Raw genomic sequence first — 57,671 nt, forward strand, 5'->3', positions numbered from 1 at the left:
GGAATGCATTCCAATGTGGGAGCGAGCCTGCTCGCGAATGGGGCAACTCGGTCTATGCGACCGGGCTTATTCCATGTCCTTGAGCCACTCGGTGCTCTTGAACCACTTGTCATGGATGCGATCGTAAGTGCCGTCTTCGTGGATCTGGTGCAGGAAGTTATTGATGAAGTTGAGGCTGTCGTAATCACCCTTCTTCAGACCGAAGGCCAGCGGCTCGTAGGTGAACGGCTTGTCGAGGAACACCAGTTTGCCGGCGCCGACCTTGTTCACCGCGACCACGTTGTACGGTGCGTCGTAGATGAACGCGTCGGCCTTGCCGTTGACCACGTCGAGCACGGCTTCCTGCTCGTTGTCGTAGCCGTGGTACTTGGCTTTGGCGATCAGCTTCTTGGCGACCATCTCACCGGTGGTGCCGAGCTTGGAGGTGATGCGGTAGTCGGCGGTGTTCAGGTCTTTATAGGACTTGATGGTGCCTTCCAGCTCCTTGCGGATCAGCAGGGTCTGGCCGACCACAATGAACGGTTCGCTGAAGTTCAGGCGCAGGTTGCGTTCCTGAGTCAGGGTCATGCCGCTGCCGATCATGTCGAACTTGTCGGTCATCAGGGCCGGAATGATCCCGTCGTAACCGGTAGACACCAGCTCCAGCTTGACCCCCATGGCCTTGGACATGGCTTTGAGGATGTCGACTTCGAAGCCGATGATCTCGCCGCGCTTGTTGGTCATTTCGAACGGCATGTAGGTCGGATCCATACCGACTTTCAATGTGCCGCGCTTGACCGCGTCATCGATTGCACCGGCGTGCGCCGCATTGACTGCAACCAGTGCCGTGACGCCGACCAGCAGCATCGACAGATACTTCTTCATCTTCAAGTCCCCAAAACCATTGCATGTGCGGCGCGAAAAACAGCCGTGATGGGCAAAAATGCCCGGGTGCGCCAATTCGGGGACGGATGCTAACGCACTCGTCCGTTTGCACAAGGTTTTTTGCGGCGATTTGTTGTTGCGGGGAGGGTTTTGAAAGCAAAAGATCGCAGCCTTCGGCAACTCCTACAGGGTTATGTGCACACCTGTAGGAGCTGCCGAAGGCTGCGATCTTTTAAAAAAAAGCCCCGCATTGGCGGGGCTTTTTCTTAAGCCGGTTGCGCCTGCATGCTCACAGGCTTGAGCGGCAGCAGCGGCGCGTGGGGATCGGCTTTCACCGAAGCGCGCCAGGCATCCAGCCACTCGGCGTGACCTTCGGCCCACACCTGCTCGTGCAGACGGGCCAGGGCCACCGGATCGCTCAGCAGTTGCAGGCGATCATGGTTGTTCAGCCCGGCCGGACCGACCTTGATCGCGTGACGCACACGCTCCTGACGCAGCCACTCGATCGGCTCGGCCTGACCGTGACGGGCCGTCGCCAGCGAACACGCCAAGGCGTTCTGCTGTGGATCGACCACCGCACGAATAAAGCCGTCATTCAGTGCGTGCCAACGGTTTTCGTGGGTGTACTGATCGGTCGCCAGCAGCGCCTGCGGCGGATTGTATTCCTCGGGGATGAGGAACAGGCTCTCGTCACGGGACTTGAGGCCCAGACCGACACGACTGGAAATCACCGACACCGGAATCGACAGCATCAGCGAACCGACGATCGGCACCAGCCACCACAGGAAGCTCGGGTTCAGCCAGATCACCAGCAGCGCCCAGCAGAAACCCAGCAGGGTCTGCGGACCGTGACGCTTGACCGCCTCGCTCCATGGCGTGGAGTCGTCGTCACGCTGCGGCGAGTTCCAGGTCGCGGCCCAGCCGAGGAACGCGGCCAGGACGAAACGGGTGTGGAAAATCATCCGCACCGGCGCCAGCAACATGGAGAACAGCATCTCCAGCAGCATCGACAGGGTCACCTTGAACTTGCCACCGAACTCTTTCGCGCCCTTGGCCCAGATCAGGATGATGCTCAGCAGTTTCGGCAGGAACAGCAGCACAATGGTCGTCGAGAACAGCGCGATCGCCTTGTCCGGGTGCCATTGCGGCCACAGCGGATAAAGCTGACGTGGTTCCAGGAAGTACTGTGGCTCCATCAGCGTGTTCACCGCCAGCAGCGCGGTCGACAGCACCAGGAAGAAGAACCACAACGGCGCCGACAGGTACGACATCACGCCAGTCAGGAACACCGCACGGTGCACCGGGTGCATGCCCTTGACCAGGAACAGGCGGAAGTTCATCAGGTTGCCGTGGCACCAGCGACGGTCACGCTTGAGTTCGTCGAGCAGGTTTGGCGGCAGTTCTTCGTAGCTGCCCGGCAGATCGTAGGCAATCCACACGCCCCAACCGGCACGACGCATCAGCGCGGCTTCAACGAAGTCGTGAGACAGGATCGCCCCGGAGAACGCACCTTTGCCCGGCAACGGCGCCAGGGCGCAGTGGTCGATGAACGGCTTCATGCGGATGATCGCGTTGTGACCCCAGTAGTGGGATTCACCCAACTGCCAGAAGTGCAGACCGGCGGTAAACAGCGGACCGTAAACGCGGGTGGCGAACTGCTGCATGCGCGCATACAGCGTGTCCATGCCCGACGCACGTGGCGCGGTCTGGATGATCCCGGCGTCCGGCGTGGCTTCCATCAGGCGTACCAGACTGGTCAGGCACTCGCCGCTCATCACCGAGTCGGCGTCGAGCACGACCATGTACTTGTAGTCACCGCCCCAACGACGGCAGAAGTCGTCGAGGTTGCCGCTCTTGCGTTTCACACGACGGCGACGGCGGCGATAGAAGATCTTGCCGAAGCCTTTGGCTTCGCGGCAGACGTCCAACCAGGCCTGTTGCTCGGCGACGCAGATATCGGTGTCGTTACTGTCGCTGAGGACGAAGAAGTCGAAGCGATCCAGATCACCGGTGGCCGCGACCGATTCGAAGGTGGCGCGCAGACCGGCGAATACCCGGGGCACGTCTTCGTTGCAGATCGGCATCACCAGCGCAGTACGGGCGTCCTTCGGAATCGGCTCGTTGCCAGCGCTTTTGCCGGAGATACGGTATTTGTCGTGACCGGTGAGCAACTCGAGGAAGCCCATCAGCGCCGTCCAGAAGCCGGCCGACACCCAGCAGAACAGAATCCCGAACAGAATCAGGATGCTGGTTTGCAGCGCATACGGCAGCACTTGCGTGGCGGTTTGCAGCAGCGGCTGGTGCAGAACCTCTTCAAGATCGACGAACGACCAGCCCTGGTACGGCATGATGCCTTTCATGTACCAGCCGGCGACGATGGTCTGGCCGAGCATCAGCAGCAACAGAATGTAGCGACGGATCGAACCGACGGTGCGCCAGCGCGCGGCCGGCAACACATTCGCATCTTTTGGCGGCTGCGGCGGGTTGGTGCGACCGGTCAGACGGCGCCAGCCACGCACCAGAATATTGGTGCGCCAGGGTTCTGGCACGACTTTGGTCCGGTGGATGGGCGGCGTCGCCTTCATGGCGACCCGGCCGCTGGCGTCGAGCACCAGCATTTCCGCCTCTTCCAGTTCCTCGGCGGTGCTCAGGGTCAGGCGCTTGCCCACCGAAGCCTGGGCGGCTTCGGCAGAGGCGTCGAACATTGGCGACGACAGGCGCTGGTGCAGTTCGCTGAAAGACTGGCAGCCCGCGAGTTCCGCGCGCTGCTCGTCGGTCATCGGCAGATGCGCCAGATACTCCGACAGAGTTTCTGGCTGTACTTGAGAGTTACTCATCGGCAGGCAACTGATAGCTCCAGGTCTCGGTCAGGACTTCTTCAGTCGGTGCCGATTCCGGTGTGGCTGGGGCCGCGTTCGCAGCCGCTGGCTGCTTGGCGTCTTTGTTGGCCTTGTCCTTGGCATCTGCGGCGGGCTTGGCGTCGGCCTGTTTGGCTTCAGCGGCCTTGGCTTCCTTGTCTTCCTTCTCTTGTTGCTTGGCGGCGATCTTGTCAGCCTTGGCCACCGACGAATTCGACGCCGGTACCGAAGATTTGGCCAGATCAGCGGTGACCACTGGCTGGACCAGGGCAGCACGCATCTCGGTGGACTTGCTCGCGTCCTTGATCTTCATCCGCAGGGTCAGGCGCCAGCCCTTGGTTTCCGGGTTGTAGCGCACGCTGTTCTCGACCAGCTCGGCGTTATCGCCAACGCTGACCTGACTGCGCACGTCGGCATCCGGCGCCAGGGCTGCCAGCGATGGACCTTCGAAGTCGACCAGGTAGGCGACGCTGCCGTCCGGCTGACGGATCAGGTTCGACTGCTTGACGTCACCGGTCGAACGCAGGGTCTGCTTGACCCAGGCGCTGTCGGGGGCGTGAATCGCCGCTTCGTCCATGGTCCAGTGCAAACGGTAGGCGAAGTCCAGCGGCTTGCCTGGCTCCGGCATGGTTTCCGGGCTCCAGAACGCAACGATGTTGTCGTTGGTTTCGTCGGCGGTCGGAATCTCTACCAGATCAACGGTGCCCTTGCCCCACTCGCCCTTCGGCTCGATCCAGGCGCTTGGGCGCTTGTCGTAGCGGTCGTCGAGGTCTTCGTAGTGGCTGAAGTCGCGGCCACGCTGCAGCAGACCGAAACCACGCGGGTTCTCGACGCTGAAGTTGCTCACGGCCAGGTGTTTCGGGTTGTTCAGCGGACGCCAGATCCACTCGCCGTTGCCGGCATGGATCGACAGACCGCTGGAGTCGTGCAGTTCACGACGGTAGTTGAGGACTTTCGACGGCTGGTTGGCGCCGAACAGGAACATGCTGGTCAACGGCGCGATGCCCAGTTTGCCGACCTTGTCACGCAGGAACATCTGCGCCTTGACGTCGACAATGGTGTCGCTGCCCGGACGCAGGATCAGACGGTAGGCACCGGTGGCGCGCGGCGAATCGAGCAGGGCGAAGATCACCAGGTGCTTGTCGCCCGGCTTCGGCTGCTGAATCCAGAACTCGCGGAAACGCGGAAACTCTTCGCCCGACGGCAGCGCGGTGTCGATCGCCAGACCACGGGCCGACAGACCGTAGGTGTGACCCTTGCCGACGACGCGGAAGTAGCTCGCGCCAAGCATGGTCATGATTTCGTCTTGCTTGTCGACCTTGTTGATCGGGTACAGCACACGGAAACCGGCGTAGCCCAGCTGCTCGGTGGCCTTCGGATCGAACTTGAGGTCGCCAAAATCGAAGCGGGTCGGATCGTATTTGATCTCTTCGACGGTGTTCGCCGTGATTTCGTTGATTTTCACCGGCGTATCGAAGTGCATGCCCTGGTGATAGAAGGACAGCTTGAACGGGGTCTTCTGATCGGCCCACTCAGCCTTTTCGGTGAGGAAGCGGATTTTCTGATAGTCCGCGAATTTCATGTCGCGGAATTCGTTCGGCAGGTTGCTGCGCGGGGCTTCGAATTTCTGCCCGGCGAGCTCTTTAGCCTTGGCTGATACATCGTCAAGATTGAACGCCCAAAGCTGGCCGGCGCTGAGCAGGCACAGGAGCGCCGAACCCGCTACCAGGGCACTTCGCATGCGTTTGGCAGACATTTTTGCTGCATTACAGGGACTAACAATCACGAGCAACCCTCGCCGAAAACAGATCAAAAAACCAACGGCCAGCTATCTATATGCCAGGTTGGCGAGCATTGTTCCGACTCCACTGGGGCAAAATGATTCCCCAATCGGATCCAGACAAGTCTCTACCTAAGTCAAAAATGGACCAGCGAACGCTGATCCCCATAGCGCGCGATTATCTAGTAGCCCGCGTGACAACGCATCAGGGGTAACAAAGTATTTATCGCGAAAAACGCCTGTTTTCAGTCGAAAAGCCTTTGAAAAGATGTTTCAAGCGCTTTCATGTCTGTAACAGGAAGGTTACCGGGCCATCGTTGACCAGGTGCACCTGCATATCCGCGCCGAATCTACCTGATGCCACAGTGCCATGCATCTGTTTCGCTTTGCTGAATAGATAGTCGAACAATTCCTCGCCCAATGCCGGAGGGGCTGCGGTCGAGAAACTCGGACGCAACCCGCTCTTGGTGTCGGCAGCCAGGGTGAACTGAGAGACCAGCAGCAACCCGCCGCCCACATCCGCCAGGGACAGATTCATCTTGCCCTCGGCGTCACTGAATACCCGATAGTTAAGCAGCTTATGCAGAAGTTTGTCGGCACTGGCACGGGTGTCGTCGGGTTCGACCGCCACCAGCACCAGCAAACCCTGATCCACCGCGCCGACTATTTCTCCCGCGACTTCGACCCGCGCACCGCGCACGCGCTGTAGCAGCCCCTTCATGCTTCTTCAGGCGGCAGGTCGAGCAGGCGGCGGGCCATGTTGCTCGCGGCACGCACCAGCGCGTCGGTAATGCCTGGCTCGGAGGCGGCGTGGCCAGCATCGCGAATCACCTGCAGCTCGCTGTTCGGCCAGGCCTGATGCAATTCCCAGGCGTTGTCCAGCGGGCAGATCACGTCGTAGCGACCGTGAATGATCACCCCCGGCAGATGAGCGATCTTGCCCATGTCGCGGATCAGCTGGTTCGGCTCGAGGAACGCATTGTTGGTGAAGTAGTGGCATTCGATCCGCGCGATCGACAGGGCGCGCTGCGGCTCGGAGAAACGGTCGACCACCAGCGGGTTCGGCCGCAGGGTCGCGGTGCGCCCTTCCCACGTCGACCAGGCCTTGGCCGCGTGCATCTGGGCGATCTGATCATTACCGACCAGGCGCTTGTGGAAAGCGCTGAGCAGATCGTCGCGCTCGTCCAGCGGGATCGGCGCGATGTAGTCCTGCCAGTAATCGGGAAACAGACGGCTGGCACCGGCCTGATAGAACCACTCGATTTCCTGCGGACGGCAGAGAAAGATCCCACGCAGGATCAGACCGTGAACACGCTCCGGATGGGTTTGTGCGTAGGCCAGCGCCAGGGTCGAGCCCCACGAACCGCCAAACAGCACCCATTTGTCGATGCCCAGGTGCTTGCGGATACGCTCGAGGTCGGCGACCAGATCCCAGGTGGTGTTGTTTTCCAGGCTGGCGTGGGGGGTGGAGCGTCCGCAGCCGCGCTGGTCGAAGGTGACAATGCGATACAGATTCGGGTCGAAATAGCGACGGCTCTGCGCGTCGCAACCGGCGCCGGGGCCACCGTGGATGAACACCACCGGCAAGCCTTCCGGCGAACCGCTTTCGTCGACGTACAGCGTGTGGGTGTCATCGACAGCCAGATCGTGCCGGGCATGGGGTTTGATCTGCGGAAACAATGTCTGCATTGCGTGCTCCGTAAGGGGTCGAGGTCATCCCTGGGGGGACTTCTATTATTCTGCCGTCCGGCATCATAAACCCGATTTACATCAATGAGCATGCCCGCACGCAGTCACAATTTGTCAGCCATGAACCTCAACAGGTTTTCGTAGAGCCGGTCGACCTCGGCGACCTGACCTCGCGCACGCAAACAACCGTGCACCAACCCTTCGCCGTAATAGAGCGAAGCGTCTGTGCCGGCGCTGGCCAGTCGTTCGGCGTAGCGCACGCCGTCGTCGCGCAGCGGATCGAATTGCGCCACGGCGATCCAGGCTGGCGGCAAACCACTGAAATCGTCAGCGAGCAGCGGCATGGCATAAGCATCCGGCCGAGGGCTGCCGCGCAGGTATAACGCGTGATAGCTGTGCACATCATGGCTGCCGAGCAACGGTGCATCGGCGCATTCGCTGCGTGACGGCAACCGGTCGTCACCGCCAAGGCCGGGATAGATCAGCACTTGAGCCGCCGGCATTGCCTCGCCGGCATCGCGCAACGCCAGGCACAACGCGGCGGCGAGATTGCCACCGGCGCTGTCGCCGGCTACCAGCAGTTTCTGCGGGTCAAACCAGAACGGCCCGCTGCGCAACGCGCGCCAGACACTCAGGCAATCTTCGAACCCCGCCGGGTATGGATGTTCTGGCGCCAGCCGATAATCCACCGCCACCACCATCGCACCCAGCGCCATGGCTAGCTCGAAACAGATGAAGTCGTGAGAGTCGAGCCCACCGACGACCCAACCACCGCCATGCAAGTACAACACGCAAGGCCAGCCGCTGGCCGGTGGCTTGAGCGGCGGCCGGTAGGAACGCACCGGTACGCCGCTCAACTGGAAGTCGACGACCTCCAGCCCTGCGGGCCGTTCAGGGGTGAAGACCCGACACATGGCGTCATAGGCCTGGCGCAGTCCTGCGAGACTGCTGTCATCACTGACGAAACTTTCAGTTCGGGTAACGAAGGCCGCCATGGCCGGCGTCAGCGGATAATGGCTCATCAGTTTTTCAGACTGGCCTGAACCGCGCCCACGCCATCCTTGCCATCGAAACTGCTGACCCCGGCCAGCCAGCGCTGCAGATCCTCGGGGTGTTCACGCAGCCAGTTCTTCGCCACTTCCTGCGGCGTCTTGCGCGCCATGATCGGTACCATCAGCTGGCTTTCCTGGGCGGCAGTGAATGTCAGGTTTTGCAGCAGGCGATGGACGTTCGGGCAGCGTTCGGCGTAATCCGGCGCGGTCACGGTGGACACGGTGGCGGCGCCTTCGTTGGGGCCGTAGACGTCTTCGCTGCCGGTCAGGTAGGTGATCTTCATGTTGATGTTCATCGGGTGCGGGGTCCAGCCGACGAACACCACAAACTCCTTGCGATTCACCGCGCGTTGCACAGCGGCGAGCATGCCTGCCTCACCGGACTCGATGATCTTGAAATCCTTCAGACCGAAGTGGTTGGTCTCGATCATGCTCTTGATGGTGGTGTTGGCCCCACTGCCCGGCTCGATGCCGTAGATCTTGCCGCCCAACTGATCCTTGAACTTCGCGATGTCGGCGAAGGTTTTCAACCCGGCCGCCGCCACGTAATCCGGCACCGCCAGCGTCGCCTGAGCATCTGCCAGACTCGGCTTGTCCAGGACTTTGACCTGGTTGGCAGCGAGGAAGGGTGCAATGTTGTTGTCCATCGCCGGTCTCCAGTAGCCGAGGAAGATGTCCAGACGCTTGTCGCGAATGCCGGCAAAGATGATCTGCTGCACCGCGCTGGTCTGCTTGCTGTCGTAGCCGAGACCATTGAGCAACACATCGGCCATGCCGCTGGTGGCGATCACGTCGGTCCAGTTGACCACGCCCATGCGCACGGTTTTGCAGGAGGCGTCGTCATTGGCCATGACGCCAGCGCTGAACAGCGCGCTACCGGTGAGGATTAACGCACAACGAGTGAAGAGCTTTTTCATTCGGGGGTTCTCGTGCGGCAGCGGATTATTGTCAGGTCGGTGTCTGGTGCACCGTGGCCGCAACATTACGCAGGCGACGAGAGGGAAAGATGAACGGTGGCGACTGTGTTTTGCACAGCGGCGACCCGGACGGACCACCGCCCCCTCGTGGGAGCGAGCTTGCTCGTGAATGCGGTGAATCAGTCACCTCATAATCGACTGACACGATGCTTTCGCGAGCAAGCTCGCTCTCACAGGGGGTGTGGGTCTGTGTTCAGGATGGGTAGTGGCTCTCGCCCCAGGCGAGCAAACCCTGCTGCAACGCCTTGAGCACCACCCGCGTCGGCTCCGCCAGATCGGCGCGGTAGCGGAAAGGTTCGAACTCTTCCATGTAGGTGCTCTGGCACAGCTCCAGTTGCACGGCGTGGATGTGCTCGGCCGGGTTGCCGTAATGGCGGGTAATGTGGCCGCCCTTGAAGCGCCCGTTGAGCACGTGGCTGTAAGGGTCGTGACGGGCGCAGATGGCTTCCAGTTGCGTCGCCAGTTGTGGATCGCAACTGGCGCCGTTGAAGGTGCCGAGGTTGAAATCCGGCAGTTTGCCGTCGAACAGGTGCGGGATGACCGAGCGGATCGAGTGCGCGTCGAACAGCAGCGCATAGCCGAACTCAGCCTTCAGCCGCGCCAGCTCTTGCTGCAGGGTGCGGTGATAGGGCGTCCAGATCTGTTCCAGATAGGTCGCGCGCTCCTCTTTCGAAGGCTCCAGGCCTTCCTTGAACAACGGGATACCGTCAAACAGCGTCGCCGGGTACAGCCCGGTGGTGGCGCCGGCGTACAGCGGTTTGTCGTCGGACGGGCGGTTCAGGTCGATGACAAACCGCGAGTACTCGGCGGCCAACGTGCTGGCGCCCAACGCCTCGGCAAAATCGTAAAGCTGCGGAATGTGCCAGTCGGTGTCCGGCAGGCTTTTCGCGTCCGGGATCAATCCGGCCTCGACCGCCGGGGTCAGACGTACGCCAGCGTGAGGCATGCTGATCAGCAGCGGCACGCGACCTTGTTTGAAGTTCAGAACCTTATCCACAACCGCTCTCCTACAGACTTGATTCAACGCCGTGACGCACGACGCGTTTGTCCAGATCGCCCCCGAGCCAATAGGCCAGGTCTGCCGGGCGGTCGATCTGCCAGGCGACAAAGTCCGCGACCTTGCCGACTTCCAGCGAACCGTGGGTGTCAGCCATGCCCAGCGCTTGCGCCGCGTGGAGGGTCGCGCCCGCCAGGGCTTCTTCCGGGGTCATGCGGAAACAGGTGCAGGCCATGTTCAGCATCAGGCGCAACGACAGCGCCGGCGAGGTGCCGGGGTTGAGGTCGCTGGCGATGGCGATTTTCACCTTGTGCTTGCGCAGGGCGTCCATCGGTGGCAACTGGGTTTCGCGAAGGAAATAGAACGCGCCCGGCAACAGCACGGCGACGGTGTCGGCTTTGGCCATGGCGATGGCGTCGTCTTCATCCATGAACTCCAGGTGATCGGCGGACAACGCCTTATAGCGCGCAGCCAGGCTGGAGCCATGCAGTGACGACAATTGTTCGGCATGCAGCTTTACCGGCAGACCAAGCTTTTGCGCAGTGATGAACACCCGCTCGACCTGCTCCGGCGAGAACGCCAGGTACTCGCAGAACGCATCCACGGCATCGACCAGACCTTCGGCGGCCAAAGCGGGAAGCATCTCGGCGCAGATGTGCTCGATGTAGTCGTCAGCGCGATCCTTGTACTCCGGCGGCAAGGCGTGGGCAGCCAGACAGGTGCTGCGCACGCTGATCGGCAGTTGCGCGGCGAGCCGGCGAATGACCCGCAGGATCTTGCGTTCGCTGGCCAGATCCAGACCGTAGCCGGACTTCATCTCGACCGTGGTCACGCCGTCGCGCATCAGGCTTTTCAAACGCTTGGCGGCGCTGGCGAACAGCTCGTCTTCGCTCGCTTCACGGGTGGCGCGCACAGTGCTGGCGATACCGCCGCCTTGCGCCGCGATCTCGGCGTAGCTGACGCCTTGCAAGCGTTTCTCGAATTCGCCGCTGCGGTTGCCACCGAACACCGTGTGGGTGTGGCAGTCGATCAGGCCGGGGGTGACCCACGCGCCTTGCAGGTCGTTGACCGCCGGGTATTCGCCAGAGGGCAATTGATTGCGCGGGCCGATCCACTCGATGTGCGCACCGGACGTCACAATGGCCGCATCCTCGATGATCGAGTAGACGCCTTGCGCCATGGTTGCGACGTGGCAGTGTTGCCAGAGGGTTTTCATCCCAAGTCCTCGTCTTGTTCAAAATCGTATCGCTGGCAAGCCAGCTCCCACAGGTATTTGTGGGAGCTGGCTTGCCAGCGATGAGGGCCTTACAGGCTCGGCAGCAGCCTGGCTGGAACCAGCTCGGTCAGACACCGCGAAGCCAACAACTCGGTCGCCGCATTGATGTCCGGCGCAAAGAAGCGATCCTTCTCATAGAATGGCACTTCGCGGCGCAGAATCGCCCGCGCCTGTTCCAGCTTGGCCGAGGTCTTCAGACCATTGCGCAGGTCCAGCCCCTGCACCGCCGCCAGCCATTCCACCGCGAGAATCCCGCGGGTGTTCTCGGCCATTTCCCACAGGCGCTTGCCGGCGGCCGGAGCCATCGACACGTGGTCTTCCTGGTTGGCCGAGGTCGGCAGGCTGTCGACCGAATGCGGATGGGCCAGCGCCTTGTTCTCGCTGGCCAGTGCCGCGGCGGTCACCTGAGCGATCATGAAGCCCGAGTTGACGCCGCCATTGGCCACCAGAAACGGCGGCAGTTGCGACATGTGCTTGTCCATCATCAGCGAGATACGGCGTTCGCTCAGCGAGCCGATTTCAGCAATGGCCAGGGCCATGTTGTCGGCGGCCATGGCCACCGGCTCGGCGTGGAAGTTACCGCCGGAAATCACATCGCCTTCAGCGGCGAACACCAACGGGTTGTCGGAGACGGCGTTGGCTTCGACCACCAGCACATCGGCGGCCTGACGGAACTGGGTCAGGCAGGCGCCCATGACCTGTGGCTGGCAACGCAGCGAGTACGGGTCCTGAACCTTCTCGCAGTTCTGGTGCGAGTCGGAGACTTCACTGCGCTCACCGAGCAGATCGCGATACGCGGCTGCAGCATCAATCTGACCTTTCTGACCGCGAGCGGCGTGAATACGTGCATCGAACGGCGAGCGCGAACCGAGCACCGCTTCCACCGTCAGACCGCCGATTGCCAGCGCACCGGCAAACAGGTCTTCACCTTCAAAAAGACCGCGCAGGGCAAATGCGGTGGACACCTGAGTACCGTTGAGCAGCGCCAGACCTTCTTTCGCCGCCAGGGTCAGCGGGGTCAGACCGGCGACTTTCAGCGCCTCAGTCGCTTCCATCCACTCGCCCTTGTAGCGCGCCTTGCCCTCGCCGAGCAGCACCAGCGACATGTGCGCCAGCGGTGCCAGGTCACCGGAGGCGCCCACCGAACCTTTGAGCGGAATGTGCGGGTACACCTCGGCGTTGATCAGCGCGATCAGCGCGTCGATCACCACGCGGCGGATGCCGGAGAAACCACGGCTGAGGCTGTTGACCTTGAGCACCATGATCAGCCGCACCAGTTCATCGCTGATCGGCTGACCGACGCCGGCGGCGTGGGACAGCACCAGCGAGCGCTGGAGGTTTTCCAGGTCTTCACTGGCGATGCGGGTCGAGGCCAGCAGGCCGAAACCGGTGTTGATGCCGTAGGCGGTACGGTTCTCGGCGAGGATCTGCTCGACACACGCAACGCTGGCCTCGATCTGCGCGGAGGCGCTGTGGTCGAGGGTCAGCTTGACCGGTTGCTGATAAACGTCACGCAGTTGGGCCAGGCTCAATTGGCCGGGAATCAGGTTCAGCGCAGTCATTTAAATGCTCCTGTTTAGGCATTGTTATTAACTACCAGTCGCTCCGGAGCATTCCGTTATCCGTCGTTTCTCGTCTTGTGGACGATCCACGCCTTGGCACGCTGGTATGGGTATTGTCAGTGCAGATTCGGTAATACGTTGTGCAGCGAATCCGGGTGTTTCAGAATGCTTGCGGCGGCAGCGATGTCCGGCGCCAGCCAGCGATCCTGATCGTAGGCCGGGACGGTTTCACGCAGCAGGCGCCACGCCCGGTCGGTGCCTGCGCCAAAGCGCTGCGCCTTGAGAAATTCAAAGGCCTGCGCCGCCAGCAGGTACTCGATGGCGAGGATCTGCGTGCAGTTTTCGAGGGCACGGTGCAGCTTCAGCGCAGCGCTGGTGCCCATGCTCAAGTGGTCTTCCTGCAGGCCCGAGGTGACGTAGTTGTCGAGCACCGCCGGTTGCGCCAGTTGGCGGTTCTCGGCACACAGCGAGGCGGCGACGTATTGCACGATCATCATTCCGGAGTTCACCCCCGGATTGGCCACCAGAAACGCCGGCAGACCGCTGACATGCGGGTTGACCAGGCGATCGAGGCGACGCTCGGCAATCGAGCCGATTTCGGCCATGGCAATCGCCAGCAGATCCGCTGCCATCGCCACTGACTGGCCGTGCGGGTTAGCCTGCGACATCACCCGGAAGTTGTCCGGCGTGCCCAGCAGCAACGGGTTATCGGTGCAGCCATTGAGTTCGGCTTCCACCTGCCTGATCGCATGTTCCAGTTGATCGCGCGCTGCGCCGTGCACCTGCGGGATCGAGCGGATGCTCAGCGCATCCTGAGTGCGAATGCCTTTGCTGGTCGCGATCACTTCACTGCCATCGAGTAACGCACGCAGATTGCTCCCGACCTGCTGCATGCCCGGGTGCGGTTTGAGCGCGATGATCTCGGCGTCGAACGCGGCGATCTGGCCGCGCTGGGCTTCGAAGCTCATGGCGCCGATCACGTCGGCCCATTGCACCAGTCGCGTCGCATCGGCAATCGCCAGGCAGCTGAGGCCGGTCATGCACGGCGTGCCGTTGACCAGGCACAAACCGTCCTTTGCGCCGAGCTGCACCGGTTGCAGGCCTTCTTCGGCCAACGCCTGCTGCGCCGAGATGATTTGCCCGCGATAGCTGACATTGCCCACGCCCAGCAGCGCGATGCCGATGTGCGCCATGTGCGTCAGGTAACCCACCGAACCTTGCGACGGCACCTGCGGGGTGATGCCCCGATTGAGCAGCGCCAGCAACGCTTCGACCACGCGGCGATGAATACCGGATTTGCCGTGGCTGTAGTTGTGAATCGCCGCGCAGATGATCGCGCGGGTCTGCTCATCGGGCAGCACCGGGCCGACACCACAGGCGTGACTGAGCAAGGTGTTGCGCGAGAGCTGGCTGAGTTGTTCGTCCTTCAGCGAGACATTGGACAAACCACCCAGGCCGGTATTGACGCCATAAGCACGCTCGCCGCTTTCGACGATGCGCTGGACGATGCCCTGAGCGTTTTCGATACGTGCCCAGGTCTCGCTCGACAGCTCCAGTTGCGCGCCATGACGGGCGACGGCGACCACGTCCTGCCAGTGCAGGGGGTTGCCGGTGATGATGATTTTTTCAGCCTGGGACATCTAAAACCTCATACCAATTCTGTTGATACACCCTGTGGCGAGGGGATTTATCCCCGATGGGCTGCGCAGCAGCCCCAAAAACTGCAGCCAGGATGTTTCAGGTGCACCGCATGCAATGTTTGGGGGCGGCTTCGCCACCCATCGGGGATAAATCCCCTCGCCACAAAGGCAATCCATTTCAGACTACTGCCGCCCGCCGCTGCACGAACCGGTCGACATACTCATCCGCCGGCGAATGCAGGATCTCTCTCGGGGTGCCGACCTGGATCAGGCGGCCGTCCTTGAGGATCGCAATGCGGTTGCCGATGCGCACGGCCTCGTCGAGGTCGTGGGTGATGAACACGATGGTCTTGTGCAGGGTCTTTTGCAGCTCCAGCAACTGGTCCTGCATCTCGGCGCGGATCAGCGGATCCAGCGCACTGAATGCTTCGTCCATCAGGATGATGTCGGTGTCCGCCGCCAAGGCGCGGGCCAGACCCACGCGCTGACGCATGCCGCCGGAGAGCTGGTGCGGGTATTTGTTTTCGTAGCCTTTGAGGCCCACGGTATTGATCCAGTGCAGCGCACGTTCGGCGCACATCTGCTTGCTCTCGCCGCGCACTTTCAGGCCGTAGGCGACGTTCTCCTGCACGGTCTTGTGCGGCAGCAGGCCGAAGCTCTGGAACACCATGCTGATCTTGTGCCGGCGAAATTCGCGCAGCGCTTCCATGTCGTATTGCAGGATGTCCACGCCGTCGACCAGGATCGCGCCGCTAGTGGGGTCGATCAGGCGATTGAAGTGGCGCACCAGCGTCGACTTGCCCGAGCCGGACAGGCCCATGATCACGAAGATCTCGCCAGTGCCGATGCTCAGCGACAGGTCGTTGACCCCGACCACACAACCGGTTTCGTTCAGCACCTGATCCTTGGTCTTGCCCTGGCCGACCATCGCCAGGGCGTCCTTGGCGCGGTTGCCGAATATCTTGAAGACGTTTTTGACTTCGATCTTGCTCACGGTTGCGTTGTTCATTTGCTCACCTCATGCCGTGGCCGACCGTACGCCTGAGTAATGCGGTCGATGACCACTGCGAGAATCACGATCGCCAGACCGGCTTCGAGGCCGCGTCCGACGTTGAGGGTCTGAATCCCCACCAGTACGTCTTCACCCAGACCTCGGGCGCCGATCATCGAGGCGATCACCACCATCGACAGGGCCATCATCGTGGTTTGGTTGATCCCGGCCATGATGCTCGGCAGAGCCAGCGGCAGTTGCACACCGAACAGTTGCTGCCAGCGGTTGGCACCGAAGGCGTTGATCGCCTCCATCACTTCACCGTCGACCTGGCGAATGCCCAGATCGGTCAGGCGAATCAGCGGCGGCGCGGCGTAGATCACCGTGGCGAAAATCGCCGGGACCTTGCCCAGGCCGAACAGCATCAGCACCGGAATCAGGTACACGAAGCTGGGCATGGTCTGCATGATGTCGAGCAGCGGCATCAGCACCGAACGCAGGCGATTGCTACGCGCCGAGAGAATCCCCAGCGGAATGCCGATCAGCACCGAAATGATCGTCGCGACCATCATCAACGCCAGCGTCTGCATGAGTTTGTCCCACAGGCCGACAGCGCCCACCAGGAACAGCAGACCGACGATGACGGCGGTGGTCACGACTTTACGCGTGGCGTGCCAGGCGACCACGCCAACGATCGCCAGCATCAACCACCACGGCGCGGCACGCAGCAGGCCTTCGAGGTTGACGATGGCCCACAGCAGCGTGTCGGAGATATGGCGGAACACATCACCATAATTGGTGACCAGCGAATCGACCCAACCGTTGACCCAGTCGGCGATGGAAAAGGTAAAGCTTTCGGGAAACATAAGCGGCTCTCAATCAGAAATCTCAATCAAGCGATGACGGCATATCTCCCGGCCAGCCTCACGGTTAGCCGGGAGGTATCGACCTACAGCGCCGCGTCGATTTTCTTGGCTGCGTCGTCACTGACCCACGCGTGCCAGACCTCAGGATGTTCCTTGAGGAAGATTTTCGCCAGTTTTGGCGACTCGATACGTTCCTTCGCCATGCGGCCCAGGTTCTGGTTCAGCAGATCGATCGGCAGATTGACCTTCTCCAGCACGGCCACCAGTTCCGGCGCCTGTTCGTGGAAGGTTTTCGACAGACCGACCTTGATGCTCACGCTCTTGTCGACGCCCGGTTTTTCTTCAAGTTTGACCGCGTCGATCTGGCCCATCAGCGGGGTTGGCGACCAGTAGTAGAACAGGATCGGCTCGCCACGCTTGTAGCTCGACAGCACCGCCGCATCCAGCGCCGGGCCGGTGCCCGGACGGAAGTTGGTGTAGCTGTTTTCCAGGCCGTAGCTCTTGAGCATTTCGCTGTTGTCCAGCTCACAGGTCCAGCCCGCCGGGCAGTTGTAGAAACGGCCCTTGGACGGCTCTTCGGCGTCCTTGAAAATCGTCGCGTATTTGCCCAGATCGGCAATGTTTTTCAGGTCCGGGGCTTTTGCCTCGATCTTGCGTTTGGCATCGCCTTCGATCACGTAGCGCGGCACGTACCAGCCTTCGATAGCGCCGACGATCGGGGCGCCGACACCGACGACTTTGCCGGCCTTCTCAGCCTTGTTCCAGACTTCGCTGCGGCCGACCCACTCTTCGGCGAACACTTGAATGTCGTTGCTGCTCAAGGCGTTCTCCATGGTGATGGAGTTGCCCGGCAGACTGTCGGTCTTGCAGTCGTAACCTTTCTCCAGCACCACTTGCAGCACGTCGGTCAGCAGCATGCCGCTTTCCCAGTTCAGGCCGGCGAATTTCACCGGTTTGCCGGATTCGCACCAGCCGGCAGCCTGGGTGGCGCCGGCACTGGCCAGCAGGCCCATGGACAGCAGTGTGGTGAGCAGGGTCTTGTTCGATTTCATTATTGCGACGCTCCTAATCATGAATTGGCTTACGGCAGTCAAGAGGCATCCAGCCCTGTCCACGTCCAATCAGGCCTGCGCCGCAGCGCGCCCGGCCCCACTTTTTTCAGGTTGTACAACACTGTTCTGCTCGAGCGGCAAAATCAGCTGATCAGGCACCGAGCCGTGCCATTTTTTTGCGCACAGGTAATACAGCGCGGCAGGCAGCACCAGGCCGATGATCCAGGAAATATCCACGTCACCGAGGGCAGCCACTAGCGGGCCGGTGTAGAACTTGGTGGAGATGAACGGCAGCTGCACCAGCACACCGAACACATAGACGCTGATCCCGAGCAGGTTCCAGCGGCCGTAGCGACCATTCGGATCGGCCAGCGCCGGTACGTCATAGCGTTCACGAGTGATGCAGTAGTAGTCGACCAGGTTGATCGCGCTCCATGGCGTGAAGAACGCCAGCAGAAACAGGATGAACGACTTGAACGCACCGAGGAACGAGTGCTGGCCAAGCAGTGCGATCAGGGTCGCCGCACCGACAATCACCAGCACGAACACCAGACGCTGCAGGCGCGAGACCGTCAGGTGCCCACGGAAACCGCTGATGATCGTGGCGATGCACATGAAGCTGCCGTACGAGTTCAACGTCGAGATGGTGACCTTGCCGAAGGCGATGCTGAAGTACAGCAGCGCCGCCGTGGCACCGGTGCCGCCCAGCCCGACGATGTAGGCCACTTCATGCCCGGCGAACTGGCCGTTGGCCGACGCCGCAGCGAACACGCCAAGGACCATCGCCACCTGCGCGCCGATGACCGAACCGGCGCCAGCGGCAAAGAAGGTTTTCACCGAGGAAACCTTGCTCGGCAAGTAACGCGAATAGTCCGCCACATACGGGCCGAAGGCGATCTGCCAGGACGCCGCGAGCGACACTGCCAGCAAGAAGCTGCTCCAGCTGAAGTGACGGATCTGCAACAGGGCGCCCACATCCACCTGACTCAGCAGGCGGCTGAACAGATACACAAAGGCAATCACGCCAATGACGCTGGCAACCCGGCCGATCCAGTGGATCACCCGATAACCGAGCACGGTGACCACCACGATGACACTGGCAAACAGCAGGATGCCGACGGTGTCGCTGACCCCGAATAACTGGCCCAGCGCCTGACCGGACAGCACGGTGCCGGTGGCGGTAAAGCCCAGGTACATCAGGCACACCAGCACGATCGGGATCGCCGCGCCGTAGACGCCGAATTGCACGCGGCTGGAAATCATCTGCGGCAGACCCAGCTTCGGCCCTTGCGCCGCGTGCAGCGCCATCACGCCGCCGCCGAGCAGTTGACCGATCAACAGACCGATCAACGACCAGAACACATCACCGCCCAGCACCACGGCCAGGGCCCCGGTAACAATCGCGGTGATTTGCAGATTCGCACCCATCCACAGGGTGAACTGGCTCAACAGACGACCGTGTCTTTCCGCTTCCGGGATGTAGTCGATCGAACGCCTTTCGATCAACGGTTTGTTACCTGCACGATCGGGGGTTACAGCCATGATTCAACCTCTGTGGATTGTTATTCTGGGTTGGTTCCTACACCTGTAGGAGCTGTCGAGTGAAACGAGGCTGCGATCTCTTGACCTTAAAAAATCAACATCAAAAGATCGCAGCCTTCGGCAGCTCCTACAGGGCTATCGGTTTATTTACCGGTAATCATCGGCAGGTTCAGCCCCTGCTCCTTCGCGCAGTCGATGGCGATCTGGTAACCGGCATCGGCGTGACGCATGACGCCAGTGGCCGGGTCGTTGTGCAGCACGCGCGCAATACGCTCGGCCGCTTCGTCAGTACCGTCGCAGACGATCACCATGCCCGAGTGCTGCGAGAAGCCCATGCCCACGCCACCACCGTGGTGCAGTGAGACCCAGGTCGCGCCGCTCGCGGTGTTCAGCAGCGCATTGAGCAGTGGCCAGTCGGAGACAGCGTCGGAACCGTCCTGCATCGATTCGGTTTCGCGGTTCGGGCTGGCGACCGAGCCGGAGTCGAGGTGGTCGCGACCGATCACGATCGGTGCCGACAGCTCACCGCTGCGCACCATTTCGTTGAACGCCAGACCGAGCTTGGCACGCAGGCCCAGACCGACCCAGCAGATACGTGCCGGCAGACCCTGGAAGCTGATGCGCTCGCGGGCCATGTCCAGCCAGTTGTGCAGGTGGGCGTCGTCCGGGATCAGCTCTTTGACTTTGGCGTCGGTCTTGAAGATGTCCTGCGGATCACCCGACAGCGCCGCCCAACGGAACGGGCCGATGCCACGGCAGAACAGTGGGCGAATGTAGGCCGGGACGAAGCCCGGGAAGTCGAACGCGTTTTCCACGCCTTCTTCCTGCGCCATCTGACGGATGTTGTTGCCGTAGTCGAAGGTCGGGATGCCTTGCTTCTGGAACGCCAGCATCGCTTTGACGTGGACCGCCATCGATTGCTTGGCGGCTTTGATCACGGCAGCCGGCTCGGTCTTGGCGCGGGCGCGGTACTCGTCCCAGGTCCAGCCCGCCGGCAGGTAGCCGTTCAGTGGGTCGTGGGCACTGGTCTGGTCGGTGACCATGTCCGGACGCACGCCGCGCTTGACCAGTTCCGGGAGGATTTCTGCGGCGTTACCCAGCAGGGCGATGGAGATCGCTTTGCCTTCGGCGGTGTATTTGGCGATGCGTGCCAAGGCGTCGTCGAGGTCTTTGGCTTGCTCGTCGACATAACGGCTTTTCAGGCGGAAATCGATGCTCACCTGCTGGCATTCGATGTTCAGCGAGCAGGCGCCAGCCAGAGTTGCAGCCAGCGGCTGAGCACCGCCCATGCCGCCCAGACCCGCGGTCAGGACCCACTTGCCTTTGAGGTTGTCGTTGTAGTGCTGGCGACCGGCTTCGACGAAGGTTTCGTAGGTGCCCTGAACGATGCCCTGGCTGCCGATGTAGATCCAGCTGCCGGCGGTCATCTGGCCGTACATGGCCAGGCCTTTGGCGTCGAGTTCGTTGAAGTGTTCCCAGCTCGCCCAGTGCGGCACCAGGTTGGAGTTGGCGATCAATACGCGCGGGGCGTTGCTGTGAGTCTTGAACACGCCGACCGGTTTGCCCGACTGCACCAGCAGGGTTTCGTCGTCATTCAGATTGGTCAGGCTCTCGACGATCTTGTCGTAGCACTCCCAGTTACGCGCGGCGCGACCGATACCACCGTAAACCACCAGCTCTTTCGGGTTCTCGGCCACTTCCGGATCGAGGTTGTTCATCAGCATGCGCAGCGGCGCTTCGGTCAGCCAGCTCTTGGCGGTCAGCTTGTTGCCGCGTGCAGCGCGGATCTCGACGTCACGGTACTTAGTAGGTTTTGTGTCAGTCACGAAAAAGACTCCTCAGCGATCAATTCAAACCAACCCTGGCAGTGGGCAAGCAGCCTGTGCGCCTCAATGCGCGACAAGCGAATCAGTGGACGCTGCGGACTTATACGCATACGTCTTTACTTGTACATACAAGCATATGCAATCAAGCGGCCAACTCACTGAAGAGCCGTTCAAGAAAAATCGCGAACAGGGCTACAGAGCGCTGGAAACAAGGGTTGTGGCGCGGATGAAATTTTTTGCGGGGGAGAATTGAGGTCGCGGAAGATCGTTACGAACCCGTGGCTTTGCGCCACGCTGGGGCGTTCGGTAACAAGTTGGTGCGCTGAGGGAAACAGGAATCGAAATGCAATTGTGGTGAGGGGATTTATCCCCGATGGAGCGCGTAGCGGTCCCAAAAGGTCTGCTGCACCGCCATCGGGGATAAATCCCCTCACCACAGGAGTGTTACCAGAGTTGGATCAGCGTGCCGTCAGCTCGATCACGCAGCACGCGGCATTGACCGCGACTTCAACCAGACCGATGTTACCGTGCAGTTGCAGGCAATCATGTCGGGCCAGTTGCGCAGTGCTGTCACCGACCCGCACTTGCAGCAGCTCGCTGACACTGAACACCAGCACCGTCGAGGCCGAGCTGAAAAACCGCTGTTCACCGTCCAGCCACTGCAACCGCGCGTGGTAACGCTGCGGTGCGTAAATCAGGTTGAAGTCGCGTATCGCACCGCCGAGCAAGGTGCAGGACACTTGGCTTTCGCCGCTGAATGCAAACGGGTCCAGCGGTAACAATGGACGCGTGTCATCACCATCGACGCACAAGGTCATGCCGTCACCCTGCAACACGGTGATAACTCGCTGGTAACCGGCAAAGGTCGAGAAACCGCCCGACTCGGCAATGTCGGCAATCGACAGACGCCAGCCAAAACCATCCAGGCCAGCACCGGCGTCACGGGTGATCTCTTCGGTGCTGCCGCCGCCGTTTTTCCACGGCATGCGCGGGTAACCTTCGGCGCGTAAAACTTTCACTTCACTGCTCATTTATGAAAGCGTCCTTCCAGACGATGACGAGAACCGGGATGAATCAGGCGCGCCGCCGTCACCGGCTGACGGCCCGACCACGTACGACGACGGATCAACAGGCACGGCTCGCCTTTCTCGATCTGCAGCAACTTGCACTCGGACGGCTCGGCGAGGATCGCTTCGACCACGTGCTCGCCTTCAGTCAACGGCGCGACCTGGTTGAGATAGGCGTAAGGGGTTTGCAGGGTGAAATCCTGCTTGAGGTATTCCGGAGCGACCAGCGCGTTGACGAAACGGTCTTCGATTTGCACCGGAATGTCGTTTTCGTAATGCACGATCAGCGAATGGAAGACCTTCTGCCCTTCGCGCATGTCCAGCGCCAACGCGCGCTCGGAGCCGGCGGCCTCTTCTTCGAGGGTGATCACCTGACAGGTGTGGCGATGCCCACGGGAGGCGATTTCGTCGGCGATGTTGTGCACTTCGAACAGCGCAGACTGGCTCTTCGGTTCGGCGACAAACGTGCCGACACCTTGCATGCGCACCAGCAGGCCGTCGGCGGTCATTTCGCGCAGCGCGCGGTTGATGGTCATGCGGCTGAAACCGAGCTGGCTGACCAGTTCGCTTTCCGACGGCACGCGGTAGTGCGGTGGCCAGTTACCGCTGTCGATCTGCTGGGTGATCATCTGTTTGACGCGGGCGTACAAGGGCGCCGGACTGTCGCCCAGGTTCGCGGCCAACGGGGAGACTGGAGGCGGAGTCGGCACGGTGGATCCCTGTTCATTGGATGAAGGTTGCTAGCTTGCCGGAGTTTACCGGGCAGGCAAACGTCTGTATATGTATATACAAATAACACACGATGGGGTGCTGAACCATGTCCGCCTTCTTTGCCGAACGCGCGCTGCTGCCTAACGGATGGGCCAACCATGTACGTCTCGAAGTCAGTGCCGATGGCATGCTGACCCGAATCCAGGCCGATTCCACCGCAGATGGCGCCGAGCGGCTGAGCGGTCCGCTGCTGCCGGGCATGCCCAATCTGCATTCCCATGCCTTCCAACGCGCGATGGCGGGACTGGCCGAAGTGGCTGGCAATCCCAACGACAGCTTCTGGACCTGGCGCGACCTGATGTATCGCCTCGTCGGAAAAATCAGCCCGGAGCAGCTCGGCGTGATTGCCCGTCAGCTGTACATCGAAATGCTCAAGGCCGGTTACACCTCGGTTGCTGAATTCCACTATGTGCACCACGACAACAACGGTCAGCCGTATGCCGATCCGGCCGAACTGGCACTGCGCATCAGCCAGGCAGCGAGCGACAGCGGCATCGGTCTGACCCTGTTGCCGGTGCTTTACAGCCATTCCGGATTCGGCGGCCAAACGCCCAATGACGGGCAGCGCCGCTTTATCAACAGCACCGAAAACTATCTGAACCTGCAAGCGCGCCTGCAGCCGCTGCTGGCTCAGCAAAAAGCGCAATCGCTGGGGCTGTGCTTCCACTCATTGCGCGCGGTCACCCCGCAACAGATCAGCGAAGTGCTGGCGGCGAGCGACAAGCAGTGCCCGGTGCACATCCACATCGCCGAACAGCAGAAGGAAGTCGATGACTGCCTGAGCTGGAGCGGTCGTCGGCCGCTGCAATGGCTCTATGAAAACACCGAAGTCGATCAGCGCTGGTGCCTGGTTCACGCCACCCACGCCAATCCCGAGGAAGTCACGCTGATGGCCAAAAGTCGCGCCATCGCCGGCCTGTGCCTGACCACTGAAGCGAATCTGGGCGACGGGATTTTCCCAGCGGTGGATTTCCTCGCCCAGGGCGGACGCATGGGCATCGGTTCCGACAGCCATGTGTCGCTCAGCGTGGTCGAGGAATTGCGTTGGCTGGAATACGGCCAGCGTCTGCGCGACCAGCGGCGCAACCGTTTGTATGGGGCGGATCAGCCGATGGTCGGGCGCACGCTGTATGACGCGGCGCTGGACGGCGGGACGCAGGCGTTGGGGCAGCCGATTGGCGCGCTGGAAGTCGGCAAGCGTGCCGACTGGATCGTGCTCGACGGCAATGATCCGTATCTGGCCACGGCCAGTGGTGACGGGATTTTGAATCGCTGGTTGTTCGCTGGCGCTGACCGACAGGTGCGCGATGTATTGGTCAATGGCCAGTGGGTGGTGCGCGATGGCCGGCATGCAGGCGAAGAGGAAAGCGCACGCGCCTTCACCCAGGTTCTGCGCGAACTTTTAGGCTGACACAAAACAAAAATGTGGGAGCGAGCCTGCTCGCGAAAGCGGTGTATCAGCAACATTTTCGTTAACTGACACANCCTCTTCGCGAGCAGGCTCGCTCCCACATTTGATTGGTGGTGGTCTTTAATTCGAAGTCTTCGCCATCTGCCGATCCGACGCTCGCCAGATCAGTCGCGTGGTGTCGTAACCCTGCTGACGCGCCTTGCTCAGCAACTCCTCACGCACCACACCGTTGACGGTCGGCGTGCGGGACAGCAACCACATGTACTTGCGGCTCGGGTCGCCGACGATGGCGGTCTTATAGTCGTCGCTGACGTACAACACCCAGTATTCGCCTTTCGCCACTCCGGGAATCAAGCGCGAGAACCAGGTATCGAATTCGACCCACAGCTTGTCGGTCTTGCCTGGCACCTGTGGATAAGCCTTGCCTTTGGCTTCTTCCCATTGCCAGTCGGCGGTCAAGCAACGATTGAGCACGTCGACGTTGCCGTCCGGCCTTAGCGAATAATGGGCTTCGGATTGCGCGCAGTTGCGCTGGAAGTACATCGGCAGGCGCGCCAGTTCATACCAGGTGCCCTGATAACGCTTGAGGTTGACACTGTGAGCCGTCTTGGGCGCCAGCGGATCTTCACCGTGAGTGGCGCAGCCGGCCAGTACCAGGCCGGCAAAAAGGACGAACAATAACCGCTTCATTATTTTTCTCCCGTGGGCGCTTGGCCCCGGTTTACTTCAGGCCTTGGCCAGAAAACATCAGCACTTTGTCACCGGCGTACTGCACGCTGATAAAGCTGTTTTTGTCGCCCCAGGTGCAACTGGACATGCCGAGCGCACCCGAACAGTCGGTGGGTTTGCCGAGCAGCGTCTCAACCTCGGCCTTGGCCATGCCGGCCGAAAGCTTGGAATAGTTTTCCTGATTGACCTTGCTGCACGCGGCCAACAGCACGCAAAAAGTCAGAAGGGCGATAGATCGCAGCGACATGAAGTAACTCCTGGAGCGGAAGGGGGATGGCATGGTGCCAACCAGAAGCTTAGAAGAGAAAACCCTCATCTGGTTCCCTTCAGAAATGGCTATTTATCGCTCCGCTCGTCTGGCATTTATCGGCAAATCAGACACTTTCTGCGGCTATTGAGCATTTCGTCGCATTTCACCAAAGACGCCTAATCTTTGGCGCACAGCGGTCGAAATAAGAGCAGCGCAAAGCCCCCGAGTGTGGCAAATTGCCGCCCTTTCTCGACCAGCCCCTTCGCGGTAGTTCATTCGATGACCAGAAACATGAAATTCAGCCACAAGATCTTGTTGGCTGCCGCCCTCGTGGTGGCCGTTGCGTTCGCCTGTTTCATTTTGTTCAACGACTATCGACAACGCGAAGCCCTGAGCAGCAGCACCGAAGCCTCGATGCAGGAGCTGGGGAGCCTGACGACCAGCAACATCCAGACCTGGCTGGAAAGCCGCATCCAGTTGCTGCAATCGCTGGCGCAGCAGGTCGCCGCCGACGGCAGCGCGCCGGCCAGCCTCAAGCGCATCATCGACCTGCCCGCCTACACCGGCAATTTCCAGCTCAGCTATTTCGGCGGCGCTGACGGCGTGATGTTCTCGGTACCCGCCGGTAACCGTGCGCCGGATTACGACCCGCGCGTCCGTGGCTGGTACAAGGCCGCCAACAGTGCGCAGCAGACCATCGTCACCGAACCCTACATCGCCGCTTCGTCGGGCAAACTGGTGATCACCGTCGCCACCCCGGTGCAGCGTCAAGGCCAGATGATCGGTGTGGCCGGCGCGGATATCGACCTGACCAGCGTCAGCGCGATCATCAACTCGCTCAACTTCGGTGGCCACGGCCATGCGTTCATCGTCAGCGCCGATGGCAAGATCCTGATTCACCCGGACAGCAAACTGGTGTTGAAAACCCTTGCCGAGGCTTATCCGAACGGTGCGCCGAAAGTCAGCCCGGGCCTGAAAGAAGTCGAATTCGACGGCAAGACTCAACTGATCTCGTTCACCCGCGTCAACGGCGTGCCATCGGCTGACTGGTACGTGGCGCTGGTGCTGGACAAGGACACCGCGTTCTCGATGCTCAGCGAATTCCGCACCTCGGCGCTGATCGCCATGGTGATTGCCGTGGTGATCATCATCGCCCTGCTCGGCATGCTGATCCGCGTGCTGATGCAACCGCTGCTGACCATGGGCCGCGCCATGCACGACATCGCCGAAGGTGAAGGCGACCTGACCAAACGCCTAGTGATCCACGGCCACGACGAATTTGGCGCACTGGGTCTGTCGTTCAACCGCTTCGTCGAGCGTATTCATACCTCGATCCGCGAAGTGTCGTCGGCCACCGGGCAAGTCAACGAAGTCGCCTTGCGTGTGGTCGCGGCCTCGAACTCGTCGATGTACAACTCCGACCAGCAAGCCAGCCGCACCAACAGCGTGGCCGCGGCGATCAACCAGCTCGGCGCTGCCGCCCAGGAAATCGCCCAGAACGCCGCTCTCGCCTCGCAGCACTCCAGCGATGCGCGCAGCCTGGCGGTCGACGGTCAGCAGGTTGTGGATAAAACCATTCACGCGATGCAGCAGTTGTCGGCAAAAATCAGCGACTCCTGCGGCAACATCGAAACCCTCAACAGCAACACGGTGAACATCGGCCAGATTCTGGAAGTGATCACCAGCATCTCGCAGCAGACCAACCTGCTGGCGCTCAACGCCGCCATCGAAGCGGCCCGCGCCGGTGAGGCTGGCCGAGGTTTCGCCGTGGTCGCTGACGAAGTGCGCAACCTCGCGCACCGCACTCAGGATTCGGCGCAGCAAGTGCAGAAGATGATCGAAGAGCTGCAAGTCGGCGCGCGTCAGGCGGTGAGCATCATGACCGAGAGCCAGCGCGAGAGCGAAAGCAGCGTGGGCATCGCCAACCAGGCCGGCGAACGTCTGGGCAGCGTGACCCAGCGCATCGGCGAGATCGACGGGATGAACCAGTCGGTGGCTACCGCGACAGAGGAGCAGACCGCGGTGGTCGAGTCGATCAACGTCGACATCAACGAGATCAATACGCTGAACCAGGAAGGTGTGGAGAACTTGCAGGCGACCTTGCGTGCGTGTTCGGATCTGGAGCAGCAGGCGGCGCGGTTGAAGCAGCTGGTGGGCAGCTTCAGGATCTGAGGCGCTGCGAGTGGCGTATTCGCGAGCTGCTGGCGATGACGGCGTTAGCGACGATTGAACTTTGAGTTGAAATACGCTGGTCAGCTCGCACTGACGATGGACTGAATTAAGACTAAACTCAGTCCTATTCAATTTGGGCGAGAATCAAACATGAAGCTTTCATCGCAAATCAAACCGATCAGCTACCTCAAAAGTCATACAGCGGAGATCGTCAAGTCGATCACTGAAAGCCGTGAGCCATTGGTCATTACCCAAAATGGTGAAGCCAAGCTTGTAGTTATGGACGTGAAAAGCTTTGAGGAGCAGGAAGACACAATGGCTTTGCTGAAGCTATTGGCAATGGGCAATCGGGAGATTGAGGAAGGCAAGTATCGAGAGGCTGAGGACGTTTTCGCGGACTTGGACAGGGCCGACCATCAATGAGTTTAAAGGTCGGTATTCTTCAGTCCGCACAAACAGATCTCAAAGAACTCCGTACCTACCTTATCAAACAGTTCTCGAGTCAGACGTGGCAGAGTACCTACGCTGATCTCAAGATCGCCATTCTTGGTCTCGCAGACCTTCCTTATTCCGGTTCAATCCCCGAGGAAATCGAGAAGCTCAATCTTGGTCAATACCGACAAATCATTTCCGGGATGAACCGAGTCATTTATGAAGTCAGGGAAAAAACCGTCTTCGTTCATATCATTGCCGACTCAAGAAAAAGCCTGCCTTCACTTTTGATGAAGAGACTGTTGAACGGCAATCCTTGAATTCAACAAATCAGAACCGTGACCCAGGCTGACTGAGAAACGCCAACTCCTCAGCCGTCGACTCCCGCCCCAACACCGCATTGCGATGCGGAAACCGTCCAAACCGTGCAATCACCTTCTGATGCCGCTCGGCATAGTCCAGGTTATCGGCAAACACCGCCCGCTCGGCTTCCGGCTGTTCAGCCAGCAGACCGATAAAGCGTGAAACGGCTTCGTTCTGCACCGCGAGGTTTTCGCAGTGTTCGAACACCAGATAAATGAATACCCGCTGAATCGGCTTCAGTTTCAGTTGCCGATCGAAATCCGCCGCAATGCCCTGCGCGACAAGTTTCTGCGCACGCAGGTCACCCGAGAATGCTTTGGGCGTGTCGCGAAAGATCATGCGCGGCAGTTGATCGAGCAGCAGCACCACCGCCAGCCAACCTTCGGGACGTTGCGTCCACTCGGCCAATTCGCCAGCGAGGGCCTGATCGACAAAGACCCCGAAACGCTCACGCGCTTCGAGGTCTTGGCGGTCTTTCTTGCCGAACCACAACGTGCCCTTGTCAGCCGATATCTCGCGCGGTGATTCGGCGTGTCCGAACCACCAGTCGAGCAGCGGCTGCCAGGGCGTGTTCACGGCTTATTCCTTGTGGTAAGCCGTGGCGCGGGCGACTTCTTCTTTCGAGCCGAGGAACACCGCTACGCGCTGGTGCAGGCCTTCGGGCTGAATGTCGAGGATGCGCTGGTGACCGTCGGTGGACGCGCCGCCGGCCTGTTCCACCAGGAACGACATCGGGTTGGCTTCGTACATCAGACGCAGTTTGCCCGGCTTGGATGGCTCACGGCTGTCGCGTGGGTACATGAACAGACCACCACGGGTCAGGATGCGGTGCACGTCAGCCACCATCGCCGCGACCCAGCGCATGTTGTAGTTCTTCTTCAGCGGGCCTTCTTCGCCGGCCAGCAGTTCGCTGACGTAGCGTTGTACCGGGGCTTCCCAGTGGCGCTGGTTGGACATGTTGATCGCGAATTCCTGGGTGGTTTCAGGAATGGTGATGTCTTCGTGGGTCAGCACGAAGCTGCCCATTTCGCGGTCGAGGGTGAAGCCTTTGACGCCGTCGCCCAGGGTCAGTACCAGCATGGTCTGCGGGCCGTAGATCGCGTAACCGGCAGCAACCTGCTGGGTGCCTGGCTGCAGGAAGGCTTTTTCGTTCAGCGGCTCGTTCTGGCTCAGGTATTCGTTCGGGCAGCGCAGTACCGAGAAGATGGTGCCGACCGGGGCGTTGATGTCGATGTTCGACGAGCCGTCCAGTGGGTCGAATACCAGCAGGTAAGCGCCTTTCGGGTATTTGCCGGGGATCTGGTAGGCATTGTCCATTTCTTCGGACGCCATGCCGGCCAGGTGACCGCCCCATTCGTTGGCTTCGAGCAGGATCTCGTTCGACAGCACGTCGAGTTTCTTCTGCACTTCGCCTTGGACGTTTTCAGTGCCCATGCTGCCCAGAACACCGCCCAGGGCGCCTTTGGACACGGCGTGGCTGATCTCTTTGCAGGCACGCGCCACCACTTCGATCAGGAAGCGCAGATCGGCAGGAGTGTTATTGCTGCGGGTCTGCTCAATCAAATAGCGACTCAGGGTAACGCGGGACATGGACGGCTCCGGTGGAATGGGGGGCTAAAAACCCGCGCAGTTTACAGGGAGTCTGAAAACGTAGCGAGCGAAGACGCCCGGTAACGTGCGTTGGGGTGTATTTGCCTGTATGAGACGTGATTGTCGATGGAGAGTTCAGGTAGCGGATTTAGCGTAGTCCGGTTCGGGACGGGTGGTGGCTGGGTTGATAGCGACAGTTTGAGGATTTTTGTTGATTGATCGGCCGTCATCGCTGGCAAGCCAGCTCCCACAAGGACTTCGGCCGTTCACCTGTTTTGTGTACACCAAATTACCTGTGGGAGCTGGCTTGCCAGCGAATGGCGCACAGCGCCAGCCATTCTCAGGAACGGGTCGGTGGCTTGCGCAACAGACTCGCCGCCATCACCCCGAGGAATACCACACTCACCAGCAACACCGCCCACAAGCCGATTTTCTTCCAGTTGGTTTCGGCCACCGCCGCTGTAGTGGCCGGGGCGGTCGGCGTGGTGACCACGTCGCCCTGCACCGTCGCCTTGCCCAGCGTCGCGAGCTTCTGCGGTTTGAAATCCGGAATCAGCGTGCTCAGCGGCAGATTCGCGGTTTTCACCGTCGGATTGCCCAGCGCCAGGCTGTACGGTCCGTCACCGCGCGCGAGGAAAATCACCTGCGTCGCCCGCACCGCGTATTTCAGGCTCGGTGCCTGCTCACCCAGACCTCCGCCGCGCTCATCCACGCTCAGTTTCAATTGCTGCACGGTTTGCCCGTACAACTGCAATTCGTTCTGCACCACGTCCTGACCGTTCTGGGTCAGGCGATACAGCAAACCGTTGCTCAGGGGCTGCCACGGCAGGCTGCTTTCACGGCGGCCCGCGAGGGTGACCGGCGCCAGACTGTTCGGTTGTTTCAACTCGACCTGCACCCGCTCGACATTCAGCCCCATCGGCAACTGCCAGGTGTACTCGCCGGATTGGGTGCTGCTGCCGGCCAGCGCCTGCGACCAGACCAACGGCAGCGGCACGTTGCGTGGATCGCTGCTTTTCAATTGCACTGCAGTGAGGATGGGTGCCGAGGTGGACGCCTCCCACAGCAGACGCAGATAGCGCGCCGATTGCCCCGGCAGCGTCACCTCATGCTGTTCGATGCGCTCGTCGGAAAAAGTCAGGCGTGCCACCTGCCCCTCGCCCCACGCCTGCCAATGCTGCAAGTCATCACTGGCCTCGATGCTGAAACGCTGGAAGCCGTCGCGCTCGCTGGTCCAGTCGAGAATCAGTTGCTGCAGCGGCGCCTTGATCGCGCTGGCATCGAGCAGCCAGCCGCGCAGCACTTCCTCACCGGCCTCCAACTGAGTTGACGGCTGCACTTCCACCAGCGTGCCAGTGGTGGTCGATTGCACGCGTACGTTAGGCGCGCGCTCACTGGCGTCGGCGGCGTTGTACAGCGGGAACCACTTCACCTCATGCAACTGCCCGTCGTCGCGGGTCTGCGCCGATTCCCGGGCCAGGGCGTAGGCCTGCGGTTCGCCGGCGGCGTTGAACACGCGCAAATCACTGAGATCGGTCTGACGGGCCTGCAATTGCGCGCTCAGCGGCAGATCAAGGCGATACCACGGGCCGTTGCCGCTCACCGTCAGCGGCACCTGCGTGGCGAAGTCCGCCGGTTTTTCCTGCGCGCCGGCAGCCATCACTACGCCCAGCGCCAACCACCCCAGATTCAGCATGCGACTCAAGATGAAACTCCTTCGGTATCCGGCACGGGTTTGTCCGCCGCCGGCTCGGCTTCGACACGCTTAGGCGGCAGCGGCGCAAAGTAGCCCACCACCAGCAGCAACACGCCGACGCCGATAAACGAGACGATCCGGGCCAATCCGCCACGGTTGCTCAATTCGACAAAAATCAGTTTGGCCACCACCAGCGCAATCAGCGCCGCGCCGATCAGCCACACTTCGCGACGATGCCGCAGATGTCCGCCGATCATCAGACCCAGCGCCATCAGGGTCCAGACGATGGACAACCCGGCCTGCACCAGCATCGACTCAAGCAAAAGATCCAGCTCGAACGGGATCCCCGCCCAATGGTGCGCGGCGCGGGTCACCAGCGCGGTACAAAAGGCGAACAGCGAAACCCCGGCGACCAGTTGCGTGGCGTACTCGGCGTAATCCTTGCGCAGGGCAAACTGCGTCACCGCATGGCGCGACCACACGTACACCCCGAACAGGGCAAACAGCAGGCCCAATTCCAGCGGGTTGACCAGCGGTACGTACGGCAGCGGTTCGGCATTGCCGTCGCTGAAGCCGTTGGCCAGCCAGAACCACGCCAGCATCAGCACTGCCAACGGCGCAGCGGCATACAAACGATATTCGCGCGGGAATGCCGCCACCGGCCATGGCCAGTTGCGCGGAGCCGCCGCCAGCAACAGATACAGGCTCGGCAGGATCGCCCAGCCCAGCCAGCGCCAGGCGTTGTATTGCTCGGACAACAGCAGCAAGCCGTAGCGCAATTCCAGCGCCAGCACGCCGATCAGCAGCCAGCAACCCAGCACATGCGCCGTGCTCAAGGCCCGTGCTGGCAACATCGGCGCCAGACGCCGCAAGCTGAAGAAGTGCACGACGAACACCAGCACCCACGCCAGCCAGCCGACGTTCGCCGCCGGGTGATAACGCGAATGCCACGCCGCCAGCAGCACCAGCCCCGCCGCCGGAATCAGCAAGGTGCAGAGCAGGCCCAGCGCCGGCCATTTCAGGCGCAGCGACAACAGCGTCCACAGCGCCACACTCAGCGCGGCAACCAGCAGCAACAGCGTCGCCTGCAGATTCAACGGCGCGAAACGCAGCACTTCGCTGACCCACGCCAACGCCCACCAACCGGCGCCCCACACCAGCAGCACTTCGGACAGGCGTTGCAAACTCAGCGCATCGAACGCCGAGGCATGATTGCCCAGTTGCAGACGCCAGGCACCGACCAGCGCGGCCAGCCCCAGTACCAGCGGCGTCCAGAAACCGCCATGGGCCAACGGCCGCAGACCTTCGCTGGACAGCGGCCCGAGCAACTCGGGGCCGGCCAACAAGAACGCCGCGCCGCCGATCAACTGCAACAACAGACCGAAAACAAAACTCACGCGCTGCTTGAGGTACAGGCTCAGCCAGATGATCAGCAAGCCGCTCGCCGCCCACACCGCACTCGCGGTTTGCCACGGCAACACGAACAACACCGCCAGATTGATCAGCACCAGCCCCGCCAGCAACACCACCGACAAACCACGCAGCAGCCGCACATCGCCGCGCACCATCTCGTCGCGCGCCGCCAGCAACATGCCGCCGATCAACGCCAGACCGATCAGCGATGCGCTGAGCAACCCGCTCCACCCGGCGCTGAACACCGCCGCCGAATCCTCGCCTGCGCCTTGCAGCCGTAACAGGAACAACGCTCCACCCAGCAACTGCACGGCGAACGCGGTGAACAGGAACGTACGCGATTGCAGGCGCAGGCCGACAAACAAGGTCACCAATCCGGCCAAAGCCCAACTGATCGCTGTCGCCTGAACAAAGAAAAACAACGGCGCCAGCAAATACAGGAAGGTCAGGCCCAGCGCCGCCAGCACCGGCAAACCCTGGCGCTCCCACAGCGAAGCTTGCTCCGCCGAGGCTTTGCGCAATTGATAGAAACTGAACAGCAGCGCGAGGCCAAGCATCAACGCCCCCAACGGTGCGCCGTCGAGCAGACTGCTTTCGCCGACCCGCAACTGACTGAGGAACGCCAGCGCCGAACCCAGTTGCAGCAACAGGGCAAACGCTCGGGCGAACGGCCGCTGCTGACGCAGACCGAGCCAGAAAATCCCCGCGCCCTCCACTGCCCACGCTGCTGAGGTCCAGCGTGCATCGAGGCCTAGCGGGATCGCCAGACTGGCGAAAATCACCCCCAGCGCCAGACAGGTTTCACCCAACAACAAGGCGCGACCACCCATCAGTAACCGGGCCAGGCCCATGTAGATCACGCCCAGTGCGAGTGCACTGAACGCAGCGGCGAACTCCAGGTGCTGCACCAGCGCAAACTGCAGACCGAAGCCCACGAGCGGCGGGCCGAACAACATCGTGCCGTCGACGTAGTCGCCCTTGCGCGCCGACCAGTGCAGCAGCGCCTCGCGGTCGCCGTCTGCCGGTGCATCGGGCATGTCGAGCAACTTGCGCCGGGCAAACAGCAGGCCGATGGCCAGGTACATCAGGAAGAACAGAATCAGGAACGGTTCGGTGCTCCACAGCAACTCGGGCGCATACGAACGCTGCCCCCAGGCGAAACCGATGCCGAACGTGCCAACGAATCCGATCAGGTTCAGCAGGCGCCAGGCCTTGAACCAGGCGATGGCGAGAATGCCGGCATTGAGCAAGGCGAAATAGCTGAACAGCGCGACGTGGTTGCCGGCACCGGTCGAGGTCAGGATCGGCGCGGCGAAACCGCCCAATGCTGCAGCCGCTGCCAATCCCAGCGCATCCTGGGTGATGGCGAGAATGGCCGAAAATACTGTGACCGCCACCAGCAACCCCAGCGCGGCGGACGGATCGAGCAGCGGATGCAGACGCATCGCCGCAAACACCGTCAGGTACAGCACTGCGATCCCGGTGCCCTGCAGAATCAGCGCATAGCTGTTGTTGCGCCGACGCAACCACCAGCCCAGCGCCAGCAGGGCCAACGCCGCCGCCGCAACGCCGGCATAACGCAATTCGATCGGCACCACCATGCCTTCGGTGGCATAGCGCAGCAGGAACGCCAGACCGAAAAACAACAGCACCACGCCGACCCGCAACACCGTGTTGCCGCCGAACAGCCAGTTGCGCGCAGCGCTGATGCCGCGCTCGATCAGGTTCGGGCCACGGGGTTCGGCCGGTTGTGTGGGGACTGCAGGCTCGTCGATGACGGCGTCCAGACGCCAGACATCGGCCGGCAGCGGCTGGCTGGTTTCGCTGGCAACGGCAGAGATCGGTTCGAGTTCGGGCGGTAGTTCCCAGACCAGCTCAGGGGTGGCGGCGGATGCTTGTTCGGCAACGATGACGGGGTCGACGGCAGCGTCCGGAGTCGGCGCCATGCTCGGCGGCGTAGTGCGCACGCCAGCACCTTCAAGCAGAAACAGTCGCTGCTCGACAGCCTGCAAAGCGACTTTGGCCTCCTCCAGTTGACGCTGTTGTTCGGTGGCCTGCGAGCCAAGCCGGGCAAGGCGCAGCGTTTGCCCGATCGCCAGCCCGAGCAGCGCCCCCAATAGCGCGGCACTGAACGACTCATCGAGCAGCCAGCCGAGCAGCAGCCCGATCAACATGAACATCCATTGCATGGTCGATATCCCTAAGCGCAAAGGCCAATCCGCGAAGATTAGCGCAGCCTGATCCAAAAAGATCGCAGCCTTCGGCAGCTCCTACAGGGTTATGTGAACACCTGTGTAGGAGCTGCCGAAGGCTGCGATCTTTTCCGGCGCGCCGATTATATCGAGCCCAGCGAAAAGTTACTCCAGTGCCTTCCAGATATCCGTGGCGTACTCACGAATCGTCCGGTCAGAGGAAAACCAGCCCATCCGCGCCGTGTTGAGCACTGCCGAACGCCACCAGTTGTTGGCGTCGTGCCAGTGCGCATCGACGCGTTTCTGCGCTTCCCAGTAGGAATCGAAGTCGGCGCAGACCAGGAAGCGGTCGTAGTCCACCAGTGAATCGATCAGCCCGGTATAGCGCGATGTGTCATCCGGCGAGAACACGCCACTGCGGATCGCTTGCAGCACGTCGCTCAAACGATGCGACGCGGCGATGTCCGGCGCGGCGCTGAACTCGTGGTTCTGTTTGCGCGCTTCAACCTGCTGCGCACTGAGGCCGAAGATGAACATGTGCTCGGCGCCGATGCGCTCGCACATTTCCACGTTGGCACCGTCGAGGGTGCCGATGGTCAGCGCGCCGTTGAGACCGAACTTCATGTTACTAGTGCCCGACGCTTCGAAGCCGGCCGTGGAAATCTGCTCGGACAAATCCGCCGCCGGAATGATGCTCTCGGCGAGGCTGACGTTGTAGTTGGGCAGGAACACCACCTTCAGCAAACCACGCACGGTCGGGTCGTTGTTCACTACACGGGCGATGTCGTTGGTCAGCTTGATGATCAGTTTGGCCTGGTGATAACTCGCCGCTGCTTTACCGGCGAAGATTTTCACCCGAGGTACCCAGTCGACTTCCGGCTCGGCACGAATCGCCTGATACAGCGCCACCGTGTGCATCAGGTTGAGCAACTGGCGCTTGTATTCGTGGATCCGTTTGACCTGCACGTCGAACATCGCCGCCGGATTGACCGCGATCCCCAGCCGCTCGTGAATCAGGTAGGCCAGGGCCTTTTTGCTGTGCAGGCGCTGTTCGGCGAAGGCTTTGCGGAAGGCGGGTTGCTCGGCGAACGGTTCGAGGTCGAGCAAGCGCTCTTCCGGGTTATCCAGCACCTGCGGGCCGAGTGCATCGACCAGCATCGAGGTCAGTTCGGAGTTGGCCTGGAACAACCAGCGGCGGAAAGTGATGCCGTTGGTTTTGTTGTTGATCCGCTCCGGGTAGAGCTTGTGCAGTTCGGCGAACACGGTCTTGCGCATCAATTGCGTGTGCAGCCCGGAAACGCCGTTGACGCTGTGCGAACCGAGGAACGCGAGGTTGCCCATGCGCACCCGACGACCGTTGTCTTCTTCGATCAGCGACACCGCGCGCAGCACGTCGAAATCATGAATGCCCTTGGCGCGCAGCGAGTCGATGTGCTGCGCGTTGATCAGGTAAATGATCTGCATGTGCCGCGGCAGCATGCGCTCCATCAGGCCGACCGGCCAGGTCTCCAGCGCCTCGGGCAACAGCGTGTGGTTGGTGTACGACAAGGTATCGACGGTGACCTGCCACGCCGCATCCCAAGCCACGTCGTAGACGTCGACCAGTTGCCGCATCAGTTCAGCGACGGCAATCGAGGGGTGGGTGTCGTTGAGCTGAATCGCTGCGTGGTCGCCCAGGGTCAGCACCGAGGTGTGCATGTTGCGATGGCGACGCAGCAAATCCTGCAGCGAAGCCGCGACGAAGAAATATTCCTGACGCAGGCGCAGTTCCTGCCCCGCTTCGGTGCTGTCCGCCGGGTAAAGCACCCGGGAAATACTTTCGGCGCGGGCTACCTCAGCCACCGCGCCCAGGTGGTCACCGGCGTTGAAGCGCTCAAGGTGCAAGTCTTCCATGGCTCGGGCACGCCACAGGCGCAAGGTGTTGACGCTCGCCCCACGCCAGCCGACCACCGGCGTGTCGTAGGCAATCGCCCGTACGGTTTCTGCCGGCGACCAGACCTGTTTGGTCTTGCCACTGGCATCGGTGACGGTTTCGACGCTGCCGCCGAAGCCGATGGTGTACACCACTTCCGGACGCTCGAATTCCCACGGGTTGCCGAAATCCAGCCAGTGTTCGGTCTGTTCCTGCTGCCAGCCATCGACGATGGCCTGGCGGAACAACCCGTGTTCATAACGAATGCCGTAACCGTGCCCGGCAATGCCGAGGGTCGACATGCTTTCCATGAAGCACGCCGCCAGACGTCCGAGGCCGCCATTGCCGAGCGCCGCATCGGGTTCCAGCAGGCGAATGCGTTCCAGATCGACACCCAGTTCGGTCAGCGCTTCACGGGCGACGTCGAGCAGGCCGAGGTTGCTCAGGCTGTCGTAAAGCAAACGGCCGATGAGAAATTCCAGCGAGAGGTAATACACCCGCTTCTGGCCTTTGCGGTAGATCTGCCGGGTGTGGTCCATCCAGTGTTCGACCATGTGGTCGCGTGCCGCCAGGGCAATGGCTTCGAACCAGTCATGGTCAAAGGCGTGATCCGGGTCTTTGCCCACCGCATAGGTGAGCTTGGTCAGGACGGCATCGCGGAATGCGGCCACCTCTGCTTCGCGAACTAGTGGTTCTTGAGTCATCGATAGGACCTCGAGCGAGCGGGGAATTGTCTGAGCCTAGACGGTCTGACCGACGGTAGAGGCGCAGGTTCGGCAGTTTTTCCGAAGACGGTGAGATAGCCCGGCATTACCTTGGCGAGTGGGCTAATGAATGCAGGGGCCGTGCCGGACTGAACGGCATTTACACGGCGTTTGCAAAAATCTGGCGAAAGGTTGTTCAAAAATCCACCAGTCCCGGTATGATCGCGCGCCCTGATGCACACACGCCTGGTAACCCCCGATGATGAAGCCCAACCTGATTGCCGCCGCCGAGATCGACCGTCTCGATACGTGGGCCAAATATTCGGCCCCGATGTGCGGCTCTTGTGTCTCCAGCTGCTGCACCCTGCCGGTCGAGGTCAAGATCAAGGACCTGGTACGCATCGGCGTGGTCGACGAGTTCGAGCTGGGCGATCCGCCGAAGAACATCGCCAAGCGCCTGCAAAAGGAAGGGCTGGTCGAGCGCTTCAACCAGAAATCGGGGATCTTCACCCTGCAGCGCATGAGCAACAACGATTGCTACTACCTGGATCGTAAAAGCCGCCTGTGCACCATTTATGACAAGCGCCCGGACACCTGCCGCAACCACCCGAAAATCGGCCCGCGGCCAGGGTATTGCGCGTACAAGCCGAAAGAAGTCGAGCGGGTGCAGAATTCGCGGTCGATCGAGAAGTTCTGACCTTTCCTGAAATTTTCGGCGCCTGTCCGGCCGCCATCGCTGGCAAGCCAGCTCCCACATTGATTGTTGTCGTACACAAGATTCATGTGNCAAAACCCTGTGGGAGCTGGCTTGCCAGCGATGAGGCCAGCACAAACACCGCACAAATCCCAGACAAACAAAAACGCCCCCGGTCTCGCGACCGGGGGCGTTTTTTCAAGCTCGGGCTGAATTACGCCTTGGCTTTCTTGGCAGCGCGGGTACGCTCGCTTTCGTCCAGGATCTTCTTGCGAAGACGGATGGACTTAGGAGTGACTTCGCACAGCTCGTCTTCCTGGATGTATTCCAGAGCCTGTTCCAGAGTGAAGCGAACAGGTGGTACCAGAGCGATGGTTTCGTCTTTACCCGAAGCACGCATGTTGTCGAGCTTCTTGCCTTTGGTAGGGTTCACACCCAGGTCGTTGTCGCGGCTGTTCTGACCAACGATTTGACCGTTGTAGATCTCCTGGCCGTGTTCTACGAACAGCTTGCCACGAGCCTGCAGGGTTTCCAGCGAGTAGGTCAGTGCCTTGCCGGTTTCAACCGAAACCAGTACGCCGTTCTGACGGCCGGACATGTGGCCCGACTTCACTGGCGCGTAACGGTCGAAGATCGAGGTCAGGATGCCAGCACCGTTGGTCAGGGTCAGGAACTGGTTACGGAAACCGATCAGACCGCGAGCAGGGATGTTGTATTCCAGACGAACACGGCCCTTGCCATCCGGCACCATGTTGCTCAGGTCGCCTTTACGCAGACCCATCTCTTCCATGACCTTGCCCTGGGATTCTTCAGGGATGTCGATGGTGACGTTTTCGAACGGTTCCTGCTTCACGCCGTCAACTTCACGGATGATCACTTCAGGACGGCCCAGGGCCAGCTCGAAGCCTTCGCGACGCATGGTTTCGATCAGTACCGAGAGGTGCAGCTCACCACGGCCGGAAACCTTGAACTTGTCAGCCGAGTCGCCTTCTTCAACGCGCAGTGCAACGTTGTACAGCAGCTCTTTGTCCAAACGATCCTTGATGTTACGGGAGGTCACGAACTTGCCTTCTTTACCGCAGAATGGCGAGTCGTTTACCTGGAAGGTCATGGAAACGGTTGGCTCGTCAACGGTCAGCGGCTTCATCGCCTCGACGGTGTTGATGTCGCACAGGGTGTCGGAGATGAACAGCTCGTCGAAGCCGCTGATGCAGACGATGTCGCCGGCTGCTGCTTCTTCAACGTCAATGCGGTGCAGACCGTGGTGACCCATCAGCTTCAGGATACGACCGTTGCGGCGCTTGCCGTCGGCGCTGATTGCGACAACCGGGGTGTTCGGCTTGACGCGACCACGAGCGATACGGCCAACACCGATAACACCCAGGAAGCTGTTGTAGTCCAGAGCGGAGATCTGCATCTGGAACGGACCGTCACGGTCAACGGCCGGAGGCGGAACGTGGTCGACCACTGCCTGGTACAGCGCAGTCATGTCTTCGCCCATGGCGGTGTGGTCCAGACCGGCGATGCCGTTCAGGGCCGAAGCGTAAACAACCTGGAAGTCCAGTTGTTCTTCGGTCGCACCGAGGTTGTCGAACAGGTCGAAGATCTGGTCCAGAACCCAGTCCGGACGCGCGCCTGGGCGGTCAACCTTGTTGATCACCACGATTGGACGCAGGCCGGCTTCGAACGCCTTCTTGGTCACGAAACGGGTTTGCGGCATAGGGCCGTCTTGAGCGTCAACCAGCAGCAGAACGGAGTCAACCATCGACATTACGCGCTCTACTTCGCCGCCGAAGTCGGCGTGGCCCGGGGTGTCCACGATGTTGATGTGGTAGCCGTTCCAGTTGATGGCGGTGTTTTTCGCCAGAATGGTAATACCGCGCTCTTTTTCCTGGTCGTTGGAGTCCATCACGCGCTCGTCGTTGAGCTCGTTGCGCTCCAGGGTGCCGGATTGACGCAGGAGTTTGTCTACCAGGGTGGTCTTACCATGGTCAACGTGGGCAATGATGGCGATGTTACGTAGATTTTCGATCACTTGTGTATCTCGATCAGAGGATTCGGTTTGCTGACAAGTCTTGGCAGCGATTAACAGTAGTGTCCGGCATGGCCGTTACAGCTTGACGGCGGTGTCGGGGGGCCGGTGACGCAGGCCACAGGCAAACAGCCCCGGGCACTTAGCTCGGTCGATAAACGCGCACATTGGCATGCCCCTCACTGAGCAAATGGTGAGCATGCAGGCGACTCATCACGCCTTTGTCGCAATACAGCAGGTACTGGCGAGTCGGATCCAGCTCCTTGAAACGAGCGTTCACTGCGTAGAACGGCATCGTCTGTACTTCTATGCCGGTGAGTTCCAGCGGGTCATCCTCGGCCGCATCCGGATGACGGATGTCGATGACGATCTGACCGGCCAGCGCTTCGCCGACTTCTTCGATCTGCAAGTCCTGGCCCAATTCGTCGATCACTCGATCGATCGGCACCAGTTTGGCGTTTTCGAGCGCACGCTCGAGAACCGCCATGTCGAATTCTTTCTCTTCGTGCTCAACACGATGGCGCTTGGCGGCGGTCTTCGGATTGACCGAGATGACCCCGCAGTACTCCGGCATGTGCCGGGCGAAATCGGCGGTGCCGATCTCGTTGGCCGTGTCGATGATGTCCTGCTTGTGCGCGACGATCAGCGGGCGCAGGACCAGTTTGTCGGTCACGCAGTCGATCACCGACAGGTTCGGCAGCGTCTGGCTCGATACCTGGGAAATCGCTTCGCCGGTGACCAGCGCGTCGATGTGCAGCCGGTCGGCAATGGCCGACGATGCGCGCAACATCATACGCTTCAATACGACGCCCATATGACTGTTATCGACTTTGCCGAGAATTTCGCCCAACACTTCTTCGAACGGAACACTGACAAATAGCACGCGTTGCGAGCTGCCGTACTTCTTCCAGATGAAATGCGCGACTTCCATCACGCCCAATTCGTGGGCACGTCCGCCCAGATTGAAGAAGCAGAAATGCGCCATCAGGCCGCGGCGCATGATCTGGTACGCGGCAACCGTCGAGTCAAAGCCGCCGGACATCAGTACCAGCGTCTGCTCCAGGGCGCCGAGCGGGTAACCGCCGATGCCGTTGTGCTGGCTGTGGATGACAAACAACCGTTGGTCGCGAACTTCGATGCGAACTTCGATTTCCGGGTCTTTGAGGTCGATTCCGGCGGCACCGCACTCACGACGCAGCTTGCTGCCGACGTATTTTTCGACGTCCATCGAGCTGAACGGATGCTTGCCTGCACGTTTGCAGCGCACCGAGAAAATCTTCCCGGCCAGCACATCGCCGTAGTGTTGTTTGCACTTCTCGGTGATGTCGTCGAAGTCGCCCAGCGGGTATTCGTCGATCTGCAGAAAGTGCGCGACACCGGGAGTACAAGTGAGGCGCTCGCCCATCTCTTTCAAGGCTTTGGGGTCAGTAACGCGGGTTTCCAGCTCGAGATTGTCCCACACACCGTTCACCACCACGGCCGGGTCCAGATCGCGGAGCACGGCGCGGATGTTCTTGGCCAGCTGGCGGATGAAACGCATCCGGACAGGGCGGCTTTTGATGGTGATCTCGGGGAAGACTTTTACGATTAGTTTCATGAAAACAGCGCGCGCAGGGCCAGCCGAAAAAGGGGGGCGCGGATTATAGCGGAAATTGCTCAAGGTTTAACCAGTTAATATGCAGAAGGTTTCACTTGCACCAAAACGGGTCATTTCTGATTTGAAGCGCTACATTAAGGGGCGATAATTTCGCCTTTATGGCGCTTTCTTGCTTTGAAAGCGTGAAATTGGGGCAAAAAACCCATGCTGGGGCACTGGCATGCAATTTGCTCCCTTGTGAGGCAGGTTGCCTTGGCAGAGTATCTGCGCCGGCATCACCCAAATTAAGGGCATCCACTACCAAGCCCTAAGCCACCCGGAGGACACTATGTCGAAGTCGGTTCAACTCATCAAAGATCATGACGTCAAGTGGATTGATCTGCGCTTCACGGACACCAAAGGCACTCAGCACCACGTGACCATGCCGGCTCGCGATGCGCTGGAAGACGACTTCTTCGAAGTCGGCAAGATGTTCGACGGTTCCTCCATCGCTGGCTGGAAAGGCATCGAAGCCTCCGACATGATCCTGCTGCCGGACGACGATACTGCCGTACTCGACCCGTTCACCGAAGACGCGACCCTGATCCTGGTTTGCGACATCATCGAACCTTCGACCATGCAAGGTTACGATCGCGACCCGCGCGCCATCGCGCACCGCGCCGAGGAATACCTGAAGACCACCGGTATCGGTGACACCGTCTTCGCCGGTCCAGAACCAGAATTCTTCATCTTCGACGAAGTGAAGTTCAAGTCCGACATCTCCGGCTCGATGTTCAAAATCTACTCCGAGCAAGGTTCGTGGATGTCCGACCAGGACATCGAAGGCGGCAACAAAGGCCACCGTCCTGGTATCAAAGGCGGCTATTTCCCGGTTCCGCCGTTCGACCACGACCACGAAATCCGCACTGCCATGTGCAACGCACTGGAAGAGATGGGCCAGACCGTTGAAGTTCACCACCACGAAGTGGCGACTGCCGGTCAGAACGAAATCGGTGTCAAGTTCAACACCCTGGTGAAAAAAGCTGACGAAGTTCAGACCCTGAAATACGTTGTCCACAACGTTGCCGACGCTTACGGCCGCACTGCGACCTTCATGCCGAAGCCACTGTACGGCGACAACGGCTCGGGCATGCACGTACACATGTCCATCGCCAAAGACGGCAAGAACACCTTCGCTGGCGAAGGTTATGCCGGCCTGTCCGAAACCGCCCTGTACTTCATCGGCGGTATCATCAAACACGGTAAGGCCCTGAACGGCTTCACCAACCCGGCCACCAACTCCTACAAGCGTCTGGTGCCAGGTTTCGAAGCGCCAGTAATGCTGGCCTACTCGGCTCGCAACCGTTCCGCCTCGATCCGTATTCCTTACGTCAACAGCCCACGCGGCCGTCGTATCGAAGCTCGCTTCCCGGATCCGGCTGCCAACCCGTACCTGGCTTTCGCAGCACTGCTGATGGCCGGTCTGGACGGCATCCAGAACAAGATCCACCCAGGCGATGCCGCTGACAAAAACCTGTATGACCTGCCGCCTGAAGAGGCGAAAGAGATCCCACAAGTTTGCGGCAGCCTGAAAGAAGCCCTGGAAGAGCTGGACAAGGGCCGTGCGTTCCTGACCAAGGGCGGCGTATTCTCCGACGACTTCATCGACGCTTACATCGCGCTGAAATCCGAAGAAGAAATCAAGGTCCGTACCTTCGTACACCCACTGGAATATGAGCTGTACTACAGCTGCTGATCCGGTAGCGCCGCGCTGCGCGGCGTGACAGAAAGAGGCCTCCTTCGGGAGGCCTTTTTTGTGCGCGCTCATCCATGGATAATCCGCCGCTTCTGCGCCACAACTGGCGTCTCGACGAAGGGATTCGCATGAAGTGGTTATGGGCTCTGGCCCTGATGGCCGGCCTTACCAGCCAGGCTGTTAACGCAGCCGAGTTTTATGAAAACAAAACGCTGGCTCATCCGCTGATCCAGAGTTTGCAGGAAAGCTCGGCGACACTGGCGTTTATCAAAGAAGCTGGCGGTGTCAAAGGTTATTACTGCGTGTGCGACGCGCCTGAGGCGAGCCCGCAATTACTGGATGACTACGGTCAGGCGACCATCGAATCGGTTTTTCTCATGTCACTCGACAGCGAGGATCCGACGCGCTTCGTGCTGTTCCGACAGAACGATCGCTACAAGATCTACGCCTACAAATACGATGCCAACGATCACCTCTACAGCCGTACCACGCGCCTGCAATCGGCGCTGGATCGCATCACCCAAGGCCAGAAACACCTCGATGCCCTGACCATCAAAAAGGCCTTGAGCCGAATTACCCCGCTCAACTACCGCCTCGACTATGAGGCGTCCGGCGTGCCGGAGTTCGACCAGATCGATTTCAGCCAAGGGAAACTGGTGGGCTATTACGGCCAGTACTACGACCCACTGCCGGATCCGACGCCAGATGCCGAACCGTACTTTTTCAAGAAGACCTATCAGGAAAAAGACGGACGCTTTCTTACTGTGACCTTCTGGCGCTGGCTCGACGCTACGCTCATCGAGGGTAACCGCACGCTTTACAACTATCGGGTCAGACGTATCGCCTGGGAAACCGACCCGGCGAAATTCACCGGCAGTGAGGATGGCCAGTCGGTGTCCTATGACTCCGGATCTATCTCAGCCCAAGGTGCTTACAAGCAGGGCGTGCGTATCGGTGCGTGGTCCTTTTCCAAAGACGAGAAATATTCGGAGTCAGGTCCTTTCGCAGAGGGTAAACGGGAGGGGCAATGGACCATTTATCAGGACGGGCAAACGCTGGACGGCGAGTACCACAATGATTTGCGCGAGGGCCGCTGGCAACTTTCCAACTACGACGAGATGGAATGGGTCGCCAGCGGATTCCAGACCTATGCCCACGGCCAACTCAACGGCCCGAGCGAACTGACCACTGCCGGCGTCACCGAGCGCGGCCGTTATGTCGACGACCTGCGCCAGGGTCCATGGGAAACCAAGGCAGGAAACGGCAACTACACGGATAACTTGCAAAGCGGCCCATGGACACTCAAGGCCGACAACGGCCACACCCAGACCGTGAACTTCGTCGCAGGCAAAAAGGACGGTGAGTTGCGCGAAACCGATGCCAACGGCAATTTGACCTACATCGAGCATTACAAGGCTGGCGTCCTGTCCGGTTTTCGCGAAAGCGCGCTGGACTCGGGCGCTTCACAATAAAGTCCTCGGGCGGGTTGTGTGAGCGGATGTTGTCCCGATTGGGCTTACCGTCGCCCGTGGCCTATGCTGCATGCCAATCTCATTGTTGATCGGTCGAGTCCATGGGTCGTGGTTTTCAATTCCTATTGCTGCTGATCGCCCTGCCCGCCGCCGCGCAGATCTACAAGTACACCGATGCCAATGGCAACACGGTTTACAGCGATCACTCGCCGGACGGTGTTCAGGCGCAGCCGGTCGAGTTGCCGCCACTCAACCGCGTCGAGCCACAGGCACCGAGCGCGCCAGCACCTTCAAGCACCGACACACGTCCCGCGGCACGCAGTACCTACGAGGTGCTGGAGCTGACCGGCCTGCCCAGCGAAGAAGCGCTGCGCGCCAACAACGGCACCTTCACTGTCAATGTGCTGATCAAGCCGCGCCTGCAGGCGCCGCACCAATTAAGGCTGGTGCTGGACGACGCGCCTTACGGCCAGCCGAGCAACGTGCCCATCCTGCAACTGGTGAATGTTGATCGTGGCGAGCATCATCTCGCGGTGCAGGTGATCGACGGCGAAGCGATCATCCAGCAGAGCCCGGCGGTGGTGTTCACCGTGCAGCGGGTGCACAAGCCATGAGGATTTTCTGGCTGATCCTATGCCTGTGCGCCCAGTCCGTGCACGCCGAGGTCTTCACCTATATCGACGCGCAGGGCAATCGCGTCTACACCGACCAGCCACGCGGCAACGCCAAGCGCGTACCTGTCGCGACCAGTAATCGCATGTCGGCCAACCCCACGGCTGCAGTTCCGATCAGCACTGCGAAAAAGGTCGCGGAACAACCGCTGTTCCACTACGACATGCTGCGCATCCTGATCCCCGAGCCGGACGCGACCCTTCGCAGCAGCGCCGGCGAGGTGATCGTCAGCGTCACCAGCGAACCGGGCCTGCAGCAGGGTCACCGCTATCGCCTGCTGCTGGACGGACAAGCCACTGGCGAGCCGGGCCTGAGTCCTGTTTTCCCGCTGAGCAACATTGATCGCGGCAGCCATAACCTGTCAGTGGAAATCCTCGATGAGCAGGGCCGCACCGTCGAACGCACCGCCAACCAGCCGTTCCACATGCTGCGCATCTCGCTGGCACAGAAACGCCAGGTCAAACCCTGCGTCAGCGAAGACTACGGCGTACGCCCGGAATGCCCGCTGAAAGACAAACCGGTCGAAGAAAAAAACCCCTTCCTGCGTTTCTTCTAACGCCGTTCAGCTTTGCGCACTATATTGGTGCATGAGGCTGCACCGTACCCATATTCCATCCCATTTTGGTTCGAAACTTCCCGCTCGCGTGCATTGAGCGCCACGCAAACGAGCGTCAAACGCCTGTTTCAGGGGTTGAACGCTTCTTTTCGGAGCCTTGGTTTGGTTTTTGCATTTTCCGTTTTACGACGCCTGCTTCTTGCGCACGCTCCGCCCCCAAAAGAGGCTCCGATGACTATTAGCGACGCAATCCACCGTTTGCTGCTCGACAACCTGACCACCGCTACCATCCTGCTCGACGCGGAATTGCGCCTTGAGTACATGAACCCGGCGGCCGAGATGCTGCTGGCCATCAGCGGCCAGCGCAGCCATGGGCAGTTCATCAGCGAGTTGTTCACCGAGTCCACCGAAGCGCTCAACTCGCTGCGTCAGGCGGTCGAACAGGCACACCCGTTCACCAAGCGCGAAGCGATGCTCACCGCCCTCACCGGCCAGACCCTGACCGTGGACTACGCGGTGACGCCGATCCTCAGCAACGGCGCAACCATGCTCCTGCTGGAAGTGCACCCGCGTGACCGCCTGCTGCGGATCACCAAGGAAGAGGCGCAGTTGTCCAAACAGGAAACCAGCAAAATGCTGGTGCGCGGCCTAGCCCATGAGATCAAGAATCCGCTCGGCGGCATCCGTGGCGCCGCGCAATTGCTGGCCCGCGAACTGCCGGAAGACAGCCTGCGCGACTACACCAACGTGATCATTGAAGAGGCCGACCGCCTGCGTAATCTGGTCGACCGCATGCTCGGCTCGAACAAGCTGCCATCGCTGGCGCTGTGCAACGTCCACGAAGTGCTGGAGCGCGTCTGCCAACTGGTCGAGGCGGAAAGCCAGGGCTGCATCACCTTGGTGCGCGACTACGACCCGAGCATTCCCGACGTATTGATCGACCGCGAACAAATGATTCAGGCCGTGCTGAACATCGTGCGCAACGCGATGCAGGCGATCAGCAGCCAGAACGAGCTGCGTCTGGGGCGCATCAGCCTGCGCACCCGGACCATGCGCCAGTTCACCATCGGCCACGTCCGCCATCGCCTGGTGACCAAGATCGAGATCATCGACAACGGCCCGGGGATCCCGGCGGAACTCCAGGAAACCATCTTCTTTCCCATGGTCAGCGGCCGCCCGGACGGTACCGGGCTGGGCCTGGCCATCACCCAGAACATCATCAGCCAGCACCAGGGCCTGATCGAGTGTGACAGCCACCCCGGCCACACCACGTTCTCGATCTTTCTGCCACTGGAACAAGGAGCCACATCGACATGAGCCGTAGTGAAACCGTGTGGATCGTCGATGACGACCGTTCTATCCGTTGGGTTCTGGAAAAAGCCTTGCAGCAGGAAGGCATGACCACGCAGAGCTTCGACAGCGCCGATGGCGTGATGAGTCGTCTGGCCCGTCAGCAGCCTGATGTGATCATTTCCGACATCCGCATGCCGGGCGCCAGTGGCCTCGATCTGCTGGCGCGCATCCGCGAACAGCACCCACGGTTGCCGGTCATCATCATGACCGCTCACTCCGATCTGGACAGCGCCGTCGCCTCCTATCAGGGCGGCGCGTTCGAGTACCTGCCCAAGCCGTTCGACGTTGACGAGGCGGTGTCGCTGGTCAAGCGCGCCAATCAGCATGCGCAGGAACAGCAAGGCCTGGAAGTGGTGCCGGCGCTGACCCGCACCCCGGAAATCATCGGTGAAGCACCGGCGATGCAGGAGGTGTTTCGCGCCATCGGCCGCTTGAGCCACTCCAACATCACCGTGTTGATCAACGGCGAATCCGGTACCGGTAAAGAACTGGTGGCCCACGCCCTGCACCGCCACAGCCCGCGCGCGGCCTCGCCGTTCATCGCGCTGAACATGGCGGCGATCCCCAAGGACCTGATGGAATCCGAGCTGTTCGGCCACGAGAAAGGCGCGTTCACCGGCGCGGCCAACCTGCGTCGCGGGCGCTTCGAGCAAGCTGACGGCGGCACGCTGTTCCTCGACGAAATCGGCGACATGCCGGCCGATACCCAGACCCGTTTGCTGCGGGTGCTGGCCGACGGTGAGTTCTATCGCGTTGGCGGGCATGTGCCGGTCAAGGTCGATGTGCGGATCATTGCCGCGACCCACCAGAACCTGGAAACCCTGGTGCACGCCGGCAAATTCCGTGAGGACTTGTTCCACCGCCTCAACGTGATCCGCATCCACATTCCGCGCCTGTCGGACCGTCGCGAAGACATCCCGACCCTGGCCAAACACTTCCTCAGCCGCGCCGCGCAAGAACTGGCGGTGGAACCGAAGCTGCTGAAAAGCGAGACCGAGGAGTACCTGAAGAACCTGCCATGGCCGGGCAACGTGCGGCAGCTGGAGAACACCTGCCGCTGGATCACCGTGATGGCCTCCGGTCGCGAAGTGCACATCAGTGACCTGCCACCGGAACTGCTGAGCCTGCCGCAGGATTCGGCACCGGTGACCAACTGGGAGCAGGCGCTGCGTCAGTGGGCCGATCAAGCCTTGGCCCGTGGCCAGTCGAGCCTGCTCGACAGCGCAGTGCCGGCGTTCGAGCGGATCATGATCGAGACCGCGCTGAAGCACACGGCCGGACGCCGGCGTGATGCGGCGGTATTGCTCGGTTGGGGGCGTAATACCCTGACCCGCAAGATCAAGGAATTGGGGATGAAAGTGGACGGTGGGGATGATGATGAGGGGGATGAGGGTTAAGCCCCTCCTCTAATCGTCCGCGAAAAGATCGCAGCCTTCGGCAACTCCTGCAGAGAACGCATATCCCTGTAGGAGCTGCCGAAGGCTGCGATCTTTTTTTGTGTGCACCGCCACAAGGCACGGCGAACCGCAATTGGGCATAACTCACTGATCAAAAAAACACCAACCAGGTTCAAAGCTCCAGCCACGCAGAAGCATCAAAGCCCAGATTTACGGGGCTTTCGCGCATCTGAAGCTTTTTTCTGTTTCGAAATACTAAAACTGGCACGCCGCCTGCAATATCCCTCACAGGTGATTCGATTCACCACCCGTTTCGGGGGCCTTGGTACAGGCAGGCCGGGGATTCCCCTCTTTACACCGGGTTCAAACCGCAACGCGGCGAACCCACCCTTTTGGGATCCTTGGTACAGGCAGGCCGGGGGTTCCCTCTTTACACCGGACCGACGCTCTCAGCGAAGTCCACCCCGTTTTGGGAACCCTGGTACAGGCAGGCCGGGGATTCCCGCTTTTATTGCTCCCGGAGATGGATCTCCAGCCGCCAGCGGTCATCGACCTTGCTCCCGGCCCATTCCCCTTGCAGCGGCCGCGCCGCCAGCACTGTCAACAACAGCCCACCGTCACTCACTCGCGTACGCCAGCTCACATCCTTGCCATTGAGCTTGAGCTGGCCCTTCTGCGCGCGGCCTTCAGCCTGAAACAACAAGGCCACGGTACCGTCGATGATCTCGCCGTGCAGCTTCGGCTCATTGTTGAACCACACCACCAGGCCGTCAGCGGTCACGTCGACCTGCTGCAGCACGCTGGGGTCCGGCGTGGTCAGGCGGCCGATCATCAAACCGACCATCAAGCCGAAAATCGCCAGCGAACCGATCACCCGCGGGAATAGTTTCGAACGCGGGTCGGCTGGCGGCGTAGAATGCGCGTCATCTTTACCTTCGGAGCCGTGCATGTTTCACGTCATCCTTTTTCAACCAGAAATTCCGCCGAACACCGGCAACGTTATCAGGCTGTGCGCCAACAGTGGCTGCCACCTGCATTTGATCGAGCCGTTGGGTTTCGAGATGGACGACAAGCGCTTGCGCCGGGCCGGTCTCGACTACCACGAATATGCCACGTTGCAGCGCCACGCCGACCTCGCCAGTTGCCTGGAGAGCCTCGGCAACCCACGGTTGTTCGCCTTCACCACCAAAGGCTCGAGGCCGTTTCACGACGCCACGTTCGTCCCGGGCGATGCGTTCATCTTCGGCCCGGAAAGCCGTGGCCTGCCGCCGGAGGTGCTGGACGCCCTGCCCGCCGAACAGCGCCTGCGCCTGCCGATGCGTGAAGGCTGCCGCAGCCTGAACCTGTCCAACACCGTGGCAGTGGCCGTGTACGAAGCGTGGCGGCAGAACGACTTCAAATAACCACCCGATCCTGTAGGAGCTGCCGAAGGCTGCGATCTTTTGATCTCGATTTTTAACAACAAGATCAAAAGATCGCAGCCTTCGGCAGCTCCTACATGAAGTCATGAAGTCATGAAGTCATGAAGTCATGAAGTCATGAAGTCATGAAGTCATGAAGTCATGAAGTCATGAAGTCTGTATTCCAACCCAAGAAAAAAGCGCCCGTTACGGCGCTTTTTTCGTTGTCGCTCAAACCGCTTATTGAACGGTCGGCGTCTCGCCCGCAGCCTGCATGCGCTGCAGCTCTTGCGCGTACAGGGCGTCGAAGTTCACTGGCGCCAGCATCAGGGCCGGGAACGAACCGCGGGTCACCAGGCTGTCCAGGGTTTCGCGAGCATACGGGAACAGGATGTTCGGGCAGAACGCACCCAGGGTGTGGCTCATCGAAGCCGCGTCCAGGTTCTTGATCAGGAAGATACCGGCCTGCTGCACTTCAGCGATGAAGGCCACTTCGTCGCCGTTTTTCACGGTCACGGACAGGGTCAGCACGACTTCGTAGAAATCGCCTTCCAGTTCTTTCTGACGGGTATTCAGGTCCAGACCGACGGTAGGGTCCCACTGCTGGCGGAAGATCGCCGGGCTTTTCGGGGCTTCGAAGGACAGATCGCGTACGTAGATGCGCTGCAAGGAGAATTGCGGTGCGGTTTCTTCTTCGCTGGCTGCAGTGTTCTGTTGGTCAGTCATCTCAGATCCTTTCTGATCTTGGGTCTTTTAGGGATTGCTGTACGTGGGTGCAGCCGTTCAGGCCTTGAGCAGCGCGTCGAGCTTGCCGGCGCGCTCCAGGGCATACAAATCATCACAACCGCCGATGTGCTTGTCGCCGATCCAGATCTGCGGCACGGACGTGCGTCCGGCCTTCTGGCTCATGGCAGCACGAATCTGCGGCTTGCCATCGACCTTGATCTCTTCGAAGGCCACACCTTTGTTCGCGAGCAATTGCTTGGCTCGCATGCAGTAAGGGCAGTAGTCGCTGGAGTAGACGATGACTTCGCTCATATCACTTCACCAGCGGCAGGTTGTCGCCTTTCCAGCTGGAGATCCCGCCGGACAGCTTGGCGGCGGTGAAGCCGGATTTCATCAGCTCGCGAGCGTGGGTACCAGCGGTCTGGCCCAGGGCGTCCACCAGAATGATGGTCTTGGCCTTGTGCTTTTCCAGCTCACCGGCACGCGCAGCCAGCTTGTCTTGAGGAATGTTGATCGCGCCAACGATATGACCGGCGGCGTAATCTTTCGCCGGACGGATGTCCACCACCACGCCTGCGTCCTTGTTGACCAGTGCGGTCAGCTCGCCAGTGCTCAGGCTTTTACCGCCGCCCTGCATCGTGTGCGCCAGCAGCAGAGCCAGCAGTACGACGAAGATACCGACAAGAATGTAGTGGTTAGTGGCAAATTCAATCAGGTGAGCAACCATCGAAGGAGGTTCCAGGGCGTTAAAATGTCGGCCAGTATACACAGCCACTATGGTGGGCCAAACCCCGTCCGGCGGTGACGCCGCAGGAACTTCGCTTTAAACTGCCACTCCCTTTTCCATCGCCCTCTTCTTTATTAGCCACGAGTGGATTCCATGACTACCACGCCTAAACCTTTGGTCCTGATGATTCTCGACGGCTTCGGTCACAGTGACAGCCACGAATCCAATGCCGTGTATGCGGCGAAGAAGCCAGTGCTCGATCGCCTGTGGGCCACGGTGCCGAACGGCCTGATCTCGGGCAGCGGCATGGACGTCGGTCTGCCGGACGGCCAGATGGGCAACTCCGAAGTCGGCCACATGAACCTAGGCGCCGGGCGCGTGGTGTATCAGGACTTCACGCGCGTGACCAAAGCGATCCGCGACGGTGAGTTTTTCGAGAACCCGACCATCTGCGCCGCGGTGGATAAAGCCGTGGCCGCCGGCAAAGCCGTGCATTTCATGGGCCTGCTGTCCGATGGCGGCGTGCACAGCCACCAGGATCACTTGATCGCCATGGCCGAACTGGCGTTCAAGCGCGGCGCCGAAAAAATCTACCTGCACGCCTTTCTTGATGGCCGTGACACGCCGCCAAAGAGCGCCGCTTCGTCGATCGAACTGCTCGATGCGACGTTCCAGGCGCTCGGCAAGGGCCGCATCGCCAGCCTCATCGGTCGCTATTACGCGATGGACCGTGACAACCGTTGGGACCGTGTCTCCCAGGCCTACAACCTGATCGTCGACGGTAACGCCGAATTCAACGCCGCCACTGCTCAGGAAGGCCTCGACGCTGCCTACGCCCGTGGCGAAAGCGACGAATTCGTCAAAGCCACCACCATCGGCGAGCCGGTCAAGGTTGAAGACGGCGACGCGGTGGTGTTCATGAACTTCCGCGCCGACCGCGCCCGCGAGCTGAGCCGCGTGTTCGTCGAAGACGATTTCAAGGAATTCGAGCGCGCGCGCCAGCCAAAAGTGCAGTACGTCGGCTTGACCCAATACGCGGCCAGCATCCCGGCCCCGGCCGCCTTCGCTCCGGGCAGCCTGGAAAATGTACTTGGCGACTACCTGGCAAAAAACGGCAAGACCCAGCTGCGTATCGCCGAAACCGAAAAATACGCACACGTCACTTTCTTCTTTTCCGGTGGCCGTGAAGAACCGTTCCCGGGCGAAGAGCGCATTCTGATCCCGTCGCCGAAAGTCGCCACCTACGACCTGCAGCCGGAAATGAGTGCACCGGAAGTCACCGACCGTATCGTCGATGCGATCGAACACCAGCGTTACGACGTGATCGTGGTCAACTACGCCAACGGCGACATGGTCGGCCACAGCGGTGTGTTCGACGCTGCGGTGAAAGCCGTGGAATGCCTGGACACCTGCGTCGGGCGCATCGTCGAGGCGTTGGAAAAAGTCGGTGGCGAAGCGCTGATCACCGCTGACCACGGCAACGTCGAAAAAATGGCCGATGAAGAAACCCACCAGGCGCACACCGCGCACACCACCGAGCCTGTGCCGTTCATTTATGTCGGCAAGCGTGACCTCAAGGTCCGTGACGGCGGCGTACTGGCGGACGTGGCTCCAACCATGCTGATGCTGCTGGGCCTGGAAAAACCGGCGGAGATGACGGGTACCTCGATTCTGGTGTAATTCGCCCGATCAAACACCGCCAAACCCTGTGGGCGCTGGCTTGCCAGCGATAGCAATCTGACAGCCAACAGCTATGTTGAATGTGCAGACGCCATCGCTGGCAAGCCAGCTCCCACAGTGGTTTATGGGGTTTTCGAAATGGAAATGGGCCTCTGCGCCGCTCCAGTTATCACACAAGCCCAATTGGGCGTTTTTTTTGCAGCCCCGGGCGGGCATACTAGGCCGTCCATTACCCTGGTGCCGCCCGCCTCTATGCTCCGCGTCCTGATCGCCCTTGCTCTGACCTGCCTGCTCCAACCGGCCTTCGCTGACGAGCGCGCGCAAACCCAACAGCAGTTGGATGCCACGCGTCAGGACATTGCCGAGCTGAAAAAGCTGCTGGGCAAGCTGCAGGAAGAAAAATCCGGTGTGCAGAAAGAGCTCAAGGGCACTGAAACCGAGATGGGCAAGCTCGAGAAGCAGGTCGATGCCCTGCAGAAAGAGCTGAAGAAGAGCGAATCCGAGCTGCAGCGGCTCGATGCGGAGAAAAAAAAACTCCAGAGCGCGCGCACTGAACAGCAGCGACTGATCGCCATCCAGGCCCGCGCGGCCTATCAGAACGGCCGTCAGGAATACCTCAAGCTGCTGCTCAACCAGCAGAATCCCGAGAAATTCGCCCGCACCCTCACCTATTACGATTACCTGAGCCAGGCCCGCCTGGAGCAGTTGAAGAACTTCAACGAAACCCTGCGCCAACTGGCCAATGTCGAAAAAGACATCGCCACGCAGCAGGCGCAATTGCTGGTGCAGAAAAGCAGCCTCGACAGCCAGCGCGACGAGCTGGAAAAAGTCCGCAAGGAGCGCCAGCAAGTCCTCGCCAAGCTCAACGATGACGTGAAAGCCCGCGACCAGAAACTGGCCGCCCGCGAGCAGGATCAGGCAGACCTGTCTAAAGTCCTTAAAACCATTGAAGAAACCCTGGCCCGTCAGGCCCGTGAGGCAGAAGAAGCGCGGCAGAAAGCGCTGATCGCCCAGCAGGAAGCGGAAAAAAAGCGTTTGCGTGAGGCGCAGGCTGACACCAGCGACGCCCCACGAAAACCCGCCAGATCAACCCCCGGCGCACTGGTGTCCAGCAGCGGCGAGACCTTCGGTGGCCCTTTTGCTGCAACCCGGGGAAAACTTCCGTGGCCGGTTGATGGTCGATTGCTGGCACGCTTCGGCGAAAGCCGTGGCGACGATGCCCGTACCAAGTGGGATGGCGTGATGATCAGCGCCGCCGCCGGCAGCCAGGTGCATGCCGTGCACGGCGGGCGCGTGGTGTTCGCCGACTGGTTGCGCGGTGCCGGGCTGCTGGTGATCCTCGATCACGGCAATGGTTATCTGAGTCTTTACGGTCACAACCAGACGCTGCTCAAGTCGGCCGGTGACGTGGTAAAAGCCGGTGAGTCGATCTCCACTGTGGGTAACAGTGGCGGTCAGGACACACCAGCGCTGTATTTCGCAATTCGTCAGCAGGGTCACCCGAGTGATCCGGCGCAATGGTGTCACGCGCAAGGATAAGCGCGTCGCCTAATTCAGGAGTTCGTTCGACATGCTGCATTTGTCCCGCCTTACCTCGCTGGCCCTGACGATCGCTCTGGTGATCGGCGCGCCTCTGGCGTTCGCCGCTCAACCGGCCCCGGCCGTCGCTCCGGCAGGCACTGCCGCGACCGCCAAGGCACCGTTGCCGCTGGAAGAGTTGCGCACCTTTGCCGAGGTAATGGACCGGATCAAGGCCGCCTATGTCGAGCCGGTGGACGACAAGACCCTGCTGGAAAACGCGATCAAGGGCATGCTCAGCAACCTCGATCCGCATTCCGCCTATCTCGGCCCTGAAGACTTCACCGAATTGCAGGAGAGCACCAGCGGCGAATTCGGCGGCCTGGGCATCGAAGTCGGCTCCGAAGACGGTTTCATCAAGGTCGTCTCGCCGATCGACGACACCCCGGCATCGAAGGCCGGCATTCAGGCCGGGGACTTCATCGTCAAGATCAACGGCCAGCCGACCCGCGGCCAGACCATGACCGAAGCCGTGGACAAGATGCGCGGCAAGATCGGCCAGAAAATCACCCTGACCCTGGTGCGCGATGGCGGTACGCCGTTCGACGTGACTCTGGCCCGCGCCGTGATTCAAGTGAAGAGCGTCAAGGCGCAACTGCTGGAGTCGGGCTACGGCTACATCCGCATCACTCAGTTCCAGGTCAAGACCGGCGAAGAGGTCTCCAAGGCCCTGGCCAAGCTGCGCAAGGACAACGGCAAGAAGCTCAACGGCATCATCCTCGACCTGCGCAACAACCCGGGCGGTGTGCTGCAGGCCGCCGTGGAAGTGGTCGACCATTTCATCAAGAAAGGCCTGATCGTCTACACCAAAGGCCGGATCGCCAACTCCGAACTGCGCTTCTCCGCCACCGGCAAGGATGAAAGCGAAGCGGTGCCAATGGTCGTGTTGATCAACGGTGGCAGCGCCTCGGCCTCGGAAATTGTCGCCGGCGCCCTGCAGGATCAGAAACGCGCCGTGGTCATGGGCACCACCAGTTTCGGCAAAGGCTCGGTGCAGACCGTGCTGCCGCTGAACAACGACCGCGCACTGAAGATCACCACGGCGCTGTACTTCACGCCGAACGGTCGCTCGATCCAGGCCCAGGGCATCGTCCCGGACATCGAAGTGCGCAAGGCCAAGATCACCAACGAAGCCGACGGCGACTACTTCAAGGAAGCCGACCTGCAAGGTCACCTGGGCAACGGCAACGGCGGCGCGGACAAGCCGACCGGTTCCGGCGCCAAGGCCAAGGCCATGCCGCAGGATGACGATTACCAACTGGCCCAGGCGCTGAGCCTGCTCAAAGGGCTGAGCATCACGTCCGGCCGTTGAGGATGTCGTTGCGTTTCTTCTTCGTCCTGCTGTGCTGTCTGGCGGGTGCTGCTCACGCAGAACCTGCCAGAACCACCCCGCCAAAAGCCTACCTGACGCTGATCATCGACGACCTGGGGCAGAACCTGCCCCGGGATCGCCGCGTGCTGGCCCTGCCCGGCCCGGTGACCACAGCGATCATGCCCGACACGCCGCACGCTACCGAATTCGCCCGCGAAGCCCATCGCGCCGGCAAGATCGTGATTCTGCACATGCCCATGGACCCGGCCACCGGCCCGTACGCCTGGCATCCCGAACTGCCGCTCGAGGAACTGCAAAAGCGCCTCGACGCCGCCTTCAAAATGGTCCCCTACACGGCGGGCATCAACAACCACATGGGCAGTCGCATGACCGCCCAGCCGGTGGCAATGGCGTGGCTGATGGGTGAGTTGCAACGTCGGCACAAATTCTTCGTCGACAGCCGCACCAGCGCCCAGACCGTCGCAGCGCAGCAGGCACAGAAGATCGATCTGGCGAGTGTCTCGCGGGATGTGTTCCTCGATGACGAGCGCACCGAAGCCGCCATCTTCACCCAACTGCAGACCGCCATCAGCCTGGCGCGCAAGCAGGGGTCGGCGGTGATGATCGGTCACCCGTATCCACAGACCCTGGCAGTCCTGGAACGTGAATTGCCGAAGCTCAAGGCACAAGGCATCGAGTGGATCGACATCAAGCAGATGATCAGCGTGCGCAGCAATCGCGCCACCGCCGCCCATGGCAAGGACGGCGTCTACCGTTGAACAGCCTCGCCCGCTATACATAATTACCGCCAAACGGCCCCCCCATGGCCGGATAGTGAGCCCTGCAACTGTGACGACTCTTCCCGAGTCGTCTTTCACTATCAGGGCTGATTATGAATACCGAAGACAAGGACGCAGGCGTCCCGCAACAGGCAAAACCGATCACGCTGGACAATCTGCTGATCAACTTCACGACTGATTTCCAGCGAATCTGGGACAGCAGCGGATCGAAAGCGGCACCCGGGAGCTTTTGGCGCCCGACGCCCTCTCCCGAGATGCTGCCGGGC

The 57,671-nt window shown here is 60.8% G+C and carries 48 protein-coding genes and 1 pseudogene (1 of these 49 running past the window's edge); 18 read left to right on the forward strand and 31 right to left on the reverse strand.

Annotated elements, in window-relative coordinates:
* Window positions 1–66 precede the first annotated feature (66 nt).
* The 18 genes from ACTJKS_RS09050 to hutC form a co-directional block, all read right to left on the reverse strand.
* Window positions 67–864, reverse strand: coding sequence for a transporter substrate-binding domain-containing protein (locus tag ACTJKS_RS09050; protein WP_041071500.1), 798 nt, complete (start codon window positions 862–864; stop codon window positions 67–69).
* Window positions 865–1,130: 266 nt separating this feature from the next.
* A complete protein-coding gene (gene mdoH, locus ACTJKS_RS09055) occupies window positions 1,131–3,701 on the reverse strand; it encodes a glucans biosynthesis glucosyltransferase MdoH (protein WP_262947724.1) in 2,571 nt (856 codons plus the stop codon).
* The gene (locus ACTJKS_RS09060) at window positions 3,694–5,478 is read right to left on the reverse strand and encodes a glucan biosynthesis protein G (RefSeq protein WP_262947723.1); all 1,785 of its coding nucleotides are present in this window, start codon (window positions 5,476–5,478) and stop codon (window positions 3,694–3,696) included. Before ACTJKS_RS09060 ends, mdoH begins: the two co-directional genes overlap by 8 nt.
* Window positions 5,479–5,785: 307 nt before the next feature.
* On the reverse strand, window positions 5,786–6,223 hold the full coding sequence (gene dtd, locus ACTJKS_RS09065; RefSeq protein ID WP_041071491.1) for a D-aminoacyl-tRNA deacylase: 438 nt from the start codon (window positions 6,221–6,223) through the stop codon (window positions 5,786–5,788).
* A complete protein-coding gene (gene pip / locus ACTJKS_RS09070) occupies window positions 6,220–7,191 on the reverse strand; it encodes a prolyl aminopeptidase (RefSeq protein WP_003220824.1) in 972 nt (323 codons plus the stop codon). Before pip ends, dtd begins: the two co-directional genes overlap by 4 nt.
* 104 nt (window positions 7,192–7,295) lie before the next feature.
* Window positions 7,296–8,213 (reverse strand): alpha/beta hydrolase, encoded by a 918-nt coding sequence (locus ACTJKS_RS09075; RefSeq protein WP_108181430.1) that lies wholly within the window; start codon window positions 8,211–8,213, stop codon window positions 7,296–7,298.
* A complete protein-coding gene (locus ACTJKS_RS09080) occupies window positions 8,213–9,160 on the reverse strand; it encodes a choline ABC transporter substrate-binding protein (protein ID WP_108181429.1) in 948 nt (315 codons plus the stop codon). Before ACTJKS_RS09080 ends, ACTJKS_RS09075 begins: the two co-directional genes overlap by 1 nt.
* A 253-nt stretch (window positions 9,161–9,413) precedes the next feature.
* Window positions 9,414–10,217: an N-formylglutamate deformylase gene (gene hutG, locus ACTJKS_RS09085; protein WP_262947722.1), complete on the reverse strand. Its 804-nt coding sequence runs from the start codon at window positions 10,215–10,217 to the stop codon at window positions 9,414–9,416.
* A 10-nt stretch (window positions 10,218–10,227) separates the two neighbouring features.
* Window positions 10,228–11,433 (reverse strand): imidazolonepropionase, encoded by a 1,206-nt coding sequence (hutI, locus tag ACTJKS_RS09090; RefSeq protein ID WP_108181427.1) that lies wholly within the window; start codon window positions 11,431–11,433, stop codon window positions 10,228–10,230.
* An 89-nt stretch (window positions 11,434–11,522) separates the two neighbouring features.
* Window positions 11,523–13,055 carry a histidine ammonia-lyase gene (gene hutH, locus ACTJKS_RS09095; RefSeq protein WP_086793939.1) on the reverse strand — a complete coding sequence of 511 codons (1,533 nt, stop codon included), beginning with the start codon at window positions 13,053–13,055 and terminating at the stop codon, window positions 11,523–11,525.
* A 116-nt stretch (window positions 13,056–13,171) separates the two neighbouring features.
* Window positions 13,172–14,695 (reverse strand): histidine ammonia-lyase, encoded by a 1,524-nt coding sequence (gene hutH / locus ACTJKS_RS09100; protein WP_262947720.1) that lies wholly within the window; start codon window positions 14,693–14,695, stop codon window positions 13,172–13,174.
* 178 nt (window positions 14,696–14,873) lie between these two features.
* Window positions 14,874–15,704 carry a quaternary amine ABC transporter ATP-binding protein gene (locus ACTJKS_RS09105; protein ID WP_222017140.1) on the reverse strand — a complete coding sequence of 277 codons (831 nt, stop codon included), beginning with the start codon at window positions 15,702–15,704 and terminating at the stop codon, window positions 14,874–14,876.
* Window positions 15,701–16,552, reverse strand: coding sequence for an ABC transporter permease (locus tag ACTJKS_RS09110; protein ID WP_007949591.1), 852 nt, complete (start codon window positions 16,550–16,552; stop codon window positions 15,701–15,703). Before ACTJKS_RS09110 ends, ACTJKS_RS09105 begins: the two co-directional genes overlap by 4 nt.
* Before the next feature lie 83 nt (window positions 16,553–16,635).
* Window positions 16,636–17,604: an ABC transporter substrate-binding protein gene (locus ACTJKS_RS09115; RefSeq protein WP_041071468.1), complete on the reverse strand. Its 969-nt coding sequence runs from the start codon at window positions 17,602–17,604 to the stop codon at window positions 16,636–16,638.
* 69 nt (window positions 17,605–17,673) lie between these two features.
* Window positions 17,674–19,146: a purine-cytosine permease family protein gene (locus tag ACTJKS_RS09120; protein WP_041071465.1), complete on the reverse strand. Its 1,473-nt coding sequence runs from the start codon at window positions 19,144–19,146 to the stop codon at window positions 17,674–17,676.
* Window positions 19,147–19,289: 143 nt separating this feature from the next.
* Window positions 19,290–20,972, reverse strand: a complete 1,683-nt coding sequence (gene hutU / locus ACTJKS_RS09125) for a urocanate hydratase (protein ID WP_262947718.1) — start codon at window positions 20,970–20,972, stop codon at window positions 19,290–19,292.
* A 458-nt stretch (window positions 20,973–21,430) separates the two neighbouring features.
* Window positions 21,431–22,003 (reverse strand): HutD/Ves family protein, encoded by a 573-nt coding sequence (locus ACTJKS_RS09130; RefSeq protein ID WP_108181422.1) that lies wholly within the window; start codon window positions 22,001–22,003, stop codon window positions 21,431–21,433.
* Window positions 22,000–22,668: a histidine utilization repressor gene (hutC, locus tag ACTJKS_RS09135; RefSeq protein ID WP_230679353.1), complete on the reverse strand. Its 669-nt coding sequence runs from the start codon at window positions 22,666–22,668 to the stop codon at window positions 22,000–22,002. The genes ACTJKS_RS09130 and hutC overlap by 4 nt, the downstream gene beginning before the upstream one ends.
* A 188-nt stretch (window positions 22,669–22,856) precedes the next feature.
* Between hutC and ACTJKS_RS09140 the strand changes: the two genes are divergently transcribed.
* Complete coding sequence (locus ACTJKS_RS09140) at window positions 22,857–24,221, forward strand: formimidoylglutamate deiminase (RefSeq protein WP_108181421.1); 1,365 nt, start codon at window positions 22,857–22,859, stop codon at window positions 24,219–24,221.
* A gap of 120 nt (window positions 24,222–24,341) precedes the next feature.
* Here the strand turns inward: ACTJKS_RS09140 and ACTJKS_RS09145 are convergent, their stop codons facing one another.
* Window positions 24,342–24,911 carry a lipocalin family protein gene (locus tag ACTJKS_RS09145; protein WP_041071454.1) on the reverse strand — a complete coding sequence of 190 codons (570 nt, stop codon included), beginning with the start codon at window positions 24,909–24,911 and terminating at the stop codon, window positions 24,342–24,344.
* A gap of 31 nt (window positions 24,912–24,942) precedes the next feature.
* Window positions 24,943–25,197, reverse strand: a complete 255-nt coding sequence (locus ACTJKS_RS09150) for a hypothetical protein (protein ID WP_003220802.1) — start codon at window positions 25,195–25,197, stop codon at window positions 24,943–24,945.
* 294 nt (window positions 25,198–25,491) lie between these two features.
* Here ACTJKS_RS09150 and ACTJKS_RS09155 point away from each other — a divergent pair.
* The 4 genes and pseudogenes from ACTJKS_RS09155 to ACTJKS_RS09170 form a co-directional block, all read left to right on the forward strand.
* Window positions 25,492–26,514 (forward strand): annotated as a pseudogene (locus tag ACTJKS_RS09155) (cache domain-containing sensor histidine kinase); the annotation flags it as partial.
* A 93-nt stretch (window positions 26,515–26,607) separates the two neighbouring features.
* Window positions 26,608–27,372 carry a methyl-accepting chemotaxis protein gene (locus ACTJKS_RS09160; protein WP_371260421.1) on the forward strand — a complete coding sequence of 255 codons (765 nt, stop codon included), beginning with the start codon at window positions 26,608–26,610 and terminating at the stop codon, window positions 27,370–27,372.
* 150 nt (window positions 27,373–27,522) lie between these two features.
* Window positions 27,523–27,795: a type II toxin-antitoxin system Phd/YefM family antitoxin gene (locus ACTJKS_RS09165; RefSeq protein ID WP_262947715.1), complete on the forward strand. Its 273-nt coding sequence runs from the start codon at window positions 27,523–27,525 to the stop codon at window positions 27,793–27,795.
* Window positions 27,792–28,124, forward strand: coding sequence for a type II toxin-antitoxin system RelE/ParE family toxin (locus ACTJKS_RS09170; protein WP_262947714.1), 333 nt, complete (start codon window positions 27,792–27,794; stop codon window positions 28,122–28,124). The genes ACTJKS_RS09165 and ACTJKS_RS09170 overlap by 4 nt, the downstream gene beginning before the upstream one ends.
* Window positions 28,125–28,134: 10 nt before the next feature.
* On the opposite strand, the gene ACTJKS_RS09175 is transcribed toward ACTJKS_RS09170, so the two are convergent.
* The 5 genes from ACTJKS_RS09175 to ACTJKS_RS09195 form a co-directional block, all read right to left on the reverse strand.
* The gene (locus tag ACTJKS_RS09175) at window positions 28,135–28,743 is read right to left on the reverse strand and encodes a DUF924 family protein (RefSeq protein ID WP_262947713.1); all 609 of its coding nucleotides are present in this window, start codon (window positions 28,741–28,743) and stop codon (window positions 28,135–28,137) included.
* A 3-nt stretch (window positions 28,744–28,746) separates the two neighbouring features.
* On the reverse strand, window positions 28,747–29,757 hold the full coding sequence (locus ACTJKS_RS09180; RefSeq protein WP_007961744.1) for a class 1 fructose-bisphosphatase: 1,011 nt from the start codon (window positions 29,755–29,757) through the stop codon (window positions 28,747–28,749).
* 340 nt (window positions 29,758–30,097) lie between these two features.
* Window positions 30,098–31,462, reverse strand: coding sequence for a DUF3999 domain-containing protein (locus tag ACTJKS_RS09185; RefSeq protein WP_108181418.1), 1,365 nt, complete (start codon window positions 31,460–31,462; stop codon window positions 30,098–30,100).
* Complete coding sequence (locus ACTJKS_RS09190) at window positions 31,459–35,055, reverse strand: DUF2339 domain-containing protein (protein ID WP_262947712.1); 3,597 nt, start codon at window positions 35,053–35,055, stop codon at window positions 31,459–31,461. The genes ACTJKS_RS09185 and ACTJKS_RS09190 overlap by 4 nt, the downstream gene beginning before the upstream one ends.
* 168 nt (window positions 35,056–35,223) lie before the next feature.
* On the reverse strand, window positions 35,224–37,674 hold the full coding sequence (locus ACTJKS_RS09195) for a glycogen/starch/alpha-glucan phosphorylase (protein ID WP_108181416.1): 2,451 nt from the start codon (window positions 37,672–37,674) through the stop codon (window positions 35,224–35,226).
* Between the two features lie 259 nt (window positions 37,675–37,933).
* Here ACTJKS_RS09195 and ACTJKS_RS09200 point away from each other — a divergent pair, with 259 nt between their 5' ends.
* Window positions 37,934–38,371 carry a YkgJ family cysteine cluster protein gene (locus ACTJKS_RS09200; RefSeq protein WP_007961740.1) on the forward strand — a complete coding sequence of 146 codons (438 nt, stop codon included), beginning with the start codon at window positions 37,934–37,936 and terminating at the stop codon, window positions 38,369–38,371.
* Between the two features lie 211 nt (window positions 38,372–38,582).
* On the opposite strand, the gene typA is transcribed toward ACTJKS_RS09200, so the two are convergent.
* Both typA and thiI read right to left on the reverse strand, forming a co-directional pair.
* Window positions 38,583–40,403 (reverse strand): translational GTPase TypA, encoded by a 1,821-nt coding sequence (gene typA / locus ACTJKS_RS09205; RefSeq protein ID WP_007961739.1) that lies wholly within the window; start codon window positions 40,401–40,403, stop codon window positions 38,583–38,585.
* A gap of 139 nt (window positions 40,404–40,542) precedes the next feature.
* Window positions 40,543–41,997: a tRNA uracil 4-sulfurtransferase ThiI gene (thiI, locus tag ACTJKS_RS09210; RefSeq protein WP_262947711.1), complete on the reverse strand. Its 1,455-nt coding sequence runs from the start codon at window positions 41,995–41,997 to the stop codon at window positions 40,543–40,545.
* A gap of 328 nt (window positions 41,998–42,325) precedes the next feature.
* Here thiI and glnA point away from each other — a divergent pair, with 328 nt between their 5' ends.
* From glnA to ntrC, 6 genes are all read left to right on the forward strand, one after another.
* Window positions 42,326–43,732 (forward strand): glutamate--ammonia ligase, encoded by a 1,407-nt coding sequence (gene glnA / locus ACTJKS_RS09215; protein WP_003220788.1) that lies wholly within the window; start codon window positions 42,326–42,328, stop codon window positions 43,730–43,732.
* A 74-nt stretch (window positions 43,733–43,806) separates the two neighbouring features.
* Window positions 43,807–45,204 carry a toxin-antitoxin system YwqK family antitoxin gene (locus ACTJKS_RS09220; protein WP_440828820.1) on the forward strand — a complete coding sequence of 466 codons (1,398 nt, stop codon included), beginning with the start codon at window positions 43,807–43,809 and terminating at the stop codon, window positions 45,202–45,204.
* A 101-nt stretch (window positions 45,205–45,305) separates the two neighbouring features.
* Window positions 45,306–45,818, forward strand: coding sequence for a DUF4124 domain-containing protein (locus ACTJKS_RS09225; protein WP_108181415.1), 513 nt, complete (start codon window positions 45,306–45,308; stop codon window positions 45,816–45,818).
* A complete protein-coding gene (locus ACTJKS_RS09230) occupies window positions 45,815–46,432 on the forward strand; it encodes a DUF4124 domain-containing protein (protein WP_108181414.1) in 618 nt (205 codons plus the stop codon). The genes ACTJKS_RS09225 and ACTJKS_RS09230 overlap by 4 nt, the downstream gene beginning before the upstream one ends.
* 231 nt (window positions 46,433–46,663) lie before the next feature.
* Window positions 46,664–47,749: a nitrogen regulation protein NR(II) gene (gene glnL / locus ACTJKS_RS09235; protein WP_007961730.1), complete on the forward strand. Its 1,086-nt coding sequence runs from the start codon at window positions 46,664–46,666 to the stop codon at window positions 47,747–47,749.
* On the forward strand, window positions 47,746–49,182 hold the full coding sequence (gene ntrC / locus ACTJKS_RS09240) for a nitrogen regulation protein NR(I) (protein ID WP_007961729.1): 1,437 nt from the start codon (window positions 47,746–47,748) through the stop codon (window positions 49,180–49,182). The genes glnL and ntrC overlap by 4 nt, the downstream gene beginning before the upstream one ends.
* A gap of 508 nt (window positions 49,183–49,690) precedes the next feature.
* On the opposite strand, the gene ACTJKS_RS09245 is transcribed toward ntrC, so the two are convergent.
* Window positions 49,691–50,131: a hypothetical protein gene (locus ACTJKS_RS09245; protein WP_198759640.1), complete on the reverse strand. Its 441-nt coding sequence runs from the start codon at window positions 50,129–50,131 to the stop codon at window positions 49,691–49,693.
* On the opposite strand from ACTJKS_RS09245, the gene trmL reads away from it, so the two are divergent.
* Window positions 50,130–50,585 (forward strand): tRNA (uridine(34)/cytosine(34)/5-carboxymethylaminomethyluridine(34)-2'-O)-methyltransferase TrmL, encoded by a 456-nt coding sequence (gene trmL / locus ACTJKS_RS09250; protein WP_139053573.1) that lies wholly within the window; start codon window positions 50,130–50,132, stop codon window positions 50,583–50,585. The two genes, ACTJKS_RS09245 and trmL, sit on opposite strands and share 2 nt — an antisense overlap.
* A 237-nt stretch (window positions 50,586–50,822) precedes the next feature.
* On the opposite strand, the gene secB is transcribed toward trmL, so the two are convergent.
* The 3 genes from secB to ACTJKS_RS09265 are packed head-to-tail and all read right to left on the reverse strand — an operon-like array spanning window position 50,823 to window position 52,035.
* Window positions 50,823–51,308 (reverse strand): protein-export chaperone SecB, encoded by a 486-nt coding sequence (gene secB, locus ACTJKS_RS09255; protein WP_025110924.1) that lies wholly within the window; start codon window positions 51,306–51,308, stop codon window positions 50,823–50,825.
* 57 nt (window positions 51,309–51,365) lie between these two features.
* On the reverse strand, window positions 51,366–51,620 hold the full coding sequence (grxC, locus tag ACTJKS_RS09260) for a glutaredoxin 3 (protein WP_041071421.1): 255 nt from the start codon (window positions 51,618–51,620) through the stop codon (window positions 51,366–51,368).
* A gap of 1 nt (window position 51,621) precedes the next feature.
* Window positions 51,622–52,035 (reverse strand): rhodanese-like domain-containing protein, encoded by a 414-nt coding sequence (locus tag ACTJKS_RS09265; protein WP_041071418.1) that lies wholly within the window; start codon window positions 52,033–52,035, stop codon window positions 51,622–51,624.
* A 153-nt stretch (window positions 52,036–52,188) separates the two neighbouring features.
* On the opposite strand from ACTJKS_RS09265, the gene gpmI reads away from it, so the two are divergent.
* From gpmI to ACTJKS_RS09290, 5 genes are all read left to right on the forward strand, one after another.
* Window positions 52,189–53,715 (forward strand): 2,3-bisphosphoglycerate-independent phosphoglycerate mutase, encoded by a 1,527-nt coding sequence (gpmI, locus tag ACTJKS_RS09270; protein WP_108181412.1) that lies wholly within the window; start codon window positions 52,189–52,191, stop codon window positions 53,713–53,715.
* Window positions 53,716–53,967: 252 nt separating this feature from the next.
* On the forward strand, window positions 53,968–55,254 hold the full coding sequence (locus tag ACTJKS_RS09275; protein WP_086793950.1) for a murein hydrolase activator EnvC family protein: 1,287 nt from the start codon (window positions 53,968–53,970) through the stop codon (window positions 55,252–55,254).
* Between the two features lie 31 nt (window positions 55,255–55,285).
* Window positions 55,286–56,605 carry a S41 family peptidase gene (locus ACTJKS_RS09280; RefSeq protein ID WP_041071409.1) on the forward strand — a complete coding sequence of 440 codons (1,320 nt, stop codon included), beginning with the start codon at window positions 55,286–55,288 and terminating at the stop codon, window positions 56,603–56,605.
* A gap of 2 nt (window positions 56,606–56,607) precedes the next feature.
* Window positions 56,608–57,384: a divergent polysaccharide deacetylase family protein gene (locus tag ACTJKS_RS09285; protein WP_041071406.1), complete on the forward strand. Its 777-nt coding sequence runs from the start codon at window positions 56,608–56,610 to the stop codon at window positions 57,382–57,384.
* 113 nt (window positions 57,385–57,497) lie between these two features.
* A protein-coding gene (locus ACTJKS_RS09290; protein ID WP_262947710.1) for a Vps62-related protein crosses the window boundary here: on the forward strand, window positions 57,498–57,671 show its 5' end (the start). The gene runs 1,122 nt beyond the window's last position; the window shows 174 of its 1,296 coding nt (coding positions 1–174); the start codon lies at window positions 57,498–57,500; the stop codon falls past the right edge of the window.

Origin of the sequence: Pseudomonas sp. 22189, from assembly GCF_052045635.1 — a bacterium.
GTDB lineage: Bacteria > Pseudomonadota > Gammaproteobacteria > Pseudomonadales > Pseudomonadaceae > Aquipseudomonas > Aquipseudomonas parakoreensis.

What these genes read in the sequence shown, in the direction of transcription:
- ACTJKS_RS09200 (WP_007961740.1), top strand. Translation starts at nt 37,934, where the DNA reads ATGATGAAGCCCAACCTGATTGCCGCCGCCGAGATCGACCGTCTCGAT.
- thiI (WP_262947711.1), bottom strand. Translation starts at nt 41,997, where the DNA reads ATGAAACTAATCGTAAAAGTCTTCCCCGAGATCACCATCAAAAGCCGC.
- hutI (WP_108181427.1), bottom strand. Translation starts at nt 11,433, where the DNA reads ATGAAAACCCTCTGGCAACACTGCCACGTCGCAACCATGGCGCAAGGC.
- pip (WP_003220824.1), bottom strand. Translation starts at nt 7,191, where the DNA reads ATGCAGACATTGTTTCCGCAGATCAAACCCCATGCCCGGCACGATCTG.
- hutH (WP_262947720.1), bottom strand. Translation starts at nt 14,695, where the DNA reads ATGTCCCAGGCTGAAAAAATCATCATCACCGGCAACCCCCTGCACTGG.
- ACTJKS_RS09265 (WP_041071418.1), bottom strand. Translation starts at nt 52,035, where the DNA reads ATGGTTGCTCACCTGATTGAATTTGCCACTAACCACTACATTCTTGTC.
- dtd (WP_041071491.1), bottom strand. Translation starts at nt 6,223, where the DNA reads ATGAAGGGGCTGCTACAGCGCGTGCGCGGTGCGCGGGTCGAAGTCGCG.
- ACTJKS_RS09160 (WP_371260421.1), top strand. Translation starts at nt 26,608, where the DNA reads ATGTACAACTCCGACCAGCAAGCCAGCCGCACCAACAGCGTGGCCGCG.
- ACTJKS_RS09230 (WP_108181414.1), top strand. Translation starts at nt 45,815, where the DNA reads ATGAGGATTTTCTGGCTGATCCTATGCCTGTGCGCCCAGTCCGTGCAC.
- ACTJKS_RS09220 (WP_440828820.1), top strand. Translation starts at nt 43,807, where the DNA reads ATGGATAATCCGCCGCTTCTGCGCCACAACTGGCGTCTCGACGAAGGG.
- ACTJKS_RS09165 (WP_262947715.1), top strand. Translation starts at nt 27,523, where the DNA reads ATGAAGCTTTCATCGCAAATCAAACCGATCAGCTACCTCAAAAGTCAT.
- ACTJKS_RS09050 (WP_041071500.1), bottom strand. Translation starts at nt 864, where the DNA reads ATGAAGAAGTATCTGTCGATGCTGCTGGTCGGCGTCACGGCACTGGTT.
- ACTJKS_RS09110 (WP_007949591.1), bottom strand. Translation starts at nt 16,552, where the DNA reads ATGTTTCCCGAAAGCTTTACCTTTTCCATCGCCGACTGGGTCAACGGT.
- ACTJKS_RS09150 (WP_003220802.1), bottom strand. Translation starts at nt 25,197, where the DNA reads ATGTCGCTGCGATCTATCGCCCTTCTGACTTTTTGCGTGCTGTTGGCC.
- ACTJKS_RS09130 (WP_108181422.1), bottom strand. Translation starts at nt 22,003, where the DNA reads ATGAGCAGTGAAGTGAAAGTTTTACGCGCCGAAGGTTACCCGCGCATG.
- glnA (WP_003220788.1), top strand. Translation starts at nt 42,326, where the DNA reads ATGTCGAAGTCGGTTCAACTCATCAAAGATCATGACGTCAAGTGGATT.
- ACTJKS_RS09115 (WP_041071468.1), bottom strand. Translation starts at nt 17,604, where the DNA reads ATGAAATCGAACAAGACCCTGCTCACCACACTGCTGTCCATGGGCCTG.
- ACTJKS_RS09195 (WP_108181416.1), bottom strand. Translation starts at nt 37,674, where the DNA reads ATGACTCAAGAACCACTAGTTCGCGAAGCAGAGGTGGCCGCATTCCGC.
- ACTJKS_RS09075 (WP_108181430.1), bottom strand. Translation starts at nt 8,213, where the DNA reads ATGAGCCATTATCCGCTGACGCCGGCCATGGCGGCCTTCGTTACCCGA.
- glnL (WP_007961730.1), top strand. Translation starts at nt 46,664, where the DNA reads ATGACTATTAGCGACGCAATCCACCGTTTGCTGCTCGACAACCTGACC.
- secB (WP_025110924.1), bottom strand. Translation starts at nt 51,308, where the DNA reads ATGACTGACCAACAGAACACTGCAGCCAGCGAAGAAGAAACCGCACCG.
- ACTJKS_RS09245 (WP_198759640.1), bottom strand. Translation starts at nt 50,131, where the DNA reads ATGCACGGCTCCGAAGGTAAAGATGACGCGCATTCTACGCCGCCAGCC.
- ACTJKS_RS09285 (WP_041071406.1), top strand. Translation starts at nt 56,608, where the DNA reads ATGTCGTTGCGTTTCTTCTTCGTCCTGCTGTGCTGTCTGGCGGGTGCT.
- hutH (WP_086793939.1), bottom strand. Translation starts at nt 13,055, where the DNA reads ATGACTGCGCTGAACCTGATTCCCGGCCAATTGAGCCTGGCCCAACTG.
- ACTJKS_RS09140 (WP_108181421.1), top strand. Translation starts at nt 22,857, where the DNA reads ATGTCCGCCTTCTTTGCCGAACGCGCGCTGCTGCCTAACGGATGGGCC.
- ACTJKS_RS09225 (WP_108181415.1), top strand. Translation starts at nt 45,306, where the DNA reads ATGGGTCGTGGTTTTCAATTCCTATTGCTGCTGATCGCCCTGCCCGCC.
- hutC (WP_230679353.1), bottom strand. Translation starts at nt 22,668, where the DNA reads ATGATCACCCAGCAGATCGACAGCGGTAACTGGCCACCGCACTACCGC.
- ACTJKS_RS09105 (WP_222017140.1), bottom strand. Translation starts at nt 15,704, where the DNA reads ATGAACAACGCAACCGTGAGCAAGATCGAAGTCAAAAACGTCTTCAAG.
- ACTJKS_RS09280 (WP_041071409.1), top strand. Translation starts at nt 55,286, where the DNA reads ATGCTGCATTTGTCCCGCCTTACCTCGCTGGCCCTGACGATCGCTCTG.
- ACTJKS_RS09060 (WP_262947723.1), bottom strand. Translation starts at nt 5,478, where the DNA reads ATGTCTGCCAAACGCATGCGAAGTGCCCTGGTAGCGGGTTCGGCGCTC.
- ACTJKS_RS09180 (WP_007961744.1), bottom strand. Translation starts at nt 29,757, where the DNA reads ATGTCCCGCGTTACCCTGAGTCGCTATTTGATTGAGCAGACCCGCAGC.
- trmL (WP_139053573.1), top strand. Translation starts at nt 50,130, where the DNA reads ATGTTTCACGTCATCCTTTTTCAACCAGAAATTCCGCCGAACACCGGC.
- ACTJKS_RS09120 (WP_041071465.1), bottom strand. Translation starts at nt 19,146, where the DNA reads ATGGCTGTAACCCCCGATCGTGCAGGTAACAAACCGTTGATCGAAAGG.
- mdoH (WP_262947724.1), bottom strand. Translation starts at nt 3,701, where the DNA reads ATGAGTAACTCTCAAGTACAGCCAGAAACTCTGTCGGAGTATCTGGCG.
- ACTJKS_RS09170 (WP_262947714.1), top strand. Translation starts at nt 27,792, where the DNA reads ATGAGTTTAAAGGTCGGTATTCTTCAGTCCGCACAAACAGATCTCAAA.
- grxC (WP_041071421.1), bottom strand. Translation starts at nt 51,620, where the DNA reads ATGAGCGAAGTCATCGTCTACTCCAGCGACTACTGCCCTTACTGCATG.
- ACTJKS_RS09190 (WP_262947712.1), bottom strand. Translation starts at nt 35,055, where the DNA reads ATGCAATGGATGTTCATGTTGATCGGGCTGCTGCTCGGCTGGCTGCTC.
- gpmI (WP_108181412.1), top strand. Translation starts at nt 52,189, where the DNA reads ATGACTACCACGCCTAAACCTTTGGTCCTGATGATTCTCGACGGCTTC.
- ACTJKS_RS09275 (WP_086793950.1), top strand. Translation starts at nt 53,968, where the DNA reads ATGCTCCGCGTCCTGATCGCCCTTGCTCTGACCTGCCTGCTCCAACCG.
- ACTJKS_RS09145 (WP_041071454.1), bottom strand. Translation starts at nt 24,911, where the DNA reads ATGAAGCGGTTATTGTTCGTCCTTTTTGCCGGCCTGGTACTGGCCGGC.
- ACTJKS_RS09080 (WP_108181429.1), bottom strand. Translation starts at nt 9,160, where the DNA reads ATGAAAAAGCTCTTCACTCGTTGTGCGTTAATCCTCACCGGTAGCGCG.
- ntrC (WP_007961729.1), top strand. Translation starts at nt 47,746, where the DNA reads ATGAGCCGTAGTGAAACCGTGTGGATCGTCGATGACGACCGTTCTATC.